We start from the raw sequence: 56806 nt of genomic DNA, 5'->3' as shown, positions 1-56806 counted from the left end.
ACCGCCGACGTCCCGCAGCCGCCCGGAGGCGCGACGGTCACCTCCGACCAGCTGGTGCTCCGGGCGCCGATCGCCGAGGTGCCGGGCGGTGCGATCGGGTACATCCGCGTCGGCGACGCCCTGGAGGCCGTCTTCGTCAGTGCGCTCATCGCCCTGGTCGCCGCGGTCGCGTGGAAGATCTCGCGCGGCGGGCTCTTCGACCGATCGACCACCCGGATCCTCGACTGGCTGGCCGGAGCCGTTGTGGTGGCCGGGTTCGTGCCGTCGTTCGTCCGCCGGATGGGCTGGAACTGGGTGGTGTCGGGTCTCGGCTGGGACGGGTACCTGCCGACGCCGGTGGTGGACCACCAGTGGGTGGCCGTGTACCTCGGCCTGCTCGTGGTCCTGTGCTTCCGGTTCGCCCTCACCGCGTCGCAGCGGATGGTCCGCGACCAGTCCGGACTGGTCTGATGCCCCCGGAGGAGGACGGTCACGCCGTCGTCTGCCACCTCGACGACCTGCTCGCCGCGCGGGGGATGACCCTGACCGAACTCGCCGACCGCGTCGGTGTGACCGTCGTCAACCTGTCGGTGCTCAAGAACAACCGCGCCCGGGCGATCCGGTTCTCCACCCTCACCCGGCTGTGCGAGGTGCTCGGCTGCCAACCGGGCGACGTCTTCTCGGTGCGCACCGACTGACGACGGGAGGCCCGCCCGACGTGAGCGGATCTGCTCACGTGGGGCGGGCCTCCCGGCCGTACCCGGCGGGTCAGCGGCGTCAGCCGCGCAGGGCCTCCGACAGCTTCACGCGGCTGCCGGTGCGGAGCAGCGCGTTCTCGTAGACGCGGGCACCGATGAGCACGACCGCGACGACCGAGGCGGCCACGATGACGAGCGACAGGATCGGCTCCCACCACTCGGCCGTGCCCAGGAAGATCCGCATCGGCATCCCGATCGGGGCGCTGAACGGCACGTACGACATGATGCCGAGCACCAGCGGGTTGTCGTAGGCGAAGATGATCAGGAAGTACGGGATCATCACGAGCATCATCACCGGGGTCGTCACGCTGCCGACGTCCTCCTGACGGGACACCAGCACGGCGGCCGCCGCGAACAGCGACGCGATGAGCACGAACCCGATCGCGAAGAACCCGATGAACCACAGGATGCTCGGGCCGAGCTTCGCGAACATGTTGTCCTGCCCGGTCACCGCCAACGTGACGATCGCGGCCACCGCCACGGCGACGATCTGTGCGAACGCCATGACGCTGTTGCCGAGCACCTTGCCCGCGAGCAGGGCCCTGGCCGGGATCGCGGACATCAGGATCTCGACCACCCGCGTCGACTTCTCCTCGACGACGCTCTGGGCGATCGACTGCCCGAACGTCACCGCGGACGCGAAGTACACGACGCCGAACGCGATGGCGATCAGGTACACCAGCCCGCCGGGCAGCGCGTCCGGGTCGAGCAGCTCGATGCGGGGCGTCACGCTGAGCGCCGAGACGACCTCGGCGGGGGCGTCGTCGAGCCCGACGACCGTGTAGCCGAGCGTGTCGTCGGACGGCACGATCGCGGCGTCGACCTCGCCCTCGGTCACGAGCCGTTCGGCCGCGTCCACCGACGGCGACGAGGTGACGTCGAGCCCCGTGGTCGTCGGCAGCGTGACGCCGTCGACGACCGCGACCGGCGTGGTGTCGTCCGCCGTGGCCTTCCCCACGATGCCGCCGACGACGATCGAGGCGACGACCATGCCGACCAGGATGAGTGCCGAGACCACGAAGGCCTTGCTGCGCAGGCGCGCCTGGATCTCACGCGCGGCGACGAGCCGCACGGACTGCACGAACGAGTGGTTCATCGGACGACCTCCCGGAAGACCTCACTGAGCCGCGGGACCCGCGGTGCGAACGAGCCGACGGTGCCGTGCTGGACCGCGCGCTGCAGGACGCGCTGGGCCGTCGCGTGCTCGGCCTCGAACACGGCGTACCCGCCGTCGAACTCGCGCACGACCACTCCGGGCTCGTCGCGGAGCCAGGCGACGTCACCGTCGACGAGCAGCTCCCACGCGGCGGGGCCCGCCTGCTTGCGGAGCTCCTCCTGCGGGCCGGCGGCGCGGATCGTGCCCCCGGCGATCACGACGACGTCGTCGCAGAGCCGCTCGACCACGTCGAGCTGGTGGCTGGAGAACAGGACGGGCACACCGTGGGCCGCCGTCTCGCGCAGCACACCGAGCACCGTGTCGACGGCCATCGGGTCGAGGCCCGAGAACGGCTCGTCGAGCACGAGCACCTCGGGGTCGTGGGCCAGTGCCGCGGCGATCTGCACGCGCTGCTGGTTGCCGAGCGAGAGCTTCTCGACGGCGTCGGTCGCGTGCCCGGTGAGCTCGAGGCGCTCGAGCAGCTCGCCCGTCCGGGTCGAGGCGGTGCGCTTGTCGACGCCGTGCAGCCGTGCCAGGTAGGTGATCTGCTCGGCCACCGGCATCTTCGGGTACAGACCGCGCTCCTCGGGCATGTAGCCGAAGCGGCGCCGGTCCGCGGGGCGCACCTCGGTGCCGTCGATCGACACGGTGCCGGCGTCGGCCTGCAGCACGCCGAGCATGATGCGCATGGTCGTGGTCTTGCCGGCGCCGTTGCCGCCGACGAAGCCCGTCAGGCGGCCGCTGCCGACCGTGAACCCGACGTCGTCGAGCACCCGGCGATCGCCGAAGTGCTTGGTCACCCCTTCGATGGTGAGCATGTTCGTTCCCCTTCGTCGCGACGCTCGTCGTCGCTGTCCCCGACGCTATTGGCCGGGAGGCACGGCCCGCCTCCGCCGCCAGACGGGACTCCGTTGGGTGGCCGGCTCCACCGCGCGGGGGAGGACGGCGCACCGGCTCGGCCGGGTGGGTGGCGCGTGACGGCTGGGTGGCGCGTGACGGCTGGCTGCGGGGCGCGTGACGGACGGGTGGGTGGCGCGTGACGGACGGGTGGGTGGCGCGTGACGGCCGGGTCAGCCGGCGACGCCGTGCTCGAACGCCCACACGACCGCCTGGATCCGGTCGCGCAGCGCGAGCTTCTGCAGCACGTTCGACACGTGCGTCTTCACCGTGGCGTCACCGACGTACAGCTCGGCGGCGATCTCGGCGTTGCTCAGGCCCCGGGCGAGCAGCCGCAGGACCTCGGACTCCCGCTCGGTCAGGCCGGCGGCTGCGAGGGCACCCGCGCCCGCACCCGCGTCGGCGTCCGGGGTCGTCGGGGTGGTCGGCGACGTGCCCGGCGTCGACAGCGCGGCGGTCGCGCGGCTGATGACGCGCCGCGTGACGTCCGGCGCGAGCAGGGCGTCCCCGGCGGCGACGGTCCGCACGGCGTCGATCAGCCGTTCGGGGGAGGCGTTCTTCAGCAGGAACCCGCTGGCCCCGGCCTCGAGCGCCTGGAACAGGGCGTCGTCGCTGTCGAAGGTGGTGAGCATGAGGACGGCCGGCGGGTCCGGCAGCGCCGCGATCCGCCGAGCGGCCTCGAGCCCGTCCACGCCCGGCATCTGCACGTCCAGGCAGACCACGTCCGGGGTCAGGGCCTGCACGGCCTGCACGGCGCGCTCCCCGTCGGGTGCCTCGCCGACCACCCGGAAGCCCGGCTCGGACTCCAGGATCACGCGGAAGCCCGCCCGCACCAGGTCCTGGTCGTCGGCGAGCACGATCGTCAGGTCGTCGGCAGCCACGCGCGCACCAGGTACCCTCCCCGGGCGCGGGGCCCGATCTCGATCCGACCGTCGACGGCGGCGATCCGTTCCCGCATCCCGACGTGTCCCAGCCCGCTGCCGGCGGCGGAGCGTGCGGAGCGAGCACCGAGGCCGTCGTCGGCGACCTCGACCTCGACCCCGTCGTCGAGGTAGCGCAGCCGGACGTCGGCCCGCGCCGACGGTCCGGCGTGCTTGAGGATGTTCGTCACGGCCTCCTGCACGATCCGGTACGCCACGGCGGCCACCGTCGGCGGGACCGGGCGCTCGTCGCCGACCACCACGTACTCGGTCGGGTGACCGGCCGCGCGGGCCGACTCGGCGAGCTCGGCGATGCGGGCGATGCCCTCGGTGCTCGGGGCGTCGGTGGCGGTCCCGCGGGGGTCTGCGTCGTCGTCGGAGCGCAGGGTCCCGAGCATCCGGCGGAGTTCCTCCACCGCGGTGCGGGCGCTGTCCTCGACCACCCCGAGCGACGCGGTCGCCTGCGCGGGGTCGCGGTCGATGACCCGGCGTGCGGCTCCGGCCTGCACGCCCATCAGCGACACGTGGTGCGCGACCACGTCGTGCAGCTCGCGGGCGATCCGCACGCGCTCGATCGTGACGGCCTGTGCGGCGGACCGCTCCCGTTCCGCGGCGAGCTCGGCGGTCCGCTCGGCGAGCTCGTGCCGGGCGACGGCCGACGCCCACGCGCGGTTGCCGGCGTACCAGGCGGCGCCGAAGTACAGCACGTTGATCAGGATGTTGAGCAGCGCGAAGGCGATGGCCGGCGGGAGCAGCGAGTCCGACTCGTTCGGCAGGCGGGTCGGTGACGCCCACCCGAACGAGATCGCGATGAACAGCCACGCGAACATGCCGCCGATGATCACCCAGCGCACCGCCTCGGCGCGGACGCGGTCGGAGCACCAGGCGCCGACCGTGTACAGGGCGAGGAACAGCGTGAAGTTGACGAGGAAGACCTCGGGCACGCGGAGGATCTGCGTCGCGGCGAACGCCAGGGCGACCAGCACCGCCACGGTCATCGGGAACCGGCGGCGGAACGCGAGCGGCGCGGCGTTCGCGACGATCATCAGCGCCGAGACCCACCAGGCGGCCTGGTCGTCGCCGTAGGTCCCCGTCGACCCGTACAGGAACGTCGTCACGGTGAGCCCGCCGGCGACCGCGACGGCGAGCAGCGCGTCCCGTCGGTACTCCTGCCGCCCCACCGGCAGCCGTGACCACTCCGCCGTCATCCCCATGCACGGAACGCTAGCGTGTGGCTCCGGTCGGCGGGGAACCGAGTGGGTCCGCCGCTGCCCGCCGCCCGCGTCGGGCAACCGGTGCGAGCACGGCGCTCGCCGCGGTCACCACGGCCCCGACCACGAACGTCACGGCGTGGCCCGTCGGGCCGACCAGCGCCCCGGCTCCCGCTGCACCCACGGCCTGCCCGAGCACGAGCGCCACGAAGAGCATCGACGTCCCCGCCGACGACCGCTCGGCGTCGATCTCGGTCGTCCACGCGATGAGCGCACCGGTGGCCGCCGTGTACCCCCACCCGAAGACCGCGCAGGCCAGCAGCGCCACGGGGACCGCCGCCGGTGCGACCCCCAGGACGACCACGGCGACGGCCACGGAACCCGCGGTGACCGTCCAGAGCGTGCGCGCCCGCATGCCGCTCGTCCACCGCGTGGTGACCACGACCGCCGCTCCGCCCAGCCCCAGTGCGATCCACGCGCCGACCGACACCGCGGCGGACGCTCCCGCCGCCACGAGCGCGGAGCGCCCGAACGTCCAGACCACGGCTGACCCGGCACCGAAGAGCAGTGCGAGCGCGAACACCGCCCGGTGCGCCGCGAACCACGACCGGCCGGGCACGGCAGCGGGCGCCCCGCCGTCTCCGCCGCCGCGCGCCGAGACGAGCAGCACACCACCGACGACGAGCGCGAAGACCCCGGAGAGCGCCCACGCCGTCCGCCAGTCGGGCAGCAGCACGAGTGCCAGGACACCGGCCACCACCAAGCCCGGCCCGGTCCCGGCGTTGACGACCGCCTGCGCCCGCGACTGCAGGGCCGTCGGGACCTGCTCGGCGACGATCCGGACGAGCGCCGGCGAGGCGAGTCCTGCGCCCGCCGAGGCGACGACGGCGCTCACACCGAACCCCAGCGGGCCGTCGGACAGTGCCATTGCGACGGCACCACCGCCGGCCACCGCCGCGGCGAGGGCGGCGAGCACCCGGGGGAGTCGTGCGGCCAGCAGGAACCCGGCGACGGCACCGACGCAGTAGAGGGCCGAGGCGCCGGAGGACACCCACCCGGCCGCCCCTGACTGCAGGCCGGTGTCGCGCTGCACGTCGGGCAGGAACAGTCCGTACGCCAGGCGCACCAGCCCGTACGTCGCGGCGATGAGGGCGAGGCCCGAGGCCAGCAGCACGCGCTGCCGTAACGAAAACGATCGTTTCACTTTGCAGAGCCTAGGGTGCTGTCATGGTGATGCGCCCAGGGACCGAGCAACGGCTGCTCGACGCCGCCGAGGAGCTCTTCTTCTCACAGGGCATCGCCGCCACCCCGATCGACGCCGTCCTGGAACGGGCCGGGGTGTCCACGGCCACGCTCTACCGCGGCTACGCGAGCAAGGAGTCGCTCGTGGCGGCGGCCCTGACCCGGCGGCACGCGGACTGGATCGCGACGTGGGACCGCATGGTCGACGCCGCGTCGGACGACCGCGGGCGGCTGCTCGCGGTGTTCGACGCACTCGACGCCTACCGGGCGACGGCCGGCGGGTCGCGGTGGTGCGCCTTCCTCGGGAGTGCTGCCGAGTACGTGGACGCCCCGGACGAGCTGCGTGTCGTGCTCGACCACGAGACGGCGACCCTGCGGCGACGGTTGACCGAGACGGCCCGGCCGCTCGTGGGGGACCGGGCGCCGGTGTTCGCCGAACAGCTGCTGCTCGTCGTGTCGGGCGCCCTCGCCATGCGGCTGCGCGACCCCGCAGCCGACACCACGACGGCGCGCGCGCTCGTCGTCGGCATGCTCCCCTGAGCGGTTCCGCGGGCGCGCTCGGCCGGCAGTCCGGCCGCCGGACGGCGACTCAGGCGCGACCGCGGTTGCGGCGTCGGATCTCCTTCGGCGCGCGACCGGCCATGAAGGACCGGGCGGGGTCGACGAGGAACCCCTGCCGCAGCGCCTCGCGCCCGACGAGCATCCGGAAGCCCATCTGGTCGCGGTTGCTCAGCGTGACCTCGGACTCGACCACTCGGCCGGCCAACGCGATCGGGGTGCGCACGACGATGCGCTCCTGGGTGTGCCCGGTCGAGCTACGGACGATGCGCCGGTCGTGCACGTCGCACTCGATGGTGGAGGCGTCGGCATCGGTGTCCTGCCAGGGGTGCAGCGAGAACCGGACCCGTTCGCCGGGGAGTTCCTCGAGGTCGAACGCGTGCAGGGCAGAGGTGCGCGCACCCGTGTCGAGCTTCACCTTGATCCACGGGATCCCGAGGTCCGGCAGGCCCGCCCACTCGCGCCACCCGGCGACGACGAGCCCCCGGTCGGAGGACTTCGGAGCACGGGCCATGCCCCCATCCTGTCGCATGCTCCGCAGCCCCGTCCGCATGCTTTGATGGAGCGTCGCCGTCGATCCGACCCCGCGGAGAACCCCTCGATGAAACTCGCCATCCTGTCGCGCGCGCCCCAGGCGTACTCGACCCAGCGCCTGCGCGCGGCGGCCCTCGACCGTGGGCACGAGGTGAAGGTGCTCAACACCCTGCGCTTCGCGATCGACCTGTCCGGCGAGGACCCGGACCTGCTCTACCGCGGCAAGCTGCTGAGCGACTACGACGCCGTGCTGCCGCGCATCGGGAACTCGATCACCTACTACGGCACCGCCGTCGTGCGGCAGTTCGAGCAGATGGACGTCTACACGCCGAACACGGCCAACGGCATCACGAACTCGCGGGACAAGCTGCGGGCGAACCAGATCCTGTCCCGGCACGACATCGGCATGCCGGCGACGACGTTCGTGGCCGGCCGGAACGACGTGCGCGGTGCGATCGAACGGGTCGGTGGTGCCCCGGTCGTGATCAAGCTCCTCGAGGGCACGCAGGGCATCGGCGTGATCCTGGCGCCCGAGGCGAAGGTCGCCGAGTCGATCGTCGAGACCCTGCACTCCACCAAGCAGAACGTGCTCATCCAGTCGTTCATCTCGGAGAGCCGCGGTCGCGACATCCGCGCGCTCGTGGTCGGCGACCGGGTCGTGGCCGCGATGCGCCGGACCGCGTCCGGCGACGAGTTCCGGTCGAACGTGCACCGCGGTGGCACCGTCGAGAAGGTCACCCTGTCGCCGGAGTACGAGGCCGTCGCGGTCCGCTCCGCACAGATCATGGGCCTGAAGGTCGCGGGCGTGGACATGCTCGAGGGCAACGACGGCCCGCTCGTCATGGAGGTCAACTCGTCCCCGGGGCTCGAGGGCGTCGAACGCGCCACCGGACTCGACATCGCGGGCGCGATCGTCGACTTCATCGCCAACCAGGTCGCGTTCCCCGAGATCGACGTCCGGCAGCGCCTGTCGGTGTCGACCGGGTACGGCGTCGCCGAGCTCCTCGTGCACACCAACGCCGACCTGGTGGGCAAGACCATCAAGGAGTCCGGGCTCTGGGACCGCGACATCACGGTCCTGACCCTGCACCGCGGCTCGAACGTCATCCCGAACCCGCGCAGCGGCGTCGCCCTCGAACCCGGTGACCGCCTGCTCTGCTTCGGCAAGCTCGAGGAGATGCGGTCGATGATCCCGGAGCGCCGCAAGCGGCGCGCGAAGGTGCGGAAGCTGCCGAAGGACGTCTGACCGCGTGCGCGGAACCGCATCCGGATCGCGTACTCAGGCCAGATGCGGAAGTATGTGTCGGTGACGATCATGACGGAACGGCCGGTAGACCAGGCGATGAGCACCGAACCGGAGCAGCCCGGCAACGCCACGGCGAAGCACCACAACGTGTCGCTGCTGTCCGTGGCGACGACGACGGCCGAACGCGTGACGACCTCTGCCGACATCGAGGCCCGCCTGCGCGGGGCTCTCCGCCGACTCCGTCTGCCCACCGGTCTGCTCGAGCGGGTCGCCGGTGTCGTCGAGCGCCGCAACTGGGGCGAGGGCCAGACGTTCCAGGACGCCGCGATCGACGCCGGCCGTCGGGCGATGGCCGAGGCCGGGGTCCGTCCGGACGAGATCGGCCTGCTCATCAACACGTCGGTGACCCGGCCGCACCTGGAGCCCTCGGTCGCCGTGCGCATGCACCACGGGCTGGGGCTGCCGTCGTCGGCGATCAACTTCGACATCGCGAACGCCTGCCTCGGGTTCGTCAACGCCATGAGCGTCGCCGCGGGCATGATCGACTCCGGGCAGATCAAGTACGCGCTCGTGGTCGACGGCGAGGACGCCGACCAGGTGCAGCTCAACACCATCGACCGCCTGAACCAGGGCGGCCGGAACCGCAAGGACTTCATGAGCGAGTTCGCCAGCCTGACCCTGGGATCCGGCGCGGCGGCCGCGGTGCTCGGCCCGGCGGACCTGCACCCCGAGGGGCACCGGATCGTCGGCGGCGTCACCCGCGCGGCGACCCAGTGGTACGACCTGTGCGTCGGCAGCGTCGACGGCATGTTCACCGACGCCAAGATGCTGCTCAAGGGCGGCATGGAGCTCGTCGTCGCCGCGTGGACCGAGGCCCGTGCCCACTTCGACTGGGCGAACATGGACCGCTACGTGCTGCACCAGGTCTCCGACGTGCACACGAACGCCTTCGTCGAGGCCATCGGCATCCCGCGCGACAAGGTGCCCACCACGTACCAGCGCTTCGGCAATGTCGGCCCCGCGTCGATCCCGATCACCCTGGCCGACGAGGTCGCCACGGGCGGCATCCGTCGAGGCGACCGGGTGTTCCTGGGCGGCGTCGGCTCCGGCATCAACACGGCGATGATGGAACTGCACTGGTGACGTCGCGGTTGCCCCGCGTCGCCGCGAGCACGGCTCCGGCGACGCAGCCGCCCTCCCTGCCCGGTCTCGACCCGGCCTGGTCGCGTCTGGTCACGGTCCCCGCGCGGTCCGAACGCCGTTCGGGAGGAACGGATCACGCCGCGCGCACCTGGCACCTCCTCGACACGGCCGGGTCCCTGGCCGCGCTCGGCGTGGAACCGGTCGGCACGATCCTGTGCGTGCACGGCAACCCGACGTGGTCGTACCTGTGGCGGTCGGTGCTCCGCACCTCGCTCGAGGTCGCCCGCGACGGCGGTCCGGCCTGGCGCGTGGTCGCCGTCGACCAGCTCGACATGGGGTACTCCGAGCGCACCGGCGTCGAGCGAGGCCTGGAACAGCGCGTCGCGGACCTCGGCGCCCTGACCGACGAACTCGGGCTGACCGGTCCGGTCGTCACCCTCGGGCACGACTGGGGCGGTGTGGTGTCGCTCGGCTGGGCGGTCGACCACCCCGACGTGCTGGCCGCCGCGATGACGTGCAACACCGCCGTGCACCAGCCCGACGACGCCCCGATCCCGGCACCGCTGCGCCTGGCGCTCGGCCCGGGGATGCTCGGCCGCGCGACCGTCGTGACCCCGGCGTTCCTCGAGACCACCCTGGCCATCGCGCACCCGAAGCTCGACCGCGCCGTGGCCGACGGCTACCGCGCCCCGTACCGTGGGGCGGCCCGCCGCGGGGGGATCGGCGGTTTCGTCGCGGACATCCCCGTCGACGCCGACCACCGCAGCGCCCCCGAGCTCGACCGCATCGCCGCCGGGGTCGCCGCGCTCGACGTGCCGGTGCTCCTGCTCTGGGGTCCGCGCGACCCGGTGTTCCTCGAGCGGTACCTGGACGACCTGGTCGAACGCGTGCCGCACGCCGACGTCCACCGGTTCGAGGGCGCGGGACACCTGCTGCCGGACGACGCGGACGTCGCCGGGGCGGTGTTCGACTGGCTGGGTGACCGTCTGCCGGGCGGTCGCGTCCCGGCGGACGCAGCCCCGGGCCTCCCGGCCGCACCGGTGGACACGGATGACGCGAGCCGCCCGCTCTGGGCGCGACTCGACGAACTGCGCGGGAGCGACGACCCCGCGCTGGTGGAGATGGCCGCTCCCGGCGGCCCCCGCACGATCACGTGGCGGCTGCTCGCCCGACGCGTCGACGAGATCGCCGCCGGGCTGGAGGACCTGGGCGTCCGGAGCGGCGACCGCGTCTCGCTCCTGGTGACCCCCGGCGCCGACCTGACCGCCGTGCTGTACGCGTGCGTGCGGATCGGCGCGGTCGTCGTCGTCGCGGACGCCGGGCTCGGACTCGGTGGCCTGACCCGCGCGGTCCGCGGAGCCCGACCGGACTGGATCATCGGTGCGCTGCCCGGGCTCGGCGCCGCACGAGCGCTCGGGTGGCCGGGGCGACGCATCGCGACGGTCTCGCTGCCCGCACCGGCACGGGCGGCGCTGCGGGTGGAGCACACCCTGGTCGACGTCGCCCGACGCGGTGCCCGCCGACTGGCCTACAGTGCGGCACTGCCGGCCGCGCCGTCGTCGGATGCCCCCGCTGCCGTGCTGTTCACCTCGGGGTCGACCGGGCCGGCGAAGGGCGTCGTGTACACGCACGGGCAGCTCAGTGCCGTCCGTGACGCCCTGGCGACCCAGTACGACATCGGCGTCGGCACCGGGCTCGTGGCGGGCTTCGCCCCGTTCGCGCTGCTCGGCCCGGCCCTCGGCGCCCGGTCGGTCGCACCCGACATGGACGTCACGGCACCCCGGACCCTGACGGCGACGGCGGTCGCTGCGTCGGTCGCCGCGGCCGACGCCACCGTGGTGTTCCTGTCGCCGGCCGCCCTGGCGAACGTCGTCGCGACCGCGTCGGAGCTCACCGACGCCGACCGTGCCGCGCTGCGGGGCGTGCGGCTGTTCCTGTCGGCCGGGGCTCCGGTGTCGGCCGCGCTGCTCACCGCGGCGACCGAGCTCATGCCGAACGCCACCGCGCACACCCCCTACGGCATGACCGAGGGGCTGCTCATGACCGACGTCGACCTCGACGGGGTCCGTGCCGCCGGGCGCTCCGCCGACGAGGGGATCTGCGTCGGGGTGCCAGCCGCGAACGTCCGCGTACGCGTCGCGCCGCTCGACGGTTCCGGTCGTCCGACCGGCGTGCTGACGGACGAGCCCGGGATCACCGGCGAGATCGTCGTCGCGGCGCCGCACGTGCGCGACCACTACGACCGGCTGTGGCGCACCGACCGGGTCTCGCGGCTCGGCGTCGAAGACCCGCGCGGGCACCGCACCGGTGACGTCGGGCACCTGGACGCCGGGGGACGGCTGTGGATCGAGGGGCGGCTGCAGCACGTGCTGACCACCCCCGACGGTGTCGTCACGCCGGTGGGTCCCGAGCAGCGGATCGAGGGCGTCGACGGCGTCGGACGAGCCGGCGTCGCGGGCACCGGGCCGGTGGGCACGCAGCAGGTCGTCGCCGTCGTCGAGACCGTCCCCGCCGTGCGGCGTCCCGGCCTGGCTCCGCCGCAGCTCGCGGCCGCGGTCCGTGCCGCCGCCGGGGTCCCGCTCGCCGCGGTGCTCGTCGTGCCCGTGCTGCCGACCGACATCCGCCACAACTCCAAGGTCGACCGCAGCCGGCTGTCCCGCTGGGCGGGGTCGGTGCTGTCCGGCGGACGGATGATCCGGCCGTGATCGGCGCGGGCAGCGCGGCCGGGATGCCCTCACGCGCTCACCGACACGTCACGGGCCGTCGCGCGCGTGAGGTGTCGCTGAGCACGGAACTCCGACCCGCCAAGGTCCGAGCCGGCGGACGGATGGTCCGACCGTGAGGGTCCTGGTCACCGGCGCGAGCGGGTTCCTCGGGCAGGCGACCGCCGCCGCCGTCCGTGACGCCGGACACGAGGTCCGGACGTTCCAGCGGCGACCCTCGGGTGTCGACGGCGTGCAGGACGTCGCCGGCAGCATGACCGACCCCGCTGCGCTCGACCGTGCCGTGGCCGGGGTCGACGCGGTCGTCCACCTGGCCGCGAAGGTCTCGCTCGCCGGGGACCCCGCCGACTTCGCCCGGGTCAACGTCGAGGGCACGCGAGCCCTGCTGCAGGCCGCGCGGGACGCCGGGGTCGGGCGCTTCGTCTTCGTGTCGTCGCCGTCGGTGGCGCACACCGGCTCGTCCCTGGTCGGCGCCGACGCCGGTCCGGCCGAACCGTCCCGAGCCCGCGGCGACTACGCCCGCACGAAGGCGGCGGCGGAACTGCTCGCGCTCGCCGCGGACGCCCCGGGGTTCGCGGTCGTGGCGGTGCGGCCGCACCTGGTATGGGGCCCTGGTGACACGCAGCTCGTCGGGCGGATCGTCGAGCGCGCCCGGACCGGACGGCTCCCGCTGCTCGACTCCGGTGCCGCGCTCATCGACACCCTGTACGTCGACAACGCCGCGTCCGCGATGGTCGCCGCGCTCGACCGTGCAGCCGACGACGCCGTGCACGGCAACGCGTACGTCGTCACGAACGGCGAACCCCGGCCGGTGGCCGACCTGCTCGCCGGCATCTGCACGGCGTCGGGCGTCCGTCCGCCGCAGTGGCACGTGCCGGCTGCGGTCGCCCGGGCCGCGGGATCGGTGGTCGAAGCGGTCTGGCGGGTCCGGCCCGGCGAGGACGAGCCGCCGATGACCCGGTTCCTGGCCGAGCAGCTGTCCACCGCGCACTGGTTCGACCAGCGTCGCACCCGGTCCGACCTGCGATGGAGCCCGTCGGTGTCGATCGACCAGGGGCTCGAGCGTCTGACCGCCGCCGCTCGCCTGGCGCCGGAGTCTTCGCGCTGAGCGACACGTCACGGACGCCTCGCCCCGAGGAGTGTCGCTGAGCCCGAAACTGCTCGCGGACGCTCGGGGCGGACGCTCGGGCTGACGCGCGCCTGGCCGCCGCCGCTCAGACCTCGTCGGCCGCCACGTAGACCCAGGCGGTCCAGCCGGAGGCCAGGGTGACCCGGATGCGGTGGTAGTCGGCGACCTCGTACCGGTCGACCGCGCCGAGCTGCCACTCGTACCCCAGGGTCAGGACCACGCCCTCGACCGCGTCGGTGGCGGTCCCGCGGCGCAGGATCGGGTGCCGGTCGGAACCGCTCGTGCGGACGACCTCGGGGTCGGTGATCGTCACCTGGTCGAGCCGCCAGCCGGGCAGGGAGTCGACGGTGGTCGGGACGTGGCCGCCGAACAGGGACTCCTGCACCAGGGGCTGCCGGAGCGTGCCGTAGGAGAAGACCCGGATGGTCTCGCCGGGCAGCGGGGCACGTCGTTGCGGACGGCGCGGGGCCAGGGTCGGGGACGAGGTCCAGACGATCGCACCGGCGAGCCCGGTCAGCCCGAGGTGGAGCAGTCCCACCACGGCGAGCACGCTGCCCCAGAGCACGCCGGAGGTGTCGCCGGGGCACGGGTACGTCGCGCCCTCCTCCTCGAGGTCGACACAGGTCGCGCCACCGTTGGTGATCCCGACGGCGATCGCGATGATGCCGACGGCGAAGCAGAGGAACGCGAACACGGCGAGGGCGAGGACCCAGCGCTGGGCGGGGGAGTAACGGTGCACGCTGCGACCGTAGCGGACCGGCGGAGGTGGGCCGCGCCTCCAGACCGCGGTGTCGGTCGGCGACCCGGTGGTGTCAACCGGCGAAGCGCTGCCAGAGCTCGATCACGATCGGCCAGACGTCGCCGGCGCGGTCGGCCGAGCCGACGGCGACCAGGACGACGGGGACGGCGGTGACCGCGATCGAGACCAGCACGGCGAGGACCACGGCGATCGTCGCCGTGGTGGTGTGCCGCCGGGTGAGGGCCAGCGCGAGGAGCGCCGACACGACGGCCAGCCCGAGCAGCGCGACCACCGTGACCCGCACGAACGGGAAGGGCACGAGGCCAGCGGTGGTGGCGGTGACACTGCCGAGGAAGCCGACCAGGGGCAGGAAGGCCGCGAGCACGACCCCGGCGACCAGCACCACGCCGACACCACCCGCGATCCACACACCGCGTGGCCGGGGTCGTCGGTCGCGGGGCCGACGACCGCCGGACCAGGCGGTGGTCACGGGCGGTCCGTGGTCGGGGTGCTCGGTCGGTCGGCGTCGTGGGCGGCGGCCCGCGCTGCCGCACTGGCGTCGGCCGCAGCGTCGGCGGCGTCCTGCGCGGCGTCCTCGGCGGAGTCGGCGGCACGCACCGCCGCGTCGGCAGCCGTCTCGGTCGCTGCGACGTCGGCGGCGGTCGAGCCGGTACGGTCCTCGTCGGCGACGGCTGCACGTGCGCGGCCGGCCGCGTCGCGCGCGGTGTCCGCGGCGTCAAGGGCACCCTCCGACGCCCGGTCGAGTGCGTCCGATGCGGCGTCGTGCGCACGGCCAGCCGTGTCGGCCGTCGCGTCGGCGGCACGTCGTGCTGCGTCGGCGGTCGCGTCGGCGGCACGCTTCGTCGTGTCCGCGGTGGCGTCGGCTGCGCGTCGTGCGGTGTCGGCCGTCGCGTCGGCGGCACGCCCGGTCGCGTCCGCGGTGGCCTCCGCGGCCTGTTTCGTCACGTCGGCCGTCGCGTCGGCGGCACGCTTCGTCGCCTCGGCGGTGGCGTCCGCCGCCTGCCTCGTGGCGTCGACGGTCGCCTCCGCGGCGTCCTGGACGGCGTCGCCGGCGGCGGTCGCAGCTCGTTCGACGGGCGCGGGTTCGTCGTCGAACGGCCCGTGCACGTCGAGGACGCGGACGTCCACCGTCGTCGGCGCGGTCGTCACCTGGCCAGCGGCGGCGGTCACCTGTCGGCGCACCTCGTCGGCGACCTCGCGGACGTTCCGCGGGTAGGTGACGATCACTGAGACGTGCACCGCGAAGGTGCCGTCCTCGTCGTCGACCTGGACACCGGCGGTGCCGGCGGAGCGCCCGAGCTGTCGGCGCAGCTGGTCGGCGGCACGGGAGGCGATCCCACCGAGGTGGTGGACGCCGGGGACGGCGAGCGCGGTCTCGGCCGCGGTGCGCGCCACGACGGTGGCGGTGTTCGCGTCGTCGGGCAGCGGCGCCGTGAGCTCTGCGGGCAGGGGCACCTCGGTCACCGGTGTCTGCGCATGGGGGTCGTGCTGCATCGTTCCTCCTCGATCGGGTCGGCGGGGACACGTCGGGGCACCCGTTGCACGGGTGCCCCGACGTGGTGCGACCTAGTTCTTGAAGACGTCCTTGACGTCCTCGCCGGTCTGCTTGGCGCTCGCGGCGGCCTGGTCCTTCTTGCCCTCGGCGACCTTGGAGTCGTCGTTCGTGGCGTTGCCGATCGCTTCCTTCGCCTTGCCGGCGAGGTCCTGTGCGGCGTTCTTGATCTTGTCGTCGAGTCCCATGTCGGGTCCTTTCCGTGTGTGGGCGTGCGCCCGTGGTGGGTGGGGTGGGCCGGGAGGCCCGGGGTGCGTCCGACGGACGGGTGTCAGTGGACGCGGGTCGGCTTCGCGAACGCGGAGCGGGTCCCGCCGGTCAGGTGCACGAGCACCGGCACCTGACGGCCGAGGGTGCGGTCGAGGGTCGCGACCGCGCGGTCGACGGCGTCGAGCACGGTGACGGCGTCCCCGCCGCGGCGGACGGCGACCCGGATCCGTGCGGCGCGCTGCCGGCGGACGAGGTAGGTGTCGACGCGGGAGCCGACGACGTCACGGACACCGGCGAGTTCGTGCTCGACGACGTCCCGCACCAGGGCGACGTTGACGGTGACGGCATCGTCGCCCGAGCGCTCCCGCACGGCGACGGACGTACCGCCGCCACCACGGGTGGACGCCCAGACCAGCGACAGGACGATCACGACGGCGCAGGCACCGGCGACGATCCACAGCGCGGACGCGGGCACGTCGAGGCTGCTCGGCAGGTCGACGTACGGTTGCACGGCGTCCTGCACGGCGGGCAGGACACCCGCGCCGATGGTGACCCCGACGACCACGGCGACGAGGCCGAGGACGAGCAGGATGATGCGGTTGAGGGTCCGGTTGCTCTTGGTCATGCCAGGGTGCCCTTCTCCTCGACCCGGACGCGGATGCTGCGCCCGAACCGCTCGTCGAGTGCGCTGAGCCGCTCACGCACGGCGGACTGCACGGCCTGCTCGTCGACCGGGACGCCGGTGACCGGGACGATCCGGACGTCGGTGCGCCGACCGCGGGCGGTGGCCGACGCGTTGCCCTCGGGGACGCCGGCTGCCGAGCCGGCGGCGTTGGCCGCCGTGGAGGCGACGATGCGGGTGTCGATGACCACCGCACCGCGCTCGTGCTCGACGACGGACCGGTGCTGTCGGCCGGGCTTGAGCGCCAGGACGACCAGCACGACGCCGAGGACCACCAGGACACCCGCGACGACCTCGACGATCGTGACGAACGCCGCGTCGGGGCGGAGAGCCGTGTCGACGACGGTCTGCGGGTCGGCGAGGAGTGCCGGCTGCCCGATCGCCCGCAGGACCGACTCGGTGCCGATCCAGGCGGCGACCAGGGCGAGCACCACCAGCGCCACCGCGACCGCGGTGGAGCGGGAGCGGTGCACGCTCCGGCGACGGATGCGTCGTTCGACGGAACCGTTGCTCATGTTGGTCTCCTAGCGGGTTCGGGACTCGTGCTCGCGCACGATCCCGGTGAGTTCGATGTGGGCGCTGCCGACCCGGCGGCCGGTGAGTTCGCCCACGCGGCCCTTCACCTGGTCGGCGATCCGGCTCGTGCGGGCGACGATGTCGTCCCCCGCGGCGATCGGGCCGGTGATGTCGAGCGAGAGCGCTCCCGACGCGTCGCCGAGGCCGACGCGCACCCGCTTGGCGGGGGCGCCGAGCCCTTCGGCTGCGACGGCCCGCGCCAGCGAGGTGAGCGCGCGCGCGGTGATCTCGACACGGCCCGGGACGTCCGGGCCGGCGGTCACCGGGAGCTCCGGCGTCCGGTCAGCACGTCGGCGAGGGCGTTCCGGTCGATGCGTCCGGTGGCCAGGGCGGCCACGAGGGCGCCGACCGCACCGAACACGACGACGAGCACGAAGCCCCAGAACCCGAACTGCAGTGCCACGACGGCCAGGACTGCGCCGATGAGGGCGCCGATCAGTGTGTTGCTCATGCGACGCGCGCTTCCTTCTTCTCGTCCTCGTTGTCGTCGTCGTCACCCGGGATGAAGACGTCCTGGACGGTGACGTTGACCTCGGCGACCTCCATGCCGACGATCTGCTCGAGGGCACGGGCGACGCTGGCACGGACGCCGTCGGCGACGTGCTGGAGCGCGACCGGGTACTCGGCGACGATCACGATGTCGGCGGCCACCTGCTTCTCGCCGACCTCGACCTTGACGCCCTGGCCGTGGTCGCGCTGGCCGATGGCGTCGCGGATGGCGCCGATGGCGCGGGCGGCGCCGTTGCCGAGCGAGTGCACGCCGTCGACCTCGCGGGCGGCGATGCCGGCGACCTTCGACACGACGGTGTCGTCGATGACGGTCTTGCCGGTGATGCCGGTGATGCCGGAGGTGCTGCTCTGCGTGGTCGCGCGGGGCGCCGAGGTGGTCGTGGTGGGGGTGGACGTGGTGTCGGCCATGGTTCGTTCCTTCCGTTGGCCCGCCGGAGGTTCCCAGCGGTTGCTGTTCACGGATGAGACGGGCTGCGGACGAGATTCGTCACACACGGGTCTCCGTGTCCCGGAGAGATTCCAGGAACGGGCGCACATCCGCGGATCCGCGTGTACCCCGGTGACGTCCGGTCAGGCGGCGTCGCCGTTTCCGGCCGACGCGTTGCGCTCTGCAGCGGCCCGCAGCGCCCGCACGCAGGCCATCGGGGACTCGCCGCGTTCGGCTCGGAAGAGCTGTTGCAACCGGCGGGGCAGGACACCAGCAGCGGCCGCGATGTCGCCCAGCGCGAGGTCGTCGTCCAGGTGCTCCTCGATGTACGCGACCGCGCGCCGGACCCGCCAGGACGCCCTGCCGGTGTCCGGTCGTGCCCCCAGGGATGCGCGCTTCGTCGCCGCCGGCCCCTCGCCGAACCGCTCGCGGTACGCCTCGGCGAAGCGGCCCGGGTTGGTGAAGCCCCAGTGTCGGGCGATCGAGGCGATGTCGGCGGCGGCCCCGGGACCGGCCGCTCGGTCCGCGGACCCGCCGGGATCGCCGCGGAGGAGCTCCTCGCGCACGCGGTCGAGTCGGTGGTCGCGCAGGAACCGGTGCGGTGAGGTGCCCAGGGTGCGGGCGAACACGTCCTGCAGTCCGCGTTGGCTCAGGCCGCACGCCTCGGCGATGGTGGGGACGGCCGGGCGTTCGGCGGCGTGCGCCTCGATGAACCGGATGGCGTCGCGCAGGCGGTTCGCCACCGGGACGTCGTCGCCGCGGTTCCGGATCGGGAAGGTGTCGAGGATGACGACCGCGAGGCGGCGGTTCAGGGCGGTGCGCATCGGCCCGAGCACCCGGGGGTCCACCAGTGCGGGACCGAGGGCGCGGATGAGGTGCCGCAGGGGTTCGTGGCGGGCGACGGCCGCGTCCTGCTGCTCGAACAGCAGCGGACCCTCGGGCAGTCGGAAGCCGAGGTCGCGGCCGACCGAGCGCAGGAACCGGTCGGCGACGTGGACGCCGTTGTACGCGGTGCTCTCGGACTCGAACCGGTACGCCTCGGACGCCGACGCGATGTACGGGCTGCCGGGCTCGACCACGCGCGTGCGGTCGGCGAAGTGCATCTCGAGACGGCCCGTGGTCAGCCAGAACACGACGTGGTCCTCGCGCGGACCGATGACCCCGCCGCGTCGTCCGCCTTCGGCGCGCATGGTGCGGAGCGTCAGGTCGTCGTCGCCCACGACCGTGTACTCGTAGCGGGCGTCGTCCGTGGCGAAGGTGTCGCTCGCGAAGTCCGATCCGCCGTACTCGGACCGGAAGATCGCCGAGTAGTCGGAGTCGGCGCCGTCGGTGAACCGCAGTCTGCGGAAGCCGTTCACCGCCGAGTCGTCCATGCGCAGATCATGCCACCGGTTGCGCCACCGGCGTTCGGGTATACCCTAGGGGGGTATCAATCACGAGGAGCGGAGGCGGCCGTGCACGGACACGTCGGGTACATCGGCGACAAGGACGACCTGCTCAAGCGGCTCCGTCGCGCCGAGGGGCAGGTGCGCGGCATCGCCCGGATGGTCGAGGACGAGACGTACTGCATCGACGTCCTGACGCAGATCTCGGCGGCGAACCGGGCGCTCGAACGCGTCGCGCTGTCGCTGCTCGAGGACCACCTGCGTCACTGCGTGGCCGAGGCCGTCGCCGAGGGTGGCGACGCCGCCGACGCCAAGGTGCGCGAGGCGAGCGACGCGATCGCCCGGCTCGTCCGCTCGTGACCGCCACCGACACCGACACCGACCCAGGGAGGGCCACCATGACCACCGAGAAGCTGCTCGTCGAGGGCATGACCTGCGACCACTGCGTGATGAGCGTCACCGAGGAGCTCTCCGAGCTCGACGGGGTGTCCGGGGTGGACGTCCGACTCGTCCCCGGCGGGGCGTCCGAGGTCACCGTCACCTCCACCGCGCCGGTCGCGGCGGATGCGCTGCACGACGCCGTCGTCGAGGCGGGGTACCAGGTCGTGCGGTCGTGACCGACCGCGTCGTCGAGCTCGACATCACGGGGATGACCTGCGCCTCGTGCGCGAACCGCATCGAACGGAAGCTCGGCAAGCTGCCCGGCGTCACCGCCACGGTGAACTACGCCACCGAGAAGGCGCAGGTGCAGGTCGACGACGCGGGCGCCACCGACGACGGGGTGCTGATCGCCGCGGTGGAGTCTGCCGGCTACGGCGCCACGGTGCCGGCCCCACCCGTCGCTGCCGACGACGACGCGGCCCCGGCTCAGGCCGACCCGATCCGCCGGCGCCTCGTCGTGTCCGCCGTGCTCGCGGTGCCCGTCGTCCTGCTCTCGATGGTGCCGGCCCTGCAGTTCCCGGACTGGCAGTGGCTCGCCCTGACCCTCGCCGCGCCCGTCGCCGTCTGGGGCGCGCTCCCGTTCCACCGCGCCGCGTGGGTCAACGCCCGGCACGGCGCCGCCACCATGGACACCCTGGTGAGCGTCGGGGTGCTCGCCGCCTTCGGCTGGTCGCTGTACGCCCTGTTCCTCGGCGACGCCGGCACGACCGGCATGCACATGACGTTCTCGTGGTTCGCGACCGACCCCGAGGCCACCGACCTGTACCTCGAGGTCGCGGCAGCGGTGCCCGTCTTCGTCCTCGCCGGCCGGTACATGGAGGCCCGCGCGAAGACGCAGTCCGGCGCGGCGCTCCGGGCGCTGCTCGAACTCGGCGCCAAGGACGCCACCGTGCTCCGCGACGGCGTCGAGCACCACGTGCCGGCGTCGACCCTCGTCGTCGGCGACGTCGTCGTCGTGCGCCCCGGCGAGCGGATCCCCAGTGACGGCCTGGTGCAGGACGGCTCGTCGGCGGTCGACGAGAGCATGCTCACGGGGGAGTCCGTGCCGGTCGAGGTCCGGCCGGGGGACCGCGTGACCGGCGCGACCGTCAACGCCGGCGGCCGGCTCGTCGTCAGCATCACCCGCGTGGGTGCCGACACCGAGCTCGCCCGGATGGGGCGGCTCGTCGAGGACGCCCAGACCGGCAAGGCCGACGTGCAGCGACTGGCCGACCGCGTGTCCGGGGTCTTCGTCCCCGTCGTCATCGCGCTCGCCGTGCTGGCCTTCGTCGGCTGGCTGGTGGCCGGCGGATCGGTCACCGCGGCGTTCACCGCAGCCGTCGCGACGCTCATCATCGCCTGCCCGTGCGCCCTCGGGCTCGCGACCCCCACCGCGCTGCTCGTCGGGACCGGCCGCGGTTCGCAGCTCGGCATCCTGATCGGCGGCCCGCAGGTGCTCGAGCGCACCCGCCGCGTCGACACCGTCGTGCTCGACAAGACCGGCACCGTCACGACCGGCGCGATGACCCTGCGGTCGGTCACCGGGACCGCCGACACGGACGAGGACACCGTCCTGCGCCTCGCCGCCGCGGTCGAGGACGGCTCCGAGCACCCCGTCGCGCGCGCGGTCGTCGACGCCGCCCGCACCCGGCGACTCGACGTGCCCGTCGCCGCGCAGTTCACGGCAACGCCCGGTGCCGGTGTGCAGGCCGTGGTCGACGGCGGCGTCGTGCTGGTCGGGACCGCCCGGTGGCTCGCCGAGTCGTGGTCGGTCGCGCTGCCCGCCGCCGTCGCCGCCGCGGTCGAGTCCGCCGAGGCCGACGGGGCCACCGCGGTCGTCGTCGCCCGCGACGGCATCGCCCTGGGCGTGGTCGTCGTCGGCGACACCGTCAAGCCCGAGGCCGCCGAGGCGGTCGCACGCTTCCGAGCGCTCGGCCTGCACCCGGTCCTGCTCACGGGCGACAACGACGGCGCCGCACGCGCGGTGGCCGCTCGCGTGGGCATCGACGAGGTGCACGCCCGTGCGACGCCGGCGTCGAAGCTCGAGACGGTCCGGCGCCTGCAGGCCGACGGGCGCACCGTCGCGATGGTCGGGGACGGCGTGAACGACGCCGCGGCGCTCACCGCCGCCGACCTCGGCATCGCCATGGGTGCCGGCACCGACGCGGCCATCGCAGCGAGCGACATCACGGTCGTGAGCGGTCGGCTCACCGTGGTGGCCGACGCTGTGCGCTTGTCGCGGGCCACGCTCCGGGTCATCACGAGCAACCTGTTCTGGGCGTTCGCGTACAACGTCGCGGCGATCCCGCTCGCGATGGCGGGGCTGCTCAACCCGGTGCTCGCCGGTGCGGCGATGGCGTTCTCGTCGGTCTTCGTGGTGGCGAACAGCCTGCGGCTCCGCCGCTTCGCACCGCAGCCCTGAGGGCGACCAGTCCGGGGGCGTGACGCGCGCAGCGAACGCGAGCCGCGCCTCCCGGCCGTCTGTGCACGCCACCTGCCGGAGCGCACTACGCTCGGAGACGGTCCGCGACGCAGCGCTGCGGTGACCCGCGGGCTTGTACGTCTTCAAGGTTCAGGAGGACCGAAGTGACCGAATCCGCTCCCGTCGACCCCACATCGACCGACGGCTGGAAGAAGCTGGCCGGCATCGCCGACGGCTTCACCCCGGACCTGCGAGGGTGGTTCGACAGCGACCCCGGTCGTGCCGAGCAGTACACGTTCCAGGCGGCCGACCTGACCGTCGACCTGTCCAAGGGTCTGGTGACCGACGAGATCCTCGCCGCGCTGCTGCAGGTGGCGAAGGACACCGGCGTCGCCGAGCGCTTCCAGGCGATGCTCGCCGGTGAGCACATCAACGTCACCGAGGACCGCGCCGTGCTGCACACCGCGCTCCGACGTCCGAAGGCGACCGAGGGCCTGGTCCCCGCCGCACCCCTGACCGTCGACGGCCAGGACGTCGACGCCGACGTGCACGCCACGCTCGACAAGGTCTACGGCTTCGCGGAGCAGGTGCGTTCGGGTGCCTGGACCGGTGTCACCGGCAAGCGCATCGAGACCGTCGTCAACATCGGCATCGGTGGCTCGGACCTCGGTCCCGTCATGGTCTACGAGGCCCTCAAGCCCTACGTGCAGCCCGGCCTCGAGGCCCGCTTCGTCTCGAACATCGACCCGGCGGACATCTACGAGAAGACCGCGGACCTCGACCCCGACACCACGCTGTTCATCGTCGCGTCGAAGACCTTCGGCACGCTCGAGACCCTGACGAACGCCCGCCTGGCCCGCCAGTGGCTGTGGGAGAAGCTGGGCCTGACCGACGCCGCCGACGACGAGAAGAAGGACGCCGTCGCGAAGCACTTCGTCGCCGTGTCCACCGCACTCGACAAGGTCGAGGCGTTCGGCATCGACCCCGAGAACGCCTTCGGCTTCTGGGACTGGGTGGGCGGCCGGTACTCGGTCGACTCGGCCATCGGCACGAGCGTGGTCATCGCGATCGGCAAGGAGAACTGGGAGCAGTTCCTCGCCGGCTTCCACGCCATCGACGAGCACGTCCGCACCACGCCGCTCGAGCAGAACGTCCCCGTCCTGATGGGCCTGCTCAACGTCTGGTACACGAACTTCCTCGGTGCGCAGAGCCACGCGGTCCTGCCGTACACGCAGTACCTGCACCGCTTCGCCGCGTACCTGCAGCAGCTCACGATGGAGTCGAACGGCAAGCGCGTCCGCTGGGACGGCTCGCCCGTCACCACCGAGACCGGCGAGGTCTTCTGGGGTGAGCCCGGCACGAACGGCCAGCACGCGTTCTACCAGCTCATCCACCAGGGCACCCGCCTGATCCCGGCCGACTTCATCACGGTCGCCAACCCGGCCCGTCCGCTCAAGGACGAGACCGGTGACGGCAAGGGCGTCGCACCCGGCACCGACGTGCACACGCTGTTCCTGGCGAACTTCTTCGCACAGACCAAGGCGCTCGCGTTCGGCAAGAGCGCCGACGAGGTCCGCGCCGAGGGCACCACCGACGAGGGCATCGTCGCGGCGCGCACGTTCCCCGGCAACAAGCCGACGACGTCGATCATCGCGCCGGAGCTCACCCCGAGCGTGCTCGGCCAGCTCATCGCCCTGTACGAGCACATCGTGTTCACCGAGGGCACGATCTGGGGCATCGACTCGTTCGACCAGTGGGGCGTGGAGCTCGGCAAGCAGCTGGCGCTGCAGGTCACGCCCGCCGTCGAGGGCGACCAGGCCGCGCTCGACGCGCAGGACCCGTCGACCAAGGCGCTCATCGCGAAGTACCTCGAGCTGCGCGGGTAGCGCACGTCCCCACCCGACGGACGGGAGGCCCGTGGCGGATCCGCCACGGGCCTCCCGTCCGTTCGTGGTCGCGCTGCGGGCCCGGGTGCCGTTCCGCGCGCACCGACACGTCACGCGCGCTGCGGCCCGTGACGTGTCGCTCAGCCCGAAACGCCGCTCTGCCGGCCCGCCGCCGGTCCGCGGGTGTCGGCCGGACCGGCTACCGTCGAGGCATGGACCGATCGGACATCCTCGCCGCCGCTGCCGCCGCCCACGCCGCCCGCATCGCGGAGTCCGGCGGCGACGACACCGCGGCACGGGAACGCGCTGCGTCCGTGCGTGATCGCGACTCCCTGGCGGACGAAGCCATCCGCGCCGTGGAGCGTCGTCGCTCCGGCGAGTCGGACCGAGCGGCGTCGCGCACCGAGGGCGCCCTGTCGGACTGGCACCGGATGGGCACGCGCCGGGGGATCACGCCCGACGCCCAGGTCCGCACGGCGTGGAGCGTGGCCGGGGTGCCCGACCGCGGCGACGCCCGGGCGCTCGCCAACGTGCTGCTGTCGACCGCGGGGCACGCCGGCCGCGTGGCGGACGCCGCACGTCGGAACCCCGCGCTGTCCGGAGCCGCGAGCGCCGCGGCCCGACGCACCGTCCGCCGCTACACCGACCACGGGGCCGACATGGCCTCCCTCGGTGACGTCCTCGGCGACGGCTCGACGCCCGGCGACGACTGACGCGCCGACGGTGGTCGACGTGCGCCCGACGGCCTCCGCCGTCGAAATCCCCCCGCTCGGCACCGGGCCGCACCGCCGACGTCTCGGCGTGCTGGCCCTGGTCGCCACCTTCGGCGGACTGCTCTTCGGGTACGACACCGGCGTGATCAACGGTGCTCTGCTCCCGATGCAGCAGGAGCTCGGGTTGACGAAGCTCACCGAGGGCGTCGTCACGAGTTCCCTGCTGTTCGGAGCCGCGTTCGGTGCCGTGCTCGGCGGACGGATCGCGGACGGCTGGGGGCGTCGTCGGACCATCCTGCTGCTCGCGGTGACGTTCTTCGTCGGCACGCTCGTCTGCGTCGCCGCGCCGACCTTCGCGGTCATCGTGGTGGGCCGTGTGCTGCTCGGCCTGGCGGTCGGCGGGGCGTCGACGGTCGTCCCGGTGTTCCTCGCCGAGCTCGCGCCGTACGAGGTCCGGGGGTCCCTGTCCGGGCGGAACGAGCTCATGATCGTGATCGGACAGCTCGCCGCGTTCCTGGTCAACGCGGTCATCGGCACCGTGTGGGGCGAACACGACGGCGTCTGGCGCGTGATGCTGGCGGTCTGCGCGCTCCCCGCCGTCGCACTGTTCGTCGGCATGCTCCGCGTGCCGGAGTCGCCGCGCTGGCTGGCGTCCAGGGGCCGGCACGACGAGGCGCTCGCGGTCCTCGGCCAGGTCCGGACGGCGGAGCGGGCGCGCGCCGAACTCGCCGACGTCGAGCGTGCGCACGACCGCGAGTCGACCCGGCAGCGGACCAGCGGCTGGCGCACCGTGCTCGGCAACCGCTGGCTCGTCCGCATCGTGCTCGTCGGCGCGGGCATCGGGGTCGCCCAGCAGCTGACCGGCATCAACTCGATCATGTACTACGGCCAGATCGTGCTCGTCGAGTCGGGCTTCGAGCGGTCCGCTGCGCTCGTCGCGACCATCGCGCCCGGTGTCATCGCCGTCATCGGCGGGATCGTCGCCCTCTCGACGATGGAGCGGATGGACCGCCGGACGACGCTCGTCCTGGGGTACTCGCTCACGACGGTCTGCCACTTCCTGATCGGCACCGCGTCGATGGTGCTGGTCCCGGGCAACCCGGCGCGCCCGTGGGTGATCCTGTTCCTCGTCGTCGCGTTCGTCGGGTCGATGCAGACGTTCCTCAACATCGCCACGTGGGTGATCCTGTCCGAGATCTTCCCGACGCAGATCCGCGCCCTCGGCATGGGGATCGCGGTGTTCTGCCTGTGGACCGCGAACGCCCTGATCGGGCTCTGGTTCCCGACCGTCGTCGCCACGGTCGGCATCACCGGCACGTTCTTCGGCTTCGGGGTGGTCGGGCTCCTCGCCCTGGTGTTCGTCCGGCGGTTCGTGCCGGAGAGCCGCGGGCGCACCCTCGAACAGGTCGAGGAGAGCCTCACCGCCGGCCGCGACGCCTGACGGGCGCCCGGTACGCGCGCCCGGCGCACCTTGGGACGCGCGGACCACCCGCTTCCTACACTCGACCCCGTGCATCCCCTCCTCCTCGCCACCGGGGCCGGTCTCGCCTCGGGGCTGGCACTCGTCGTCGGTGCCGCCGTCGCGTGGTTCGTCCACGTCCCCCGCACCCTCGTCGCCACCATCACGGCCTTCGGCGCCGGCGTGCTCATCTCGGCGCTGTCCTTCGACCTGGTCGCCGAGGCCACCCGCTCCGGCACCTTCTGGACGGCGATGGCGGGATTCCTGGGCGGTGCTGTCGTCTACGTCGGACTCGACGTGCTGCTGGAGCGCCGCGGCGCGCGGAAGAAGCGCAGCTCGGGATCGACGGCCGCCTCCGGCACGGGCCTCGGGATCGCACTCGGCGCGCTGCTCGACGGCATCCCGGAGACCGCCGTGCAGGGCGTCGGGCTGGCATCGGGCGGCTCGCTGTCGATCGCGGTCGTCGCGGCGGTCGTCATCTCGAACCTGCCGGAGGGGCTGTCCAGCACGTCGGACATGAAGGCGAACGGCCGCGGAGCCCGGTACGTCTTCACGGTCTGGGGCGCGATCGCCCTGGCCTGCGCCCTGTCGGCGCTGGGCGGCTACGCGATCCTCGGGCAGGCTCCCGAGGGTGTGCAGAGCGCCGTGACCGCGGTCGCCGCCGGTGCGATCCTGGCGATGCTCGCAGACACGATGCTGCCCGAGGCGTTCCGGAAGACCGGGCCGTGGACCGGGCTCATCGCGGTGATCGGCTTCTTCGCCGCGTACGGCATCCACGTCATCGGCGGCTGACGAGCGCGCGCGCCGGCGTCTGGTGCGGGCGCATGTTCCGACAGTGCACGCGTCGTTCGACGCGTGGATCGTCGCGCACGGGGTGGCGGACGCGCCTCGGACGGACGGGAGGCCCGGTGCCAGCTGGCACCGGGCCTCCCGTCCGTCGCTGGTCGCGCTACGGGCGCAGCAGCACCTTGCCGACGCGGCCGGCGGTGTCGCTCGCGCGCACCGCGTCGCGGACGTCCTCGAACACGAACGTCTCGGCGACGGGGAGCGTCAGCGAGCCGTCGAGCACGCGGGTGATGAGCTCACCGAAGAGCTGCCCCTTCGTCTCGGCCGGCATCGTCCGGCTGACGACGGAGCCCCAGAAGCCCTTGACGGTCAGCTGGCCGAAGATGACCTTGCCCGACGGGATCTCGAGCGTCGGCGACGCCATCGCGCCGAAGACGACGAGGGTGGCGTTCTCGCCCAGAACGGACGCGATGTCGCCGGCGGCCTTGCCACCGACGGACTCGACGCCGGCGACGATGGGGGCGCCACCGGTGATCGCGGCGACCTGGTCCTTCCAGTCGTCGGCGTCGGTGGCGACGATGCGCTCGACGCCCTGGGCGCGGAGCTCCTCGACACCCTCGGCACGACGGACGAGGCCGATGACGTTGATGCCGCGGGCGGCACCGAGCTGGGCGACCATGCGGCCGACCGCACCGTTCGCGGCGTTCTGGATGATCCAGTCGCCCTCGTGCAGGTCGAGCGAGTGCAGCAGGCTGATGGCGCTGAACGGCATCGAGACGAGCTGCGCAGCGGCTTCGTCGGTCATGGCGTCCGGCACGGGCACGAGCCCGGCGGCGTTCGCGGTGTAGTACTCGGCCCAGACGCCGAAGGCGCCGCCGGCGACGCGCTGGCCGACGGTGAGCTCCGTGACGCCCTCGCCGAGGGCCTCGACGACGCCCAGCGCCTCGGTGCCCGAGGCCGCGGGGAGCTCCGGCTTGAAGCCGTAGGTGCCGCGCACGGTCCACAGGTCGTGGTTGTGGATGGGGGAGAGGACCGTGCGGACGAGGACCTCGCCGGCGCCGGGCGTCGGCACGGGGCGCTCCTGCACCTCGAGGACGTCGGCGGGCTCGGCGAACGTCTCGTGGACGACGGCGCGCATGGTGGTGGGGGTGGTGGTGCTCATGGGTCAGTCCTCCGAGACGACGATGGTGACGTCGATGTTGCCGCGGGTGGCGTTCGAGTACGGGCACACCTGGTGGGCTGCGTCCGCGAGGGCCTGGGCCTGGTCGTGCTCCATGCCGGGGATGACGACCTCGAGCATGACGGCGAGCTGGTAGCCGCCGTTCCCGTTCGGGCCGATCTGCACGCGTCCGCCGACGGACGAGTCGGTGATCTTCACCTTCTGGCTGCGGGCGACGCCCTGCAGCGCGGAGTGGAAGCAGGCGGCGTAGCCGGCGGCGAAGAGCTGCTCGGGGTTCGCGCCGTTGCCCGAACCACCCATCTCCTTCGGGATGGCGAGGTCGAACTCGACCGTGCCGTCGCTCGTGGCGACGTGGCCGTTGCGGCCTTCGCCGGTGGCCAGGGCCTCGGCGGTGTAGAGGGCTTCCATGGGGTTCCTTCCTTGTGGGGCGGATCGTGCAGTCAGGGTGCTGGTGCGGCGGGTGCGGCGTGGTGCGTCGTGTGCTTTCGCGCTGAGCGACAGTTCACGGGCGCCCGTGGGCGTGAGGTGTCGCTCAGCGCGAAACGGCGCCGGCGCCAGCGGGGTCGGCCGCGGCGTGCATGGTCTCGGTCAGCCGGTGCAGCGTCGCGATGAGCTCGGCGGCGGCACCGTCGTCCGTCAGACCCGTGCCGGCGGCGATGCGGGCGGGGATGCCGCTCAGCTCGGACCGCAGTGCACGGCCCCGGTCGCCGGCGGTCACGGTGACGACGCGCTCGTCGGCACTGCGGCGTTCGCGGCGCACCAGGTCGTGCTGCTCCATCCGGCGGAGCAGCGGCGAGAGGGTGCCCGAGTCGAGCTGCAGGTGTTCGCCCAGGCTCGAGACGGTCTGGTCGCCCTCGACCCACAGGGTGACGAGCACCAGGTACTGCGGGTACGTCAGGCCCCAGGGCTCGAGCATCGTGCGGTACGCCTGCGTCGTGGCGCGGGACGCCGCGTAGAGGGAGAAGCACACCATCTCGTCGGTCACGGGCATGCATCCACAGTGGCACGCAACCGAGTTGTGCGCAACCTACATCGAGGGCTCGCAGGCGAACTCGCAGCGGGTGCCCGGCCGGTGCCCCGCCTCGGCGAGCGCAGCCCGGGCGTCCCGGAACGACGAGTACGGCACGTGCACCCCGCGGACGTCGCGGTAGTCGGTCAGTCCCGGACCCGCCCAGTACACGACCCCGTCGTCACCGACCTCCGCCAGGGCCCGGCGGATCGCCCGCGCAGGGTCCGGCTCCTCGACCACGAGCGCGTCGTGCCCGCTCGACCGCGCCCCGGCGAGGATCGCCGCACGGATCGGTGCGGGGGCCTCGAACCGCGGGTGGTGGTCGGTGACGACGACCACGTCGGCTGCCTCGGCCGCCACCACTCCCATCGCCGCCCGCTTGCTGCGGTCACGGTCGCCGTCCGCCCCCACGACGATGGCCACCCGACCGGGTGCGAAGGCGCGCACGGCGGCCAGGCTCTTGGCGAAGGCGTCGGGCGTGTGCGCGAAGTCCACGAAGACCCGCGGGCCGGTCGCCGCCGACGCGTCCGCCATCCGCCCGGGCACCACGACGTCCAGGCACCCGCGGGTCGCGTCGCGCAGCGCGGACAGCGGCACCCCGGACGTGGCGAGCATCGCGACGGCCAGGCCGGCGTCCGCCGCCATGTGCACCCCGAGCAGCGGGACGTCGAGGTCGAGCGTCGTGCCGTCCGGCGCCGTGAGCGTCGAACGGGTCCCGTCCGGCCGCTGCTCCGTCACCCGGACGGTCCAGTCCGCGCCGGCCGCGGGGTCGGTCGAGATCGTCGTCACCGGGATCGTGGCCTGCGCGACGATCCGGTGGCCGGCCGGGGAGTCCAGCGACACCACGCCGGCACGCGAGCGCGCGGGCGTGAAGAGCACCGCCTTGGCGGCCAGGTACGCCGCCATGTCCGGGTAGTCGTCGAGGTGGTCGTGGGACAGGTTGGTGAAGCCCGCGACGTCCAGCACGACGCCGTCGGTGCGGTGCCGGGACAACCCCTGCGCGCTCACCTCGAGCGCGACGCCGTCGACCCCGCGGTCGGCCGCACGCGCCAGGAAGGCGTGCAGCTCGGGCGCCTCGGGTGTCGTCAGCGCGCTGGGCTCCGCGTCGTCGTCGATCCGGCGTTCGACCGTCGAGCTGATCGCCGTCCGCCAGCCGAGGCCGCGCATCAGGGCGTGCAGCAGGTGCACCGTCGAGGTCTTGCCGTTCGTGCCGGTCACCCCGAACAGCGGGAACGGCAGGGTCTCGGTGCCGGCGACGATGCGGGCGACCGTGCCCAGGTGTCCCCGCACGTCCGCGACGACCAGCACCGGGAGCCCGCTGCGCCGCGCTGCCGCCTGCCCCTCCGCGTCGGTCAGGACCGCGGCCGCGCCGGCGACGCTCGCCGCGCCGGAGTACTCCGCGCCGTGCACGGTGCGACCCGGCAGCGCGGCGAACAGCATGCCGGGGCGGAGCTGGTCGGTCGCGAGCGCCATGCCGGTCACCACGCCGTCACCCGGGCTGTCGACGCCGAGCGCCGACGCGAGCTCGTCGAGTCGCACCGGGCGGGTGCGGGTCTGGCAGGACGCGTGCGGCATCACGGCTCCTCGTGGTGGGGGACCCCGATGGTGCGCCGCGCCTCCGGGGCGCGGTCCCAGGACCACGTGGGGCGGACGACCCCGGTGACGGCCGTCCGCCCAGGGCGCACCGCGAACACGCCGCGGGCCCGGACGGTTAGGCTGACGTGACCCACGATGACCAGCAGCGACCACACCTCCACCACGACCCCCGGCAGCGGATCGGCGTCGTCCCACGGCAAGACGATCCTGATCGGTGAGCACGCCGTGGTCTACGGCGCACCCGCACTCGTGCTGCCGGTGCTCGACGTCCGGGTCGTCGCGACGGTCACCCCGGTGCCCGCGGACGCGGTCGGAGCCGGCCACAGCCTGGAGTCGACGGTGCACACCGGGCCGCTCGACCTGGCCCCCGCGGCCGTCATGCCGACCGTCACGGCCGTCACGGCGACCCTGCAGCACTTCGGGGTCAGCGACCGGCACGTCCACGTCCGGGTCGACAGCGAGGTGCCGACCGCCAGGGGCATGGGGTCGAGCGCCGCGGTCGCCGCTGCCGTGACCGCAGCGGTCGCCGACGCCCTGGGCGAGACGCTCGACGTCGAGACCCACCACGAGCTCATCCAGGCGTGCGAGCGCGTCGCCCACGGGCGGCCGTCCGGCCTCGATGCCCGGGGCGTCGTCGCGTCCGCGCCGGTCTGGTTCGAGAGCGGGCGGATCGAGCCCGTCACGCTCGGGGCGCGGTTCACCTTCGTCGTCGCGGACACCGGGGTCCCCGGTCACACCCGCGAGGCCGTGTCGGCCGTCCGTGCGCACCACGACGCCGATCCCGAGGGCGTCGGCGCCGTGATCGACCGGATCGGCGCGCTCGCCCGTCGCGCGCGGGGGACACTCGAGGTCGGCGACGCCCAGGCGCTGGGTGTCACGATGGACGCCGCGCACGGGCTGCTCAGCGAACTCGACGTGTCGAGTGCCGACCTGGACCGGCTCGTCGACGCCGCACGTGCTGCGGACGCCCTCGGCGCGAAGCTCACCGGCGGCGGGCGGGGCGGGTGCGTCCTCGCGCTCGCCGCGGACGACGACCACGCGGACCGCATCGCGGCCGCACTCCGCGGCGCAGGGGCCGCAGCCACCTGGACCACCACGATCGGAGCCCGCGCTTGATGACCGCCACCGCCGTCGCGCACCCCAACATCGCCCTCGTCAAGTACTGGGGGAAGGCGGACGCGCAGCTCGCGCTGCCCGCCACGGGCAGCGTCTCGATGGGGCTCGACGTGTTCCCGACGACGACCACCGTCACGGTGGACGGCGGACAGGAGGCGCGTGATGCGTTCACGCTGAACGGCCACGTCGTCGACGACGGTGCGCTGGTGCGGGTGCAGCAGTTCCTCGACCTCGTGCGCGAGCTCGCCGGGTCCACCGAGCACGCCTCCGTCGTGTCCGAGAACACCGTGCCGACCGGCGCCGGCCTCGCCTCGAGCGCCTCGGGGTTCGCGGCGCTCGCCACCGCTGCCGCTGCCGCGTACGGCCTCGACCTGTCCCAGCGCGACCTGTCCCGCCTGGCCCGACGCGGTTCCGGCTCGGCCACCCGGTCGATCCCCGGCGGGGTGTCCGTCTGGCACGCCGGCGACGACCAGGGCTCGTTCGCCGAGACGATCCCCGCCCCGCCGATGGCGATGGTGGTCGTGACGATCGACGCCGGTCCGAAGCCGATCGGCTCGCGTGAGGCCATGCGCCGCACGATCGCGACCTCGCCGTTCTACCCGGCGTGGGTCACCTCGACCACCGAGACGGTCGGCGACATGCTCGCCGCGTGCGCCGCGGGGGACTTCACCCGCATCGGGGAGATCACCGAGAGCAACGCCCTGCGCATGCACGCGACGATCGAGGGCGCCTTCCCGCCCATCCGCTACCTCAACGCACGCAGTGTCGCCGTGTTCGACGCCGTCGCCGAGCTGCGTGCCGGTGGGACCGAGGCGTACGCCACGGCCGACGCCGGCCCGAACGTCGTCGTGCTCACCAGGCCGCAGGACCGGGGTGCGGTCGCGACCGCCCTGGCGTCGTTCGGCGACGTCATCGAGTCCGGCACCGGACCAGCCGCGCGGGTGCTCCGCTCCGAACACACCGGGAGCGATCCCGAGCAGAAGGAGTCCGTGCAGTGATCGAGTTCCGTGCCCACGGCAAGCTGTTCGTCGCCGGCGAGTACGCCGTCGTCGAGCCCGGTCAGCCGTCCGTCCTGATCGCCCTCGACCGTGCCATCACGGCGAAGGTGTCCGAGGGGCACGGCGCGGGCAGCGTGCACTCCGAGGAGTACGGCCACCTGCCGCTCACGTGGACCCGCGGGACCGACGGGCTCGCGCTCGACCGGGAGCACCACCCGTACGACTACGTGATGGCGACGATCGACCTGGTCGAGAAGCTGCGCGCCGAGCACGGCATCGAGCCGCGGTTCCACGACCTGCGGATCGAGAGCCAGCTCGACGACGCCAGCGGGCGGAAGTTCGGCCTCGGGTCCTCGGCGGCCGTCACCGTCGCGACCGTCGGCGCCCTCGACCGCTTCTACAAGATCGGCCTGACGCAGCGTCAGCGGTTCCAAGTCGCGCTGCTCGCGACCATCCGGGTGAACCCCCGCGCCTCGGGCGGTGACCTCGCCGCGAGCACCTTCGGCGGCTGGCTGCGCTACAGCGCCCCGGACCGCGAACGACTGACCTCGCTGCTCGACGACCGTACGGTCTCCGACATCCTGACCGACCCGGACGCCTGGCAGGGCTTCGACGTGCAGCGCCTGCCCGCCCCCGAGAACCTGCAGCTCCTGGTCGGCTGGACCGGCTCGCCCGCGTCCACCACGAAGCTCGTCGACGTGGTGCGTCGGCACCGCAACGGCGGGTACCAGGCGTTCCTCGACGAGAGCCGCAGCGCCGTCGACGACCTGACCACGGGCCTCCAGACCGGTGACGCCGAGCGCACGCTCGGTGCCCTGCGACGCGCCCGCGGGCTGCTGCAGCGCCTCGGCGCGTCCGTCGGCTCGCAGATCGAGACCGAGCGACTCGCGACCCTGTGCGACGTCGTCGAGGCGGCCGGCGGGGCGGCGAAGCCGTCCGGCGCCGGCGGCGGCGACTGCGGCATCGCGCTCGTCCCGGCGGACACCGACCCCGCCGGCATCCACCGCGCCTGGGAGGCGCACGACATCAGACACCTCAGCGTCGCGGTGCGAGCACCAGAAGGAGCCCTCGATGAGTGACCTGCTCACACCGATCCCGACCAAGTGGGTCGGCCCGATCCGCGTCAGCGGCAACGCCGTCACCGGTGAGCACGAGGTGCCCCTGGCGACGTACGAGTCGCCGCTCTGGCCGTCGGTCGGCCGCGGCGCCCGCATCTCGCGCATGGTCGAGGACGGCATCGTCGCGACCGTCGTCGACGAGCGGATGACCCGTTCCGTGGTGGTCCGGGCCGACAGCGCCGCGGCCGCACACGTGGCCGCGGGGCAGATCCTCGCGCGCCAGGACGAGCTCGCCGCGATCGTGTCCGGTCAGAGCCGCTTCGCCAAGCTCATCGAGGTGCACCCGGAGATCGTCGGCGACCTGCTGTTCCTGCGCTTCGCGTTCACCACCGGTGACGCCTCCGGCCACAACATGGTCACGCAGGCGGCCGACAAGCTGCTGCCGGCGATCCTGGACTGGCAGCCGGGCCTGCGGTACGTCTCGGTCTCGGGCAACTTCTGCACGGACAAGAAGGCCACCGCGGTGAACGGCATCCGCGGCCGCGGTCGGAACACCATCGCCGAGATCGTGATCCCGGGCGAGGTCGTCGAGAAGCGTCTGCGGTCGTCGACGGCCAAGATCGTCGAGCTGAACATCGCGAAGAACCTGATCGGGTCGACCATCGCCGGGGCCATCCGCTCGGCGAACGCGCACTACGCGAACATGCTGCTCGGCTTCTACCTGGCGACCGGGCAGGACGCCGCGAACATCGTCGAGGGCTCCCAGGGCATCACCAGTGCCGAGGACCGCGACGGCGACCTGTACTTCTCGACCTCGCTGCCGCACCTGATCGTCGGCACGGTCGGCAACGGCAAGGGCGGGGACCTGCCCGTCGTCGAGGACGCCCTGGTGCGGCTCGGGTGCCGCGAGGACCGTGAGCCCGGCGCCAACGCCCGCCGGCTCGCCGCCCTGTGCGCCGCGACGGTCCTGTGCGGGGAGCTCTCGCTCCTGGCCGCCCAGACCAACCCGGGGGAGCTGATGGCCGCCCACGTCGCGATGGAACGCCGTGGCACGAAGCCGGCGGGAGGCGCAGCATGACCGGCGTCGGCATCCACGACATCGCGATCGCGACCGGGCACCACGTGCTCGAGCTCGACGACCTGGCCGAGCGCCTGGGCGTCGACCCGGCGAAGTACCACGTGGGCATCGGCCAGGACGCCTTCAGCGTGCCCGCCCCCGACGAGGACATCGTCACGATGGGCGCCGCCGCCGCGAAGGAGATCATCGACCGCCACGGCGTCCAGGGCATCCGCACGGTGCTGTTCGCCACCGAGTCCGGTGTCGACCAGTCGAAGGCCGCCGGTGTGTACGTGCACGGGCTGCTCGGGCTGCCGAAGGCCGTCCGCGTCGTCGAGCTGAAGCAGGCCTGCTACGGCGGCACGGCCGCGGTGCAGCTCGCCCTCGGCATCGTCGCCCGAGCCCCGCGCGAACGCGTGCTCGTCATCGCCGCCGACGTCGCACGGTACGACGTCGACACCCCGGCCGAGCCCACCCAGGGCGCCGGGGCCGCGGCGATGCTGATCTCCGCCGACCCCGACCTGATCGAGATCGAGCCGGCGGCCGGCGTCTACACGGCCGACGTCGACGACTTCTGGCGACCGAACGACCGCTCCACGGCGCTCGTCGACGGTCGCCTGTCGGTCAGCGCGTACGTGAACGCCTTCGTCGGCGCCTGGGACGACCTGGTGTCGCAGGGCGGCCCGGCGTTCACCGACATCGCCCGGTTCGTGCACCACCAGCCGTTCACGAAGATGGCGATCAAGGCGCACCGGAAGCTCACGCAGCACCTCGACCAGCCGTTCGACGAGTCGGACCTGGCGGTCGGCTTCACCTACAACCGGCAGACGGGCAACACGTACACGGCGTCGCTCTGGATCGGGCTGGCGGCACTGCTCGACCTGGACGACGACCTGGCCGGCGAGCGACTGGGCCTGTTCAGCTACGGGTCGGGCAGCGTCGGCGAGCTGATCACCGGCGTCGTGCGAGCGGACTACCAGGAGCACCGCCGGCGGGGTCGCGTGCGGTCACTGCTCGGGGCACGGGTCCCGCTGACGGTCGACGCCTACCGGGAGCTCCACGCTGCCGGGGCGGCCACCAGCGAGGACGTCGAGCGCCCCCGCGTCACGGCCGCGCCGTACCGGTTCGCCGGTGTGCGTGGCGGCGCGCGGCACTACGAGTCGACCGCGCAGCAGGCGTAGCCCCCGCGGACCCGTCCGGGGCGGACCGGCGGGATCGGCCGCGTCCGCGCCACGGTCCGGGACCGCTGCGCGGGACGGACGGGAGGCCTGTGGCGGGCCCGGCGCGTGCCTCCCGTCCGGCCGGTGGCTCCGTTGCGGACGTCGGCCGCCGGGGCGGCGCTGCGGCCGCTCCGGCGGCGTCGTCGGACGGCACCGGCGGACGGCGCCGACGGCTCCTCGGCCGGTGCTGGCGCCCCGGTAGTCTGACCCGCGACAGCGACGTGGGCGGGGCGCCCGCGGCCCGTGTGCACCACGATGGGGTCCGGCGCATCGTCGGCCGGCACCGGGTGCGGGCCGCGGTGCACCTCGACCCGTGACCCTGGAGGACGACCCGATGACGACCAGGTGGTGGTGGGCGCTCGGCGCACTGGCGGTGCCGGCGGCGGCGCTGGTGGTGCTGCGGAAGATCGTCGGCAGGATCGTGCTGCCCGGTGTCGACCGGTGGACGCCGGTGCTCGAGGCGACGACGGACGCGATCGCGCTGCCGATCACCGAGGACACCGTGCGCCCGGGTGAGTACGGCCTGTGGCACGACGGTGACGGCCACACCACGGTCGGCCCGGTGCTCGAGGTCGACGAGGCGGCCGGCGTGGTGCGTCGGGCCGTGGTGCGGACGACCGGGGGCGTGCCGTCGCGGATCCGCTGGAGCGGGCACGTGCACCCCGACCCGGCGGCGATGCGGGTCGACTGGTCCGAGGTGTCCGTGCCGACCCCGGTCGGGCCGGCCCCGGCGTGGGTGGTCCGCCCGGACGCTGACGACGCCGGCGCTGCCGACGGCGACGCCGCGCGCACCTGGGCCGTCCACGTGCACGGCATCCGCACCACCCGCGTCACGGCGCTCCGGACGGTCCCCGCGGCGCTCGCGCTCGGCTGGACGTCGATCGTCCCGTCGTTCCGTGGCGACGGCGAGGCCCCGTGGCAGGGGCGTGCTTCGCACCTCGGCACCCGCGAGTGGGCGGACGTCGAGGCGGCGCTCGACCACGCGGTGGCGGACGGAGCCGAGCGGCTTGTCCTGGTGGGGTGGTCGATGGGCGCGACGATCGCGCACGAGCTGCTCGCCCGTTCCGCCCACCGCGACCGGATCGCCGGACTCGTGCTCGTCGCGCCGGCGCTCGACTGGGAGGCCGCGATCCGGTCCCAGGCCGCCCGGGCCGGCGTGCCGGGTCCGGTCGTGTCCGCCGCGCTCGGGGCGATGGCACTGCCCCTGGTCTGCCGGCTCGTCGGCCTGCGGTCGCCGGTGGACGTCCGGGCGCTGTCCTGGTCGCGGACACCGCGCCCGCTGCCGCCGACCCTGCTCGTGCACTCCTCCGGCGACGCCACCGTGCCCTTCGCGGTCAGCGAGCGGTTCGCGGCGGCACATCCGGACCGGGTCACCCTGGCGGTCAGCGAGCCCGCCGCGCACGCGTGGGAGCGCAACGTCGACGCGGTCTGGTTCGACCGGACGATCACGACGTGGGCGAACCGGCTCCCGCACACCGGTGCACAGGTGTAGAAGGACCCATGGGGCAGCTCATCTACGACGGCCGACCGCTCGACCTGCGGGTCGACGACCGAGCGCTCACGCACCTGCAGATCGTCATCGTCAACATGCTCCGCCGCGATCACCGCTTCGCGTTCTCGTGGAAGGACGACGTGGTGCACGGCAACGGTCGGAGCACGATCTGGCTGCATCCGAGCGTCAGCCTGCACTTCAAGTTCTCGGGCAGCCGGGTCCCCGCGATCAACCGCAGCTGGCTCGAGGAGCTGTACCGCTCGGCGACCTCCGGGTCGGGCCTCGTCCTGGTGCCCGAACCCCTGGACACGAGCACGGCCGCCGACTCCGCGTGGTCCCGCGCCGTGGCACCAGGGGACGCGGACGACGCTTCGGGGACAAACGGCGCTACCACGGCCCGGTAGTTCGGGTCAACGGGTTCCGTTCGAATCGCTCAGAACGTACCGTTTCCTCACCGCGGTTCACTGTCGTCCCCCCGCACCTGCCGCGAGGCACCGGTGCAGGCAGGACCCGCGGCAGGAGGGGAACCCGAATGGCCGTGACGCAGTGCGCGCCGGGCACCGACCAACCACCGGTGCCGGAAGAGCGTGCACGGCGGGAGTCCCGGATCAGGGGACTCGACGCCCGAGAGACCGGGACACCGCGTCCGACCGGTCGCGTCACGCCGCTGTTCCTGCCGGTCCGTCCCCTCGACCGGCACCCCTCCGGGATCGCCCCGGCCAACGGATTCGGGTTCCGTGGCCGGGGCGGTCTCCCCACTCCCGTCGGTCAGTAGACGTCGCGGACGTACCGCTTCGCCCGGCGCAGGTCGGCCAGGTACGCCTGTGCGTCGTCCTCGCCGCGCCCACGACCGGTGCGGATGACCTGCAGCAGGGCCGCCTCGACGTCCTTCGCCATCCGTGATGCGTCGCCGCACACGTACACGTGGCCGCCGTCCTCGAGCCAGGCGAACAGCTCCGCCGACCGCTCGAGCATCCGCGTCTGCACGTAGACCTTCTCGGCCTGGTCGCGCGAGAACGCCAGGTCGAGGCGGTCGAGCACGCCCTGCTCCTGCAGCTCGGTGAGCTCGTCCTGGTACACGAAGTCGGTGTCGCGGTGCTGGTCGCCGAAGAACAGCCAGTTGCGCCCCGTCGCCCCGGAGGCGCCACGCTCGTGCAGGAAGCCGCGGAACGGTGCGATGCCGGTGCCCGGGCCGATCATGATCATCGGGGCGGAGGCGTCCTCCGGCACCCCGAACGCGGCGTTCGGCTGCAGGTAGACGTCCACCGCGCCGTCGGGGTCGACCCGGTCGGCCAGGAACGTCGACGCGACCCCGGCGTGCATCCGGTGCGGGTCGCCGTAGCGCACCGACGCGATGGTCAGGTGGATGCGGTCCGGGTGCGCGAGCGGGCTCGACGAGATCGAGTACTGGCGTGCCTGCAGGGGGCGCAGGTTCGGCAGCAGCTCGTCGAGGCCCGGGGCGGCCGGTCCGGCATCGCGGAGCAGGTCGAGGACGTCGCGGCCCCAGAGCCAGCGGTCGAGCTCGTGCTTGTCGCCGTGCGCCACGACGGCCGCGAGTTCGCTGCCGGGTGCGCGCTGCACCAGGTCGGCGATGAGGTCCTTCGAGGGCGTCCGGATCTCGCGGTCGGTCCGCAGCACGTCGGTGATCGGCCGGCCGTCGAGCTGCTCGCCGCCGGTCGCACCGACCTGCTCGAGCAGGCTCGCCACGAAGACCTCGTCGTTGACCGGCACCACCGCCAGGGCGTCGCCCGCCGCGTACTCGATGCCGGAGTCGCCGAGGTCGAACTCGTAGTGGCGGATCTCCTTCGCGCTGCGCGGCCGCGACAGCAGCCGGTTCTCGACGAGCCGCGACGGGTACGGGTTGCGCTTGTTCCACTGCGACCCCGGTCGGGAGGCACGGCTCGCGCCCGCCCCGCCGGTCGCGGTGGCGCCGTCGCCGGCTCCACCGCCCGTGGTCGCGCCGGGTGCACCCGTCGCGCCGGCCTCGGCGGCGAGGCGGTCGAGGACGGCGGCGGTCCAGAGCGCCGCCGGGTCCTCGAAGTCGACGTCGCAGTCGACGCGGTCGTGGATGCGGGTCGCGCCGAGCTGCTCGAAGCGGGTGTCGATGAGCTTGCCGGCCTGGCAGAACTCGTCGTAGCTCGTGTCGCCGAGCCCGAGCACGGCGTACTGCAGGCCCTCGAGCCGCGGCACGGTGCTCGCCTGGATCACGTCCCAGAACAGCCCGGCGTTGTCGGGCATCTCGCCCTCGCCGTAGGTCGAGGTGACGACGAGCACGTGCGACATCTCGGCGAGCTGCTCGGGGGTGACGGCGTCGAGCGCGGTGGCGCGACCGCCGAGTCCGCGGGCCCGCGCCCCGGTGACGAGCTCGTCGGCCAGGAACTCCGCGTTGCCGGTCTGGGTGCCGAAGAGCACGTCGACCGTCGTCGTGGGCGCACTCGCCGCGACCTTCTTGCCGGCGGCGGCGATGCCCGCGATGAACCCGGCGAGCCAGGACTCCTGGGCGGCCGAGAACGGTGCGTCGACGGGGATCAGCGACCCGGTCGGTGGGAGCGTGGTCACGCGGTCACCGCCTCGGTCGGGGCCTGCGAGGCGCGGCGGGCGATGTCCTCGAGCGCCGCGGTCGCGAGCAGCTCGTCGAAGCGCGCGGCACGCAGCCGCCCGGCGTTCTTCGCGTTCTGGTGCATGATCCACCCCGTCGTGCCGGGCGCGTCCATGCTGCGGTTGTTCCGCTGCGCGAGGGCGCGCTTTGAGTCGTCGAGCCGCTTCACGGCGATGAGCGTCGCGAGCTCGTCGTCGGCGAACCGGTCGAACGTGCTGCGCAGGTACTTCACGACGCGCTGCTTGACGGCGAAGTCCTCGGTCAGGATCAGGTTCCGCACCGCCTCGGTCACGCGGGGGTCACCGGCTGCGGCACCCGGCACGCGCTCCTGCGCCACGTCCTGGGCGACGCCGAGCACGGTGTACGACGACAGGAGCGAGAACATGTCCTCGCCCTGGTCGCCGAGCACCGGGGCACGGCCGTCGAGCACGGTCCGCTGGTCGCGGTAGTCGACCTTGAAGGCGCGCAGCTTGTCGGTCGCGACGGAGGCCGCGAGTTCGTCGAGCAGCTCCGGTCGGGTGGCGGCGGCGAGGATCGCGTCGGCGTCCTGGCTGAGCAGGAGCGCCCGCGGCATGCCGACGTACACGTGCTCGCGGGTGGTCTCCCACGCGGCGAGCAGGCGCTCGGCCAGGGCCGAACCCGTGACCTCGAGGTGCCACTCGAGCAGCAGACGGGCGGCGTCCTCGTGGAACGTGCCGCGCTCGCCGTCGGTGACGGGGAACACCAGGAGCGAGTCGGTGCTGGCACGCTCGGCGACCCGGCCGGAGGGGTCGTACTGGTACAGGAACCCGCCGGACATGCCGTTGCCGAGCCCCTTGCCGTACGACCCGAGGTTGAACACGGCGCCGCCGGTCATGTACTCGCAGCCGAAGTCGCCGAGCCCCTCGACCACGGCCGTCGCGCCGGAGTTCCGCACGGCGAACCGGTCGCCGGCCTCGCCCTCGACGAAGGTGCGTCCGCCGGTGGCGCCGAACAGCGCGAAGTTGCCGACCAGCACGTTGCCGCCCTGCTCGGCGCTGCCGCCGCCCGGGGCGCGGACGACGATCCGTCCGCCGCTCTGGCTCTTGCCGACGCCGTCGTTCGCGGTGCCGGTGTGCTCGAGCAGGACGCCGTCGTTGTTGAAGACGCCGTACGACTGCCCGGCCGACCCGTGCGTGCGGATCGTGACCGCGCCGTCCACCAGGCGGCGGCGTCCGCGGTCGTCGGTGGCGACGGCGGGGTGTGCCGACAGGTCGGCGTCGCGCAGCTCGTGGTTGAGCAGGCGCTCGAGGTCGATGCCGAGCTGGCCGCCCACCGACTTGTCGGCGTTGCCGAGCACCACGTCGTCGATCTGTACGGCGTGCTCGTGTCCGTCGACCAGCGCGGCCCGGACACGCTCGATGAGCGCGTCGTCGGTGCGGTAGTCCTTCTCCAGGTACTCCGGGTCGGTGACGACCTTCTCGGGCACCTGGGCGAGCAGGGCACGGGCGTCGAGCCGGCCGACGCTCGCCGGGTGGTCCAGGAGCTGCAGCAGGTCGGTGCGACCGCGGGCCTCGCGCAGGGAGCGCAGGCCGAGGCGGGCCAGGATCTGCCGCACGTCGTGGGCGATGTTGAGCAGGTACTGCGCGAGCGCACGGGGGTCGCCCTCGAAGGCCTCGGCGTTCGTGGTAAGGCCGGCCGGGCACTTCACGTTGCAGTTCTTCGCCATGACGCAACCGAGCATCATGAGCGCGGTCGTGCCGAACTCGAAGCTGTCGCCGCCGAGCAGGGCGCTCGTGACGACGTCGCTGCCGGTCTGGTGCGCGCCGGAGCAGCGGAGCGTGACCTTCTGGCGCAGGCCGTTCGCGACCAGGGCCTGGTGCACCTCGGCCACGCCGATCTCCGCGGAGCGGCCGGCGTACTTCAGGCTGGTGACCGCAGCGGCTCCGGTGCCGCCGGTGTTCCCGGCGACGTTGATGACGTCGGCGCCGGCCTTGGCGACGCCGACCGCGATGGTGCCGATGCCCTCGGAGGACACGAGCTTCACGATGACCCGGACGCGGGCGGCCTTGCAGTCGTGGATGAGCTGCGCGAGGTCCTCGATCGAGTACGTGTCGTGGTGCGGCGGCGGCGAGATGAGCTCGACGCCGGGCGTGCCACCACGGGCCGCGGCGATGTCCACCGTGACCTTGGGTGCGGGCAGCTGGCCACCCTCGCCGGGCTTCGCGCCCTGGCCGATCTTGATCTCGAGCTCCTCGAGCATCGGGTCGGCCAGGTAGCCCGCCCAGATGCCGAACCGGCCCGAGGCGAACTGCTTGATGCGGGAGCCGCGGATGGTGCCGTAGCGGGAGTGGTGCTCGCCGCCCTCACCGCTGTTCGACATGCCGCCGACCATGTTCGTGCCGTGCGCGACGGCCTCGTGGGCGGTGGCGACGAGGGCGCCGTGGCTCATCGCGCCGGACGCCAGGGTCCGGGTGATCTCGTGGGCCGGCTGGACCTCAGCCAGGTCGACGCTCGCCGGGGCGCTCTGCAGCAGGGCGAGCAGGGCGACGGCCGCACCGGTGGCGCGGAGCGTCACCTGGGTGTCGTCGACGGCGTCGACGTCGATCTGTCCCGGGTGCAGCAGCGCGAGGCCGTCCGCCAGGGCCGCGTGGCGCAGTGCACCCGTGGTCCCCGTCGACGTGAGCTCCAGGCGGAACCGCTCCGTCCCTCCCGGGAGACCGTCGGGGGACGCCGGACGCGAGCCGGAGAGCCCGCGCACGGTGACGCTGGCGTTGCCGCTCGTCGAGAACCGCCCGAGCTCGCGGGCGAAGTCCTCGGCCTCGTCGATGCCGGTGACGTCGGCGGGCAGGGCGAGCACGTCGCGGAGCGCGGCGGGACGGCGCGACCGCTCGTCGTGGGTCGTCTGCAGGAACCTGACGTAGCCCGGCGTGATGCGGTGCGCGTCGATCTCGGCGTCGCTCAGCCGGTCGTACCCGGTGTTCCGGTACGCGGCGTCGCTGATGCCGAACGAGTCGTCGAGCTGCCCGAGCGTGAGCAGGCGCAGCGCGTCCGAGTCGCCGGAGCGCTCGAAGGCCGGACGCTCCTCGGTCATGCCGCCGAAGCCGCGGACGCTCGCGACGCCGAACGAGTGGCCGGCACCGTCCGAGCGCTCCTTGAACAGGCCGAGCAGCGGGACCTGGCCCTCGGACGCGACCGAGCGGGCACGCTCGTGCCAGTCCGTCGCCGCCTGGGCGATCCGCGCGAAGCCGACGCCGCCGACCGGGGCCTGCATGTGCGGGAAGATCCGCGCGAGCACGTCGTCGCCGGTGTCCAGGTAGTTCGGCTCGAAGAACTCGCCGCCGATGTAGCTCTCGGCGGTGCACAGGCCGACGCGGCCCATGGTCTTCGCCAGGGCCTTCTCGGCGGCCTTGCGGAAGCGCTTGAGTGCGAGGTCGGTCGCGGTGAGCTCGCCGGCGGGTGCGGGGGCGGCGGGGTACTTCTCCTCCGCACGCAGGCGCGCGCTCAGGCTGTACACGGCGGCGGCGCCGAAGCCGAGCGCGGTCGCGACGTGGTGTGACGATGGCAGCTGACCGCTCTCCGCCACGACTGACACCCGCAGGCGCAGACCGGTCTCGATGAGCCGCTGGTTGACGGCGGCCACGGCCAGGATCACGGGGAGGGGCGCATGGGTCGACGACACCGCACGGTCGGTGACCACGGCGATGCCGCCGGTCGTCGCCGCGAAGGACGCGACCGCGTCGGCGAGCTGCTCGACCGCGGTCCGGACGGCGTCCGCGTTCGCCTGCTCGTCGCCGGGCACCGGCACGTAGAGCATGTCGAACCGCTCGAGCGGCACGACGTCCTGGTCGCGCAGCCGCACCATGTCCAGGTGGCCGAGGACGGGGGACTGCACGACGAGCTGCCGCGTCGGGGCGCCCGTGCCGTCGGGCGCGGCGCTGTCCAGCTTCGCGCCGAGCGTGACGCGCATCGACATGCCGTCGGCCTCGCGGATCGAGTCGAGCGGCGGGTTCGTGACCTGGGCGAAGCGCTGCGAGAAGTACTTCGCCATGCCGCCCTCGGTGTCGCTCAGGGCGTTGATGGCGTTGCCGTAGCCCATCGCCGAGATGCGCTCCGACCCGTTCTGCAGCATCGGGTCGAGCATGAACCGGAAGCTCTCCTGGTTCAGCGAGTACGCCACGTAGCGCCCCGCGAGCGACAGGTCGCCGTCGTAGCCCAGGGTGGTGTTGGTGCGGTGGTAGGCGGGCGCGGGCAGGTCGTCGAGGTTCACCCGGGCGGCATCGAGCAGGGTGCCGTAGTCGCGGCGGGCCGCGAGCATCGACAGCACCTCGCCCGTGCGCATCCGGGTGCCCGTGCGGTGGTCGACGACGAGCATGCCGCCGGCCTCGATGCGCCCGCGGTGCAGGACCTCGTCCGCAGGGAACTCGACCTGGCCGGCCTCCGACGCCACCATCAGGTACTCGGCGGTCTCGACGGTGCGCAGCGGGCGGAGGCCCAGGCGGTCGAGCCGCGCGCCCACGACGTCACCGTCGCTGAAGATGACGGCCGCGGGGCCGTCGTTCTTCTCCTCGTACAGCGAGAAGTACTCGAGCATGTCGCGCACGTCGGGCGTCAGGGTGCGGTCGTTCTCCCACGCCGGCGGCATGAGCGACACGACGGCCTCGACGATCTCGAGCCCGTCGTCGAACACGCGGCTCTGCAGGGTCTGGTCGAGCCGGCTCGAGTCCGACTGCCCCGGCGGGCGGACGATGCTGCGCGTGCGGGCACGGGCCAGGGCGTCGTCGGACAGCCGGTTCTTGCGGTCGGTGTTCAGCTCGCCGTTGTGTGCCATCAGGCGGAACGGCTGCGCCATCGTCGGGTGCGGCTCGGTGTTCGTCGAGAACCGGGTGTGGAAGTACAGCGTCCGGACCGAGTGCCGTGGGTCGCGCAGGTCGGTGAAGTACCCGATCACCTCGCCGGAGTTCAGGCGGCCCTTCAGGATCTGGGTCCGGGCGCTGAGCGACAGCGGGTACAGGGCGGCGTGCTCGGCGCGGTCGGCGGCCGCCTGACCGTAGGACACCGCCTCGATCGCGAGCAGGGCGCGGTTCGCGGCGGCGTCCACCTCGGTCCGCTCCCACGACTCCGGCGCGCGGAAGACCCACTGCACGATCGGCAGCTGGTACTGCTCGGCCTCGGGGCGGGCGACGGAGTGGTCCACCGGCACGTCACGGACGACCAGGAGCTCGAAGCCCTCGGCCGCGATGGCGGCGGTGACGGTCTCCAGCGCGCGGGCGCGGTCGGTGGCACCGTCCGGCGTGGTGTCGCGCGGCACGAAGCAGTTCGCGACGCCGAAGTGCCCGGCGCGCAGCTGCTGGCCCGTGACGGCGCTGAAGAACTCCACCGACAGGTCGATGCTGACGCCCGCACCGTCACCGACACCCTCGGCGGACTTGCCGCCGCGGTGCGGGATGGAGCACAGCGCTTCGTCGCCCTTGCGGATGACGTCGTGGCTCGGCGTCCCGTCGAGACGGGTGATGAAACCGACGCCGCAGTCGCTCGATTCGCGGGCAGGGTCGTAGAGACCGGAGGAGGTGGGGTTCACGTGCGGGTCCAGTGGGGCGTTGCCGGCAGCGGACGGCCAGGCTGCATCGATGGAGCGCTCGCCGCGGGCAGACCGGTGGTGGCAGTCGGGCCCTGTGGGGTTGTGGTGCGGTAGGGCGATGCTACGGCTTGGTATACCGACCGTGCAACACGGTCGGTGGGTGCCAGCGGGTCGGCACGCGTCAGTGGTCGGCGGGGTACCAGCGCGTCGGCGGGCGCCAGCGCCGCGGTCTCCGGTCGCCCGGGTCTGAGACGAACACCACGTGAACGCGGCGGACACGACACCTGTCGTCCGGATACGGTCGATGCACGATGACGACCGAGCGCGACGACGCACGACGGACGGCCGTGCTGCTGCCCGGCGAGCGGCTGGGCCTGGCGCTCGACGAGCGGTGTGCGGAGTTCACGGAGCTGCTGCTCGCGCCACCGCTGCACGGCATCCGACCCGACGGACACGACTGGCTGCGGCGGCGCTACGAGGAGATCGTCCCGCTCGTGCTGCCGGCCGCGCTGCGCGCCGTCGAGCACGGTGAACCAGTGGACCCGGACTGCCTCGTGCGGTTGCGCGAGGTCGCCGCCACCAGCGCCGGCGACCCCCACGTCGACGTCTCGGTCGTGCTCCGCGGCGCCCTGCCCGCGATCCGCGTCTTCGCCCTGGTCATGCACACCGCGACCCGAGAGCACGCGACGACGATCGACCACGCCGGCCGGACGATGCTCGCGATGAGCCGGGCATCCCTCGTGGCCCACGAACTCGGCTCGTGCTGGGCCGAGGCGTGGGCGCAGCGCCGAGAACGCCCGCTCGAGGACCCCGCGGCGTCGGTCGCTGCCGAGGACATCGACCTCGTCGCCCACGCTCCGGGCCTGGACGAGACCGAGGAACGGATGCTGGCACTCGCCGCACGCGGCCTCTCGAACGACGCGATCGCGAAGGAGACCGCCTACAGCAGGCAGGCCGTCGCGTGGCACCTCGGCCGGCTGATGCGGTCGTGGAACGCACCGAACCGGACCGCGTTGGTGTCCGTTGCCTTCGTCCGGGGCTGGATCCGGTCGCGACGCGCGGTCCGACTCGCGGAGCGACCCCGCCCAGCGGCGATCGAAGCGCCACCGGGCAACGGCGACGCCCCCTGAGACCGAGGTCCCAGGGGGCGTCGACGGCGGGCCGGTCGATCAGCCGCCGTTGACGTGGATGACGTTGTCGACGCGCTCGATGTTGCCGAAGGCGCCCCAGTTCAGCCACCCGCCGTCACCGTTGTTCGTGACCTTGCCGGGGCCCTTGAACCAGTAGATGACGTAGTTGCCGCCCTTGATGTCGATCGACTGGGCGTCCGCGACGTCGCCCTCGACGGTGATGTCCTGGTTCTTGTTGACCACCGCGACGGTGAGGCGGTCGGGGTTGCCGGCGTTCCAGTAGCCGACGTCGAGCGCCGCCTGCACGGCTCCGCCGCGGTCGCCCTGGTCGTTGACCGCCTCCTTGATCGCGTTGACGATCGCGACCGGGTCGAGGTTGACGTTGACGCTGCCGCCGACGGACGACGACGACGTGCTGGGCGCGGGCTCGGCGGCCTGCGCGGGGGCTGCGACGAACGCCCCGGCGATGACGGCGCCGCCCAGGGCGGTGCCGGCGAGGAGCTTCACGGACTTGCGCTTGAACGAGTTCATGATCGTGTTCCCATCTCTGCAGTGGTGACCCGTTCGGGTCGTCTTGCTCGGACAGGACCCAGCCTGCGGGCGCTCCGCTGCGGATGCACGCGACGGGGTTCGACGTTGGTCGATCGTCTGACGATCCGGACGAGGTCCCGTCGCCGTGCCATCGTTCGTCGGTCCTGGCGGGTGGCGCGGCGCAGCTGCTCCGTGCTCACGGTCCCCGCAGTCGTTCCGCGTCCTTCTCGGTCAGCGAGGCAACAGGATCTGCACGACCGCGACGATCACGAGCGCTGCGATCGGGACGCCCGCGATCCACGCACCCGCCCGCATCTGCGTCCGACGGATCGTGGGCGGTGCGTGCGACGAACGCGCGAACTCGGTCGCGGCCACGAGTTCCGGCGCCGCGGCGGGCGGTGCGGGTTCGGGTTGCGGTCGGTCGTCCTCGAAGGCCGGGACCTCGACGACCAGGTCGGCGGGGTCCGGGCGGCCCGGGAGCTTGTCGTACGCGTTCATCACGGGCCTCCGCATCCGGTGTCCTCGCACCAGTCTGCACCCGGCGTCCACTCGGTGAGCAGAAGACGTCGAGTACGGCCAGGCCACTCGACGTCTTCTGCTCACTGCATGGCAGCGCGCGCCCGCGCAGTGCCGGGAGCGCGCACGCAGCGCCGCTCAGGACCTCAGGTCAGACGTACCGCTGGGCGGCCCGCAGTGCCGCGCCGGCGTACGAACCGCCGAACAGGAACACGTGCAGCAGCAGTGGTGCGAGTTGGTGGAGCTCGACGCGCTCCTGCCAGCCGTCAGCCAGTCGTGACTCCCGGTCGTACGCGGCGAGCACCGTCTCGAGCCGGGGCAGCCCGAACAGCCCGAGCAGCGCCAGGTCGGTCTCCGCGTGCCCGCCGTGCGCGATCGGGTCGATGAGCACGGCACCGGTCGGCTCGGACGCGTCCGCGGGCCACAGCACGTTGCCCGCCCACAGGTCGCCGTGCAGCCGCGCGGCCCGGTCGCCGACCAGCGCCGGCTGCGGTGATCCGAGCGTGCCGTCCTGCACGCGGTCCGCGACCCGGTCGAACACGGCCGCCTGGTCGCGGTCGAACCCGCCGGCGTCCACGATGCGTCGGACGAAGTCGCGGATCCGGTACTCGGCGAAGAACTCGCCCCACGTCGACGGGGCGTGCGCGGCGTCGACGAACGGGGTGCGCGACCGCCCCATCCGCAGCGCCGCACCGCGGGTCCACCCGGCGGGCGGCGCGCCCCAGTGGTCGGCACCGGCCGCGTGCGTGTGCGCGAGGGATCGACCGAACCGTTCGGCCTGGGCGGCGGTGGGGGAGCCGTCGGAGATCCGCTCGAGGTCGAGCACGGTCGGGCTCGGACGCCCGAGCACGCGAGCGATGCGGGTGCCGCCGGCGTCCTCGGCCTCGGCGAGCCAGGTGAGCCCGGCCGCTTCGGCTGCCGCTTCGTGCGCGGTGGTGAAGGTCTTCACGTGCGTCTCGGCCATCGGTCCATCCTGCCGACCGACCCCGCCGCGGCGTTCAGCGCGCGGTCACCCGGCCGATCGTCCGCGCCGTGCCGCGTGCACCACCAGGGCCAGCTGCACCCGGTTGTCGACGCCGAACTTCTCGTACACGTGCCCGACGTGGGTCTTCACGGTCGCCAGGCCGACGTACAGCTGTGCGGCGATCTGCGCGTTCGACGCACCGTTGGCCACGGCGAGCGCGACCTCGGTCTCCCGCTCGGTGAGCAACCCGAGCAGCTGGCGCTCCTCGGCGCCGTCGTCGTGCTCCGTCGCACGTTCGCCGCCCGGCCGGGCCGCGAACGCGATCACGCGGTCCAGCACCGACGGCGACAGGATGGACCGGCCCGCGGCGACCGACCGCACGGCCTGCACGAGTTCGTGCGGCGGGGTGTCCTTGAGCAGGAAGCCCCGGGCACCGGCCTGCAGCGCCCCGAGGACGAGGTCGTCGCCCTCGAAGGTCGTCAGCACGAGCACGGCCAGGTCCGGTCGGCGGCGCAGCTCCCGCTCGGTCGCGACGAGCCCGTCGCAGCGGGGCATCCGGATGTCCATGAGCACCACGTCGGGTGCGGTGGTGGCGATGACGCCCTCGGCCTCGAGCCCGTCGCCGGCCTCACCCACCACCTCGATGCCGTCGTCCCCGCTCAGCAGGAGCCGGAGGCCGACGCGCACGAGCTGGTCGTCGTCGACCAGCACGACGCGCACGGGGGCGGTCACACCGTCCACGGGAGCACCGCCTCGACGACGTGCACGCGGTCGGCGTCGACACCGGCGCGGAAGGTCCCGCCGACCAGCCGGGCGCGCTCGGCCAGGCCCTGCAGCCCGTGTCCGGCGACGGCTCCCGCACCGGCCCGTGGCGGTGGTCCGTCCGGCACGCCGTTCGTGACGAGCACCCGGAGTGCGGGACCGTCGAGGACCTCGACCACGACGTCGACGGGCTGTCCGGTCGCGTGCCGCCGGGCGTTCGTCAGCGCCTCCTGCACGATCCGGTAGCCGTGCCGACCGATGGCGGTGGGGACCTCCACCGAGCCCGCGTCGATCCGCGGGTCGACCCGGGTGTGGATCGTCGTGCCGGCGGCGCGGGCCGCGGCGACCAGGGCGGGCAGGTCGACGAGCGTCGGCTGCGGAGGCGCGGTGCCGGTGACCTCGTCGGTGCCCGGTTCCCCGGGGTCGCGCAGGACCCCGAGCACGTCCCGCAGGTCGGTCAGCGCCGTGTGCGCCTCGGACCGGACGACCGCGGCCGCTGCGGCGGTCTCGTCGGGGGAGAGCCCCCGACCGCGGTACTCGAGCGCGCCCGCGTGCAGGGCGACCAGCGACAGTCGGTGGCCGAGCACGTCGTGCATCTCGCGGGCGATGTGGGCGCGTTCCTGCTCGCGCGCCCGGTCCTCGCGCTGCTGTTGGTCGCGTTCGAGCAGCGCGGCCCGCTCACGGAGCGACAGCAGCAGTGCCCGGCGCTGGCCGATCCCGATGCCGATCGCGATGAGGAGCGCGATGCCGACGACACCGGCGACCACGATCTGCCAGAGCGGCATGGTCTCGTCGGGCGCCAGGACGACGTCGTAGAGCATCGTGGCGCCGAGCATCACCGCGCCGGCGACGGCGAGTTCGACGGCCCGCCGCCGCGTGGCGAGCGACACCAGCGCGATCGCGGCCGCGCCGACCGCCAGCGTCGACACCGAGCTGATGGCGACGATGACGACCGTGATGACGAGCGGTGCGCGGTGCCGGAACGGCAGGAGGACGAGGGCGACCAGTCCGGCGCTGACGTCGGCCAGGAGCAGGGCGCCGATGCGCAGGTCGCTCCAGCCGTGCGTGTCCATCGTCGGCCACACGAGCGCGAAGGTGACCAGGCCGGTCAGCGTCGCGACGATCACGCGCCACGTCTGCGCCCACACACGCTGGCCGAGGGGGACGGCGGGGAGCGCGGTCGAGGTCATGCTCCGAGCCTAGGGAGCAGCAGGGCCGGGCGGATCCGCCGAAGGTCGGAGCTGCCGGAGGGCGGAGCCGCCGGCGCCTCAGACCGCGTCGACCAGGGCGGTCGCCAACGGGTGCCACGCGCGCGACGACGGTCCGCTCAGCACCAGGGTCCGCTCGAGCCGTCGGGCCATCGGCACCATCACGAGGTCCGGCGGCAGCATCCCGCGGCCCAGGGTCGGCACGATCGAGACCCCCTCGCCCCGCTGGATCATGCCGAACATCGTGCTCATCTCCCGCACACGGTGGGCGTAGCGGAACGGGCGACCGTCGAGTTCGTGGAGCTTCTGGACCTGGTACTCGCACCCGCCGCCGCCCGCGACCAAGCCGTCCTCGTGCAGGTCGTCGAGGGTGAGTGCGGGCAGTTCGGCGAGGGGGTGGTCACGGCGGATCACGGCGGCCATCTCGTCCCGCGCCACGACCACGCCCCCGTCGGGGACCGGCGACGGGTCGACGAGCACGGCGGCGTCGACGGTGCCGGCCTCGAGCCACTCCGGCATCTCGTCGTCGTCCCCCTCGTACACCTGCACGTCGACGTCCGGCAGGGTCACCGCCCACACCTCGCGGAGCCGTGGCAGCAGGCCCTGGCAGACGGTGGGGACGGCGGCGAGGCGCACGGTGCCGCGCGCCGAGGCGGGCCGGACCACCGCCTCCAGGGCGTCGACCGAGGCGAGCACGCTGCGGGTGTGGGCCAGCATGCGGTCGCCGAGCGGTGTGGCGGCGGCGACCGTGCCACGGAGCACCACGGGGCCGCCGACCTCGCGTTCGAGCCCGGCGACGGCGTGGGACACCGCGGACTGCCCGACGCCCAGGGCGGCGGCCGCAGCCGTGAAGGAGCCGGCGTCGACCGTGGCGACGAACGCGCGCAGTTGCTGGAGCGAGACGGCCATGCGTCCTCCTCATGGGTCCATGAACGACATGCGTTCGCCACATGACGTGCGGTTGCCGAGACTGTACCTCGTGAACGCCCTCCTCTACGTCCTCGTCGCCCTCACCTGGGGTTCGAGCTTCCTGTTCGCGAAGATCGGACTCGACGGGATGGCCCCGCAGCAGGTCGCCACCGTGCGCACGGTCCTGGGTGGCGTGACGCTCGTCGTCCTGCTGCTCGCGACCCGACGCCGCTGGCCGCGGGAGCCGCGCGTTTGGGCGCACCTGGCGGTCGTCGCCGTGTTCCTCAACGCCCTTCCGTCGTCGCTCATGGCGTGGGCCGAGCAGACCGTGCCGTCGGGGCTCGCGAGCATCTACAACGCGACGACCCCGATCATGACGCTGGCCGCCCTCGCGGTGCTCGTGCCGTCCGAGCGGTTGCGCGGCCGACAGGTCGTCGGGATCGTGCTCGGCATCGTCGGGGTGCTCGTGCTCGTCGGCCCGTGGGACGTGCTGACCGACCCCGCCGTGCTCGCGAGCGTGCCGGGCCAGGTCGCGCTGCTCGGCATGACGGCGTCCTACGGCATCGGGCTCGCCTACCTGCGCCGCGTCGCCGTGGCGAGCGCGTACGACCCCGTGACGCTGGCGACGGTCCAGCTGACGCTGGCCTCCGGGATGCTCCTGCTGGTCGCCCCCGTCATCGCGACCGGTCCGGTGCAGCTGGACGGGAGGATCGTGGGCGCGATGGTCGCGCTGGGGTGCGTCGGCACGGGGCTGGCCTACGCGTGGAACACGCGGCTGGTGCAGGCGTGGGGCGCCGGACGCGCCTCCACCGTTACCTACCTGACGCCGGTCGTCGGGGTGGCGCTCGGCGTGCTCGTCCTGGGGGAGCGGGTGCGGTGGAACGAGCCCGTCGGCGGTCTCGTCGTGCTGCTCGGGATCGCCCTGGCGTCCGGGGTGCTGGTCCGTCGGCGCACCAGGACGGGGGACACGGCAGCCCGGACGGCGTCCCGCGCCGCGTCGTAGGATCGGCGCACGACGACGACGGCGACGATGACGTCGTCGAGGAGACACGGAGACCGGCATGACCGACAGCCACGACACCCGCGCGACCGCCTCGGTCGCCGCGATCCTCGCCGAGTCCGCAGCGCGGTACCCGGACGACGTCGCCGTGATCGTCGGCGACCAGCGGACCACCTACGCCGAGCTGTGGTCGCAGACCCTCGCGTACGCCGGGGCGCTCCGTGCCCGGGGTGTCACCGAGGGCGCGAAGGTCGCGATGCTCGTCCCGAACGTCGCCGACTTCCCCCGCGTCTACTACGCCACGCTCGCGCTCGGCGCGGTCGCCGTGCCCGTGCACGCACTGCTGAAGCGCCGCGAGATCGAGTACGTCCTGCGGGACAGTGGTGCCACCCTGCTCGTCTGCGCGGCTCCGCTGCTCGGCGAGGGGGCTGCCGGGGCCGAACTGGCCGGGGTCGACGTCGTGACCGTGCTCGCGCCGACGACCGACGACGGGTCCGCGGTCGGCCCCGACCGGCTCGAGGCCCTGGCAGCGCAGAGCGAACCGCTCGACACCTACGTGCCGCGGCACCCGTTCGACACCGCGACGATCCTGTACACGAGCGGGACCACCGGCCAGCCCAAGGGCGCCGAGGGGTCGCACTTCTCGCTGCTCGAACAGGTCAACACCAACCTCATGACCACGTTCGACATGCACCGCGGGGACGTCCTGCTCGGAGCGCTGCCGCTGTTCCACACCTTCGGGCAGACCTGCACGATGAACACCGGGTTCCGGGTGGGCGCGACCCTCGTCATGCTGCCGAAGTTCGACGGCGACTCGGCGCTCGCCGCGATGGTCGAGCACGACTGCGGGATCTTCATGGGCGTGCCGACGATGTACATGGCACTGCTCGACGCGGCCACGCGCTCCGAGGCCCGACCGTCCCTGCGCTACGCGATCTCGGGTGGTGCGTCGCTGCCGCTCGCCGTGCTCGAACGCTTCGAGCAGGTCTTCGACGCGCCGATCCACGAGGGGTACGGCCTGACCGAGACCTCACCGGTGGCCACCTTCAACCACGTCGGGCGAGCACCGCGCCCCGGCACGATCGGCACGCCGGTGTGGGGCGTCGACGTCGAGATCGCCGACCCGGAGACCCACGACGCGATCGTGATGCTGCCGCACGGCGAGATCGGTGAACTCGTGATCCGCGGGCACAACCTGATGAACGGGTACCTCGATCGTCCCGAGGACACCGCGGCGGCGATCGTGGACGGGTGGTTCCGCACGGGCGACCTCGGGACCAAGGACGACGACGGGTACCTGACGATCGTCGACCGCACCAAGGACATGATCATCCGCAACGGCTACAACGTGTACCCGCGGCAGGTGGAGGAGGTCCTCGCCACCCACCCCGACGTCGCGATGGCCGCGGTGTTCGGCGTGCCGCACGAGGTGCACGGGCAGGAGGTCGCGGCGGCCGTGGTGCTGCGGTCCGGCGCGGTGGTCGAGCCGCAGGTGCTCGTCGACTTCGTCGCCGCGGAGATCGCCGCCTACAAGTACCCGCGTGTCGTGCACGTGCTCGACGCACTGCCCCTCGGCCCGAGCGGCAAGGTGCTCAAGCGCGAACTCGTCGAGCGCTTCGGGGCCGAGACACCGGCGGTCCGCTGACGGTCGACCGCTGGACACCGACCGCTGACCGGACCGTGCAGGGGTGCATCCGTACGCTGACGGGGTGAACGACACCCGCAGGCCCTCCACCGCACGCCTGCTGTTCGCCTCGTCGCACCCGGGTCCCACGGTCACCGTCACCGTCCTGGCCGCGGTGATCGCCGCCGCCGTCGGGCACCCGGTGTGGCTCGTCATGATGGTGGCACTGACGGTCGTCGCCGGGCAGCTGTCGATCGGCCTGGCGAACGACTGGATCGACGCCGACCGGGACCGCGCCGTCGGACGGAGCGACAAGCCGGTTGCACGCGGACTCGTGCCGGTCGGCACCGTCCGGACCGCGGCGTTCGTGACCGCCGGTGCCGCCGTGGTGCTGTCGGTGTTCCTCGGACCGGTGGCCGCCGTCGCGCACCTGGTGCTGGTCGCCGCCGGCTGGGCCTACGACGCCGGTCTCAAGCGCACGGTGTGGTCGGTGGTGCCGTTCGTCGTGGCCTTCGGCCTGCTGCCCGTGGTGTCCGTGTCCGCAGGGGCCCAGGGGCAGTGGCCGGCGTGGTGGGCGATCGCCACCGGTGCGGTGTTCGGTGTCGCCATCCACTGCACCAACGTGCTGCCCGACCTGGTCGACGACGCCGCGACCGGGGTCCGCGGGTTCCCGCACCGGCTCGGGCTCCGCGGCGCCGGCTTCGTCGCGTTCGCCTCGCTCGTGGTCGCTGCCGCCCTGGTGCTCGGCGGGCAGGTGCTCGGCGACGACCCGGTGCGCGGGGCCGGGGTCGTGCTCGCGGTCCTCGGTGCCGTCGTGGTGCTGGTGCTCGCGGTCGTCGGGGTCCGGCTCGTGCTGGCCGGGCGGGCGTCGCGCACCCTGTTCCGCTTGGTCATCGCCTCGTCGCTCGTGCTCGTCGTCGAGCTCGGCTTCGCCGGCGCGCGCCTGGTCGCGTGAGATCCGGCCACCCGCTCGACGTGCGCCGTCAGGCCCAGCGCATCGCGTAGAGGCGGGCCAGGCCGTGCGCGGTCGGCAGGGCCAGGGCGGTCCGGAGCAGCGCCTCCCGGCCGGTCGCCGTGACGGGGCCGAGCGGACGGCCCATCGCCATGTTCACCTCGGCCTGGCGTGCGGCGCGGCGGGCCGCGCCCTGTCGTCGTGCCGCGTAGCCGGGCCAGGGGCCGGCGACGCCGGTCCGGACCGCGCCGGCGAGCAGCGGGGCGAGCTCGGCGGCGTCGAGCCACCCGAGGTTCATGCCCTGCCCCCCGATCGGGCTGATCTCGTGCGCGGCGTCCCCGACGAGCACGACCCGGCCGCTGCCGACCCGGTCCGCCTGGCGTCGACGCACGCGGAACCCGCTCAGCATGGTGCAGCTCGCCGGGTCGGGTGAGACCCCGGTGCGGGCGGCGACGAGTGCGGCCAGGCGGTGTGCGACCGTGGGGTCGGGTTCGCTCGTCGCGGTGCCCTCGGCCGCGGCGAACCCGGCGTCGTCCGGCACCAGGGCGACGTACCGTCGGCGTGCACCCGGCAGGGGGAACGACTCCACCACGCCGTCCGGGCCGACGTCGACGAGTGCCTCCGACCGGGCCGAGGCGTGCTCGGGGTCGGCGAAGTCGCCCATGACGTAGCGGTCCGGGTAGTCGCGGCCGGTCGTGCCGATGCCGAGGAGGTCGCGGACGACACTGCGTGCGCCGTCGGCACCCACCACGAAGGCGGCCCGGAGCGTGACGGGTGCGCCGTCCGGGCCGGTGCCGCTGGCCTCCACGTGGTCGGTGTCACGCGTCAGCCCGGTCAGTGCGGTGCCGGGGCGCAGCGCGCCGGGGACGGACGCCTCGAGCCGCTCGCGCAGCAGGGTCTCGGTGCGGTGCTGGTCGAGCGTGGCGACGTAGGGGTGGGTCGCCGACGCCCGGTCGAACGTCAGGGTGCCGAGGGTCCGGCCGCGGCTGCGGGCCACACCGGCACGGACGAGGGCGGCCTCGGCCAGGACGGCGGTGTCCAGGCCGATCGTGGCGAAGGCGT

Annotated in this window: 54 protein-coding genes (2 of these 54 cut by a window edge); 25 read left to right on the top strand and 29 right to left on the bottom strand. The window is 73.4% G+C overall.

All coding sequences use genetic code 11. The features are described 5' to 3' along the window. A protein-coding gene (locus LEL83_RS03700; protein WP_225557815.1) for a hypothetical protein crosses the window boundary here: on the top strand, positions 1-450 show its 3' portion. 162 nt of this gene lie to the left of the window's left edge; the window shows 450 of its 612 coding nt (coding positions 163-612); its start codon lies off the left edge, out of view; its stop codon occupies positions 448-450. Next, on the top strand, positions 450-677 hold the full coding sequence (locus LEL83_RS03695; protein WP_198656695.1) for a helix-turn-helix domain-containing protein: 228 nt from the start codon (positions 450-452) through the stop codon (positions 675-677). The genes LEL83_RS03700 and LEL83_RS03695 overlap by 1 nt, the downstream gene beginning before the upstream one ends. Positions 678-756: 79 nt before the next feature. Here the strand turns inward: LEL83_RS03695 and LEL83_RS03690 are convergent, their stop codons facing one another. The 5 genes from LEL83_RS03690 to LEL83_RS03670 form a co-directional block, all read right to left on the bottom strand. Beyond that, entirely contained in the window at positions 757-1833 is a 1077-nt protein-coding gene (locus tag LEL83_RS03690; protein WP_225557814.1) for an ABC transporter permease, read from the bottom strand. After that, positions 1830-2711: an ABC transporter ATP-binding protein gene (locus LEL83_RS03685; RefSeq protein ID WP_198656693.1), complete on the bottom strand. Its 882-nt coding sequence runs from the start codon at positions 2709-2711 to the stop codon at positions 1830-1832. The genes LEL83_RS03690 and LEL83_RS03685 overlap by 4 nt, the downstream gene beginning before the upstream one ends. A 252-nt stretch (positions 2712-2963) precedes the next feature. Next, positions 2964-3671, bottom strand: a complete 708-nt coding sequence (locus LEL83_RS03680; protein WP_225557813.1) for a response regulator — start codon at positions 3669-3671, stop codon at positions 2964-2966. Continuing rightward, positions 3653-4924 (bottom strand): sensor histidine kinase, encoded by a 1272-nt coding sequence (locus tag LEL83_RS03675; RefSeq protein ID WP_225557812.1) that lies wholly within the window; start codon positions 4922-4924, stop codon positions 3653-3655. Before LEL83_RS03675 ends, LEL83_RS03680 begins: the two co-directional genes overlap by 19 nt. A 10-nt stretch (positions 4925-4934) precedes the next feature. Next, positions 4935-6125: an MFS transporter gene (locus tag LEL83_RS03670; protein WP_225557811.1), complete on the bottom strand. Its 1191-nt coding sequence runs from the start codon at positions 6123-6125 to the stop codon at positions 4935-4937. A 23-nt stretch (positions 6126-6148) separates the two neighbouring features. Here LEL83_RS03670 and LEL83_RS03665 point away from each other — a divergent pair, with 23 nt between their 5' ends. Beyond that, positions 6149-6703 (top strand): TetR/AcrR family transcriptional regulator, encoded by a 555-nt coding sequence (locus tag LEL83_RS03665; RefSeq protein WP_225557810.1) that lies wholly within the window; start codon positions 6149-6151, stop codon positions 6701-6703. 49 nt (positions 6704-6752) lie between these two features. Here LEL83_RS03665 and LEL83_RS03660 read toward each other — a convergent pair whose 3' ends face one another. Further along, complete coding sequence (locus LEL83_RS03660) at positions 6753-7235, bottom strand: ATP-dependent zinc protease family protein (protein ID WP_198656689.1); 483 nt, start codon at positions 7233-7235, stop codon at positions 6753-6755. An 87-nt stretch (positions 7236-7322) separates the two neighbouring features. On the opposite strand from LEL83_RS03660, the gene LEL83_RS03655 reads away from it, so the two are divergent. The 4 genes from LEL83_RS03655 to LEL83_RS03640 all read left to right on the top strand — a co-directional run bounded on the left by LEL83_RS03655 (position 7323) and on the right by LEL83_RS03640 (position 13475). Next, positions 7323-8501, top strand: coding sequence for a RimK family alpha-L-glutamate ligase (locus LEL83_RS03655; protein ID WP_198656688.1), 1179 nt, complete (start codon positions 7323-7325; stop codon positions 8499-8501). Between the two features lie 96 nt (positions 8502-8597). Continuing rightward, positions 8598-9644 carry a 3-oxoacyl-ACP synthase III gene (locus LEL83_RS03650; RefSeq protein ID WP_198656687.1) on the top strand — a complete coding sequence of 349 codons (1047 nt, stop codon included), beginning with the start codon at positions 8598-8600 and terminating at the stop codon, positions 9642-9644. After that, entirely contained in the window at positions 9641-12349 is a 2709-nt protein-coding gene (locus LEL83_RS03645; RefSeq protein ID WP_225557809.1) for an alpha/beta fold hydrolase, read from the top strand. Before LEL83_RS03650 ends, LEL83_RS03645 begins: the two co-directional genes overlap by 4 nt. A 133-nt stretch (positions 12350-12482) precedes the next feature. Next, positions 12483-13475, top strand: coding sequence for an NAD-dependent epimerase/dehydratase family protein (locus LEL83_RS03640; protein ID WP_225557807.1), 993 nt, complete (start codon positions 12483-12485; stop codon positions 13473-13475). Positions 13476-13581: 106 nt separating this feature from the next. On the opposite strand, the gene LEL83_RS16145 is transcribed toward LEL83_RS03640, so the two are convergent. From LEL83_RS16145 to LEL83_RS03590, 10 genes are all read right to left on the bottom strand, one after another. Continuing rightward, positions 13582-14235, bottom strand: a complete 654-nt coding sequence (locus LEL83_RS16145) for a gamma-glutamylcyclotransferase family protein (RefSeq protein ID WP_225557805.1) — start codon at positions 14233-14235, stop codon at positions 13582-13584. A gap of 73 nt (positions 14236-14308) precedes the next feature. Continuing rightward, positions 14309-14725 (bottom strand): MFS transporter permease, encoded by a 417-nt coding sequence (locus LEL83_RS03630; RefSeq protein ID WP_225557804.1) that lies wholly within the window; start codon positions 14723-14725, stop codon positions 14309-14311. Beyond that, positions 14722-15750, bottom strand: a complete 1029-nt coding sequence (locus tag LEL83_RS03625) for an Asp23/Gls24 family envelope stress response protein (RefSeq protein ID WP_225557803.1) — start codon at positions 15748-15750, stop codon at positions 14722-14724. The genes LEL83_RS03630 and LEL83_RS03625 overlap by 4 nt, the downstream gene beginning before the upstream one ends. 72 nt (positions 15751-15822) lie before the next feature. Further along, positions 15823-15996 carry a CsbD family protein gene (locus tag LEL83_RS03620; protein ID WP_225557802.1) on the bottom strand — a complete coding sequence of 58 codons (174 nt, stop codon included), beginning with the start codon at positions 15994-15996 and terminating at the stop codon, positions 15823-15825. 83 nt (positions 15997-16079) lie between these two features. Next, a complete protein-coding gene (locus tag LEL83_RS03615) occupies positions 16080-16643 on the bottom strand; it encodes a hypothetical protein (RefSeq protein WP_198656682.1) in 564 nt (187 codons plus the stop codon). Next, positions 16640-17215 (bottom strand): DUF6286 domain-containing protein, encoded by a 576-nt coding sequence (locus LEL83_RS03610; RefSeq protein ID WP_198656681.1) that lies wholly within the window; start codon positions 17213-17215, stop codon positions 16640-16642. Before LEL83_RS03610 ends, LEL83_RS03615 begins: the two co-directional genes overlap by 4 nt. 9 nt (positions 17216-17224) lie before the next feature. After that, positions 17225-17539 carry a hypothetical protein gene (locus LEL83_RS03605; RefSeq protein ID WP_198656680.1) on the bottom strand — a complete coding sequence of 105 codons (315 nt, stop codon included), beginning with the start codon at positions 17537-17539 and terminating at the stop codon, positions 17225-17227. Beyond that, positions 17536-17727, bottom strand: coding sequence for a DUF2273 domain-containing protein (locus LEL83_RS03600; protein WP_198656679.1), 192 nt, complete (start codon positions 17725-17727; stop codon positions 17536-17538). The genes LEL83_RS03605 and LEL83_RS03600 overlap by 4 nt, the downstream gene beginning before the upstream one ends. Beyond that, the gene (locus LEL83_RS03595) at positions 17724-18194 is read right to left on the bottom strand and encodes an Asp23/Gls24 family envelope stress response protein (protein ID WP_225557801.1); all 471 of its coding nucleotides are present in this window, start codon (positions 18192-18194) and stop codon (positions 17724-17726) included. The genes LEL83_RS03600 and LEL83_RS03595 overlap by 4 nt, the downstream gene beginning before the upstream one ends. A 162-nt stretch (positions 18195-18356) precedes the next feature. Beyond that, the gene (locus LEL83_RS03590) at positions 18357-19586 is read right to left on the bottom strand and encodes an AraC family transcriptional regulator (RefSeq protein WP_225557800.1); all 1230 of its coding nucleotides are present in this window, start codon (positions 19584-19586) and stop codon (positions 18357-18359) included. Between the two features lie 81 nt (positions 19587-19667). Here LEL83_RS03590 and LEL83_RS03585 point away from each other — a divergent pair, with 81 nt between their 5' ends. The 7 genes from LEL83_RS03585 to LEL83_RS03555 all read left to right on the top strand — a co-directional run bounded on the left by LEL83_RS03585 (position 19668) and on the right by LEL83_RS03555 (position 27290). After that, entirely contained in the window at positions 19668-19958 is a 291-nt protein-coding gene (locus tag LEL83_RS03585; protein ID WP_198656676.1) for a metal-sensitive transcriptional regulator, read from the top strand. Between the two features lie 38 nt (positions 19959-19996). Continuing rightward, positions 19997-20215, top strand: coding sequence for a heavy-metal-associated domain-containing protein (locus tag LEL83_RS03580; protein WP_225557799.1), 219 nt, complete (start codon positions 19997-19999; stop codon positions 20213-20215). Then, positions 20212-22440: a heavy metal translocating P-type ATPase gene (locus LEL83_RS03575; RefSeq protein ID WP_225557798.1), complete on the top strand. Its 2229-nt coding sequence runs from the start codon at positions 20212-20214 to the stop codon at positions 22438-22440. The genes LEL83_RS03580 and LEL83_RS03575 overlap by 4 nt, the downstream gene beginning before the upstream one ends. A gap of 164 nt (positions 22441-22604) precedes the next feature. Beyond that, the gene (gene pgi, locus LEL83_RS03570; RefSeq protein WP_225557797.1) at positions 22605-24326 is read left to right on the top strand and encodes a glucose-6-phosphate isomerase; all 1722 of its coding nucleotides are present in this window, start codon (positions 22605-22607) and stop codon (positions 24324-24326) included. 212 nt (positions 24327-24538) lie between these two features. Then, complete coding sequence (locus LEL83_RS03565; RefSeq protein WP_225557796.1) at positions 24539-25039, top strand: hypothetical protein; 501 nt, start codon at positions 24539-24541, stop codon at positions 25037-25039. Between the two features lie 10 nt (positions 25040-25049). After that, on the top strand, positions 25050-26480 hold the full coding sequence (locus tag LEL83_RS03560) for a sugar porter family MFS transporter (RefSeq protein ID WP_308009855.1): 1431 nt from the start codon (positions 25050-25052) through the stop codon (positions 26478-26480). A gap of 69 nt (positions 26481-26549) precedes the next feature. Then, on the top strand, positions 26550-27290 hold the full coding sequence (locus LEL83_RS03555; protein WP_225557795.1) for a ZIP family metal transporter: 741 nt from the start codon (positions 26550-26552) through the stop codon (positions 27288-27290). 157 nt (positions 27291-27447) lie between these two features. Here LEL83_RS03555 and LEL83_RS03550 read toward each other — a convergent pair whose 3' ends face one another. From LEL83_RS03550 to LEL83_RS03535, 4 genes are all read right to left on the bottom strand, one after another. Next, entirely contained in the window at positions 27448-28422 is a 975-nt protein-coding gene (locus LEL83_RS03550; RefSeq protein WP_225557836.1) for a zinc-binding dehydrogenase, read from the bottom strand. A gap of 27 nt (positions 28423-28449) precedes the next feature. Beyond that, a complete protein-coding gene (locus LEL83_RS03545) occupies positions 28450-28872 on the bottom strand; it encodes an organic hydroperoxide resistance protein (protein ID WP_198656669.1) in 423 nt (140 codons plus the stop codon). Between the two features lie 124 nt (positions 28873-28996). Then, a complete protein-coding gene (locus LEL83_RS03540; protein ID WP_225557794.1) occupies positions 28997-29455 on the bottom strand; it encodes a MarR family winged helix-turn-helix transcriptional regulator in 459 nt (152 codons plus the stop codon). A 36-nt stretch (positions 29456-29491) separates the two neighbouring features. Then, entirely contained in the window at positions 29492-31048 is a 1557-nt protein-coding gene (locus LEL83_RS03535; protein ID WP_225557793.1) for a Mur ligase family protein, read from the bottom strand. 156 nt (positions 31049-31204) lie between these two features. Here LEL83_RS03535 and mvk point away from each other — a divergent pair, with 156 nt between their 5' ends. The 7 genes from mvk (at position 31205) to LEL83_RS03500 (ending at position 38414) form a co-directional block, all read left to right on the top strand. After that, positions 31205-32185 carry a mevalonate kinase gene (mvk, locus tag LEL83_RS03530; RefSeq protein WP_225557792.1) on the top strand — a complete coding sequence of 327 codons (981 nt, stop codon included), beginning with the start codon at positions 31205-31207 and terminating at the stop codon, positions 32183-32185. Next, entirely contained in the window at positions 32185-33183 is a 999-nt protein-coding gene (gene mvaD / locus LEL83_RS03525) for a diphosphomevalonate decarboxylase (RefSeq protein ID WP_225557791.1), read from the top strand. The genes mvk and mvaD overlap by 1 nt, the downstream gene beginning before the upstream one ends. Continuing rightward, positions 33180-34262 carry a phosphomevalonate kinase gene (locus LEL83_RS03520; RefSeq protein ID WP_225557790.1) on the top strand — a complete coding sequence of 361 codons (1083 nt, stop codon included), beginning with the start codon at positions 33180-33182 and terminating at the stop codon, positions 34260-34262. Before mvaD ends, LEL83_RS03520 begins: the two co-directional genes overlap by 4 nt. Further along, positions 34255-35319: a hydroxymethylglutaryl-coenzyme A reductase family protein gene (locus tag LEL83_RS03515; RefSeq protein ID WP_198656663.1), complete on the top strand. Its 1065-nt coding sequence runs from the start codon at positions 34255-34257 to the stop codon at positions 35317-35319. Before LEL83_RS03520 ends, LEL83_RS03515 begins: the two co-directional genes overlap by 8 nt. Beyond that, entirely contained in the window at positions 35316-36479 is a 1164-nt protein-coding gene (locus LEL83_RS03510) for a hydroxymethylglutaryl-CoA synthase (RefSeq protein ID WP_225557789.1), read from the top strand. Before LEL83_RS03515 ends, LEL83_RS03510 begins: the two co-directional genes overlap by 4 nt. Positions 36480-36852: 373 nt before the next feature. Next, positions 36853-38010 (top strand): alpha/beta hydrolase family protein, encoded by a 1158-nt coding sequence (locus LEL83_RS03505; RefSeq protein WP_225557788.1) that lies wholly within the window; start codon positions 36853-36855, stop codon positions 38008-38010. Positions 38011-38018: 8 nt separating this feature from the next. After that, positions 38019-38414: a DUF7882 family protein gene (locus LEL83_RS03500; RefSeq protein WP_225557787.1), complete on the top strand. Its 396-nt coding sequence runs from the start codon at positions 38019-38021 to the stop codon at positions 38412-38414. A gap of 364 nt (positions 38415-38778) precedes the next feature. On the opposite strand, the gene LEL83_RS03495 is transcribed toward LEL83_RS03500, so the two are convergent. Further along, positions 38779-40569, bottom strand: a complete 1791-nt coding sequence (locus LEL83_RS03495) for a sulfite reductase subunit alpha (RefSeq protein WP_225557786.1) — start codon at positions 40567-40569, stop codon at positions 38779-38781. Next, entirely contained in the window at positions 40566-46148 is a 5583-nt protein-coding gene (locus tag LEL83_RS03490) for a glutamate synthase-related protein (protein WP_225557785.1), read from the bottom strand. The genes LEL83_RS03495 and LEL83_RS03490 overlap by 4 nt, the downstream gene beginning before the upstream one ends. 311 nt (positions 46149-46459) lie before the next feature. Between LEL83_RS03490 and LEL83_RS03485 the strand changes: the two genes are divergently transcribed. Further along, positions 46460-47278, top strand: coding sequence for a helix-turn-helix transcriptional regulator (locus LEL83_RS03485; protein ID WP_198656657.1), 819 nt, complete (start codon positions 46460-46462; stop codon positions 47276-47278). A gap of 39 nt (positions 47279-47317) precedes the next feature. On the opposite strand, the gene LEL83_RS03480 is transcribed toward LEL83_RS03485, so the two are convergent. The 6 genes from LEL83_RS03480 to LEL83_RS03455 all read right to left on the bottom strand — a co-directional run bounded on the left by LEL83_RS03480 (position 47318) and on the right by LEL83_RS03455 (position 52168). Further along, the gene (locus LEL83_RS03480; protein ID WP_198656656.1) at positions 47318-47809 is read right to left on the bottom strand and encodes a hypothetical protein; all 492 of its coding nucleotides are present in this window, start codon (positions 47807-47809) and stop codon (positions 47318-47320) included. 231 nt (positions 47810-48040) lie between these two features. Then, positions 48041-48307 carry a hypothetical protein gene (locus tag LEL83_RS03475; protein ID WP_198656655.1) on the bottom strand — a complete coding sequence of 89 codons (267 nt, stop codon included), beginning with the start codon at positions 48305-48307 and terminating at the stop codon, positions 48041-48043. A 169-nt stretch (positions 48308-48476) separates the two neighbouring features. Next, the gene (locus LEL83_RS03470) at positions 48477-49289 is read right to left on the bottom strand and encodes a fructosamine kinase family protein (protein WP_225557784.1); all 813 of its coding nucleotides are present in this window, start codon (positions 49287-49289) and stop codon (positions 48477-48479) included. A 45-nt stretch (positions 49290-49334) separates the two neighbouring features. Continuing rightward, entirely contained in the window at positions 49335-50030 is a 696-nt protein-coding gene (locus LEL83_RS03465) for a response regulator transcription factor (protein WP_225557783.1), read from the bottom strand. Continuing rightward, entirely contained in the window at positions 50018-51241 is a 1224-nt protein-coding gene (locus LEL83_RS03460; RefSeq protein ID WP_225557782.1) for a sensor histidine kinase, read from the bottom strand. The genes LEL83_RS03465 and LEL83_RS03460 overlap by 13 nt, the downstream gene beginning before the upstream one ends. 78 nt (positions 51242-51319) lie before the next feature. After that, positions 51320-52168: a LysR family transcriptional regulator gene (locus tag LEL83_RS03455; RefSeq protein WP_225557781.1), complete on the bottom strand. Its 849-nt coding sequence runs from the start codon at positions 52166-52168 to the stop codon at positions 51320-51322. 70 nt (positions 52169-52238) lie between these two features. Between LEL83_RS03455 and LEL83_RS03450 the strand changes: the two genes are divergently transcribed. The 3 genes from LEL83_RS03450 (at position 52239) to LEL83_RS03440 (ending at position 55747) form a co-directional block, all read left to right on the top strand. After that, a complete protein-coding gene (locus LEL83_RS03450; RefSeq protein ID WP_198656650.1) occupies positions 52239-53171 on the top strand; it encodes a DMT family transporter in 933 nt (310 codons plus the stop codon). A 58-nt stretch (positions 53172-53229) separates the two neighbouring features. Further along, positions 53230-54813, top strand: a complete 1584-nt coding sequence (locus tag LEL83_RS03445; protein ID WP_225557780.1) for a long-chain-fatty-acid--CoA ligase — start codon at positions 53230-53232, stop codon at positions 54811-54813. A gap of 64 nt (positions 54814-54877) precedes the next feature. Next, a complete protein-coding gene (locus tag LEL83_RS03440) occupies positions 54878-55747 on the top strand; it encodes a UbiA family prenyltransferase (RefSeq protein WP_198656648.1) in 870 nt (289 codons plus the stop codon). A 28-nt stretch (positions 55748-55775) separates the two neighbouring features. Here the strand turns inward: LEL83_RS03440 and LEL83_RS03435 are convergent, their stop codons facing one another. Next, positions 55776-56806, bottom strand: partial view of an FAD-dependent oxidoreductase gene (locus tag LEL83_RS03435; RefSeq protein WP_225557779.1) — the 3' portion only. 163 nt of this gene lie beyond the right edge of the window; only the last 1031 of its 1194 coding nucleotides appear in the window; its start codon lies off the right edge, out of view — the gene reads right to left on this strand; its stop codon occupies positions 55776-55778.

Origin of the sequence: Curtobacterium oceanosedimentum (assembly GCF_020297365.1) — a bacterium.
Lineage (GTDB): Bacteria > Actinomycetota > Actinomycetes > Actinomycetales > Microbacteriaceae > Curtobacterium.
Note: the sequence above shows the minus strand (reverse complement) of the source record. Positions and strands in the feature narration are given on the sequence as shown.

Bases quoted from the DNA above. Each gene is read 5' to 3' on its own strand.
- LEL83_RS03695 (WP_198656695.1), top strand. From the start codon at position 450: ATGCCCCCGGAGGAGGACGGTCACGCCGTCGTCTGCCACCTCGACGAC.
- LEL83_RS03690 (WP_225557814.1), bottom strand. From the start codon at position 1,833: ATGAACCACTCGTTCGTGCAGTCCGTGCGGCTCGTCGCCGCGCGTGAG.
- LEL83_RS03685 (WP_198656693.1), bottom strand. From the start codon at position 2,711: ATGCTCACCATCGAAGGGGTGACCAAGCACTTCGGCGATCGCCGGGTG.
- LEL83_RS03675 (WP_225557812.1), bottom strand. From the start codon at position 4,924: ATGGGGATGACGGCGGAGTGGTCACGGCTGCCGGTGGGGCGGCAGGAG.
- LEL83_RS03665 (WP_225557810.1), top strand. From the start codon at position 6,149: ATGGTGATGCGCCCAGGGACCGAGCAACGGCTGCTCGACGCCGCCGAG.
- LEL83_RS03660 (WP_198656689.1), bottom strand. From the start codon at position 7,235: ATGGCCCGTGCTCCGAAGTCCTCCGACCGGGGGCTCGTCGTCGCCGGG.
- LEL83_RS03655 (WP_198656688.1), top strand. From the start codon at position 7,323: ATGAAACTCGCCATCCTGTCGCGCGCGCCCCAGGCGTACTCGACCCAG.
- LEL83_RS03650 (WP_198656687.1), top strand. From the start codon at position 8,598: ATGAGCACCGAACCGGAGCAGCCCGGCAACGCCACGGCGAAGCACCAC.
- LEL83_RS03625 (WP_225557803.1), bottom strand. From the start codon at position 15,750: ATGCAGCACGACCCCCATGCGCAGACACCGGTGACCGAGGTGCCCCTG.
- LEL83_RS03620 (WP_225557802.1), bottom strand. From the start codon at position 15,996: ATGGGACTCGACGACAAGATCAAGAACGCCGCACAGGACCTCGCCGGC.
- LEL83_RS03615 (WP_198656682.1), bottom strand. From the start codon at position 16,643: ATGACCAAGAGCAACCGGACCCTCAACCGCATCATCCTGCTCGTCCTC.
- LEL83_RS03610 (WP_198656681.1), bottom strand. From the start codon at position 17,215: ATGAGCAACGGTTCCGTCGAACGACGCATCCGTCGCCGGAGCGTGCAC.
- LEL83_RS03600 (WP_198656679.1), bottom strand. From the start codon at position 17,727: ATGAGCAACACACTGATCGGCGCCCTCATCGGCGCAGTCCTGGCCGTC.
- LEL83_RS03595 (WP_225557801.1), bottom strand. From the start codon at position 18,194: ATGGCCGACACCACGTCCACCCCCACCACGACCACCTCGGCGCCCCGC.
- LEL83_RS03590 (WP_225557800.1), bottom strand. From the start codon at position 19,586: ATGGACGACTCGGCGGTGAACGGCTTCCGCAGACTGCGGTTCACCGAC.
- LEL83_RS03580 (WP_225557799.1), top strand. From the start codon at position 19,997: ATGACCACCGAGAAGCTGCTCGTCGAGGGCATGACCTGCGACCACTGC.
- LEL83_RS03565 (WP_225557796.1), top strand. From the start codon at position 24,539: ATGGACCGATCGGACATCCTCGCCGCCGCTGCCGCCGCCCACGCCGCC.
- LEL83_RS03550 (WP_225557836.1), bottom strand. From the start codon at position 28,422: ATGCGCGCCGTCGTCCACGAGACGTTCGCCGAGCCCGCCGACGTCCTC.
- LEL83_RS03545 (WP_198656669.1), bottom strand. From the start codon at position 28,872: ATGGAAGCCCTCTACACCGCCGAGGCCCTGGCCACCGGCGAAGGCCGC.
- LEL83_RS03540 (WP_225557794.1), bottom strand. From the start codon at position 29,455: ATGCCCGTGACCGACGAGATGGTGTGCTTCTCCCTCTACGCGGCGTCC.
- LEL83_RS03535 (WP_225557793.1), bottom strand. From the start codon at position 31,048: ATGCCGCACGCGTCCTGCCAGACCCGCACCCGCCCGGTGCGACTCGAC.
- mvk (WP_225557792.1), top strand. From the start codon at position 31,205: ATGACCAGCAGCGACCACACCTCCACCACGACCCCCGGCAGCGGATCG.
- mvaD (WP_225557791.1), top strand. From the start codon at position 32,185: ATGACCGCCACCGCCGTCGCGCACCCCAACATCGCCCTCGTCAAGTAC.
- LEL83_RS03515 (WP_198656663.1), top strand. From the start codon at position 34,255: ATGAGTGACCTGCTCACACCGATCCCGACCAAGTGGGTCGGCCCGATC.
- LEL83_RS03510 (WP_225557789.1), top strand. From the start codon at position 35,316: ATGACCGGCGTCGGCATCCACGACATCGCGATCGCGACCGGGCACCAC.
- LEL83_RS03505 (WP_225557788.1), top strand. From the start codon at position 36,853: ATGACGACCAGGTGGTGGTGGGCGCTCGGCGCACTGGCGGTGCCGGCG.
- LEL83_RS03500 (WP_225557787.1), top strand. From the start codon at position 38,019: ATGGGGCAGCTCATCTACGACGGCCGACCGCTCGACCTGCGGGTCGAC.
- LEL83_RS03485 (WP_198656657.1), top strand. From the start codon at position 46,460: ATGACGACCGAGCGCGACGACGCACGACGGACGGCCGTGCTGCTGCCC.
- LEL83_RS03480 (WP_198656656.1), bottom strand. From the start codon at position 47,809: ATGAACTCGTTCAAGCGCAAGTCCGTGAAGCTCCTCGCCGGCACCGCC.
- LEL83_RS03475 (WP_198656655.1), bottom strand. From the start codon at position 48,307: ATGAACGCGTACGACAAGCTCCCGGGCCGCCCGGACCCCGCCGACCTG.
- LEL83_RS03470 (WP_225557784.1), bottom strand. From the start codon at position 49,289: ATGGCCGAGACGCACGTGAAGACCTTCACCACCGCGCACGAAGCGGCA.
- LEL83_RS03460 (WP_225557782.1), bottom strand. From the start codon at position 51,241: ATGACCTCGACCGCGCTCCCCGCCGTCCCCCTCGGCCAGCGTGTGTGG.
- LEL83_RS03455 (WP_225557781.1), bottom strand. From the start codon at position 52,168: ATGGCCGTCTCGCTCCAGCAACTGCGCGCGTTCGTCGCCACGGTCGAC.
- LEL83_RS03445 (WP_225557780.1), top strand. From the start codon at position 53,230: ATGACCGACAGCCACGACACCCGCGCGACCGCCTCGGTCGCCGCGATC.